Annotated in this window: 53 protein-coding genes; 24 read left to right on the forward strand and 29 right to left on the reverse strand. The window is 64.1% G+C overall.

All coding sequences use genetic code 11. The annotated features are described in order from the left end of the window. Positions 1–284: 284 nt before the first annotated feature. Complete coding sequence (locus L6D77_RS10360; RefSeq protein ID WP_232884101.1) at positions 285–452, reverse strand: DUF6026 family protein; 168 nt, start codon at positions 450–452, stop codon at positions 285–287. Positions 453–653: 201 nt separating this feature from the next. Between L6D77_RS10360 and gnd the strand changes: the two genes are divergently transcribed. The 5 genes from gnd (at position 654) to L6D77_RS10385 (ending at position 6,602) form a co-directional block, all read left to right on the forward strand. Beyond that, positions 654–1,637, forward strand: coding sequence for a phosphogluconate dehydrogenase (NAD(+)-dependent, decarboxylating) (gene gnd / locus L6D77_RS10365; RefSeq protein ID WP_232884102.1), 984 nt, complete (start codon positions 654–656; stop codon positions 1,635–1,637). Then, entirely contained in the window at positions 1,634–3,142 is a 1,509-nt protein-coding gene (gene zwf, locus L6D77_RS10370) for a glucose-6-phosphate dehydrogenase (protein WP_232884103.1), read from the forward strand. Before gnd ends, zwf begins: the two co-directional genes overlap by 4 nt. 99 nt (positions 3,143–3,241) lie before the next feature. After that, the gene (locus L6D77_RS10375) at positions 3,242–5,056 is read left to right on the forward strand and encodes a glycoside hydrolase family 15 protein (RefSeq protein WP_232884104.1); all 1,815 of its coding nucleotides are present in this window, start codon (positions 3,242–3,244) and stop codon (positions 5,054–5,056) included. An 896-nt stretch (positions 5,057–5,952) separates the two neighbouring features. Beyond that, the gene (locus tag L6D77_RS10380) at positions 5,953–6,150 is read left to right on the forward strand and encodes a DUF1737 domain-containing protein (RefSeq protein WP_232884105.1); all 198 of its coding nucleotides are present in this window, start codon (positions 5,953–5,955) and stop codon (positions 6,148–6,150) included. Next, positions 6,147–6,602, forward strand: coding sequence for a GNAT family N-acetyltransferase (locus L6D77_RS10385; RefSeq protein WP_232884106.1), 456 nt, complete (start codon positions 6,147–6,149; stop codon positions 6,600–6,602). Before L6D77_RS10380 ends, L6D77_RS10385 begins: the two co-directional genes overlap by 4 nt. A gap of 219 nt (positions 6,603–6,821) precedes the next feature. On the opposite strand, the gene L6D77_RS10390 is transcribed toward L6D77_RS10385, so the two are convergent. Next, positions 6,822–7,667, reverse strand: coding sequence for an EamA family transporter (locus tag L6D77_RS10390; protein ID WP_232884107.1), 846 nt, complete (start codon positions 7,665–7,667; stop codon positions 6,822–6,824). Between the two features lie 107 nt (positions 7,668–7,774). Here L6D77_RS10390 and L6D77_RS10395 point away from each other — a divergent pair, with 107 nt between their 5' ends. Continuing rightward, positions 7,775–8,251, forward strand: a complete 477-nt coding sequence (locus L6D77_RS10395) for an Lrp/AsnC family transcriptional regulator (protein WP_232884108.1) — start codon at positions 7,775–7,777, stop codon at positions 8,249–8,251. A 376-nt stretch (positions 8,252–8,627) separates the two neighbouring features. Continuing rightward, entirely contained in the window at positions 8,628–8,909 is a 282-nt protein-coding gene (locus tag L6D77_RS10400; RefSeq protein WP_232884109.1) for a hypothetical protein, read from the forward strand. A 14-nt stretch (positions 8,910–8,923) separates the two neighbouring features. Here L6D77_RS10400 and L6D77_RS10405 read toward each other — a convergent pair whose 3' ends face one another. From L6D77_RS10405 to L6D77_RS10455, 11 genes are all read right to left on the reverse strand, one after another. Beyond that, positions 8,924–9,469, reverse strand: a complete 546-nt coding sequence (locus tag L6D77_RS10405) for a hypothetical protein (RefSeq protein ID WP_232884110.1) — start codon at positions 9,467–9,469, stop codon at positions 8,924–8,926. Positions 9,470–9,570: 101 nt separating this feature from the next. Beyond that, complete coding sequence (locus tag L6D77_RS10410; RefSeq protein ID WP_232884111.1) at positions 9,571–9,876, reverse strand: NIPSNAP family protein; 306 nt, start codon at positions 9,874–9,876, stop codon at positions 9,571–9,573. 69 nt (positions 9,877–9,945) lie between these two features. Continuing rightward, positions 9,946–10,503 (reverse strand): lipocalin family protein, encoded by a 558-nt coding sequence (locus L6D77_RS10415; RefSeq protein WP_232884112.1) that lies wholly within the window; start codon positions 10,501–10,503, stop codon positions 9,946–9,948. A 70-nt stretch (positions 10,504–10,573) separates the two neighbouring features. Continuing rightward, on the reverse strand, positions 10,574–11,152 hold the full coding sequence (locus L6D77_RS10420) for a hypothetical protein (protein ID WP_232884113.1): 579 nt from the start codon (positions 11,150–11,152) through the stop codon (positions 10,574–10,576). A 124-nt stretch (positions 11,153–11,276) separates the two neighbouring features. Further along, positions 11,277–12,299, reverse strand: coding sequence for an XdhC family protein (locus tag L6D77_RS10425; protein ID WP_232884114.1), 1,023 nt, complete (start codon positions 12,297–12,299; stop codon positions 11,277–11,279). 149 nt (positions 12,300–12,448) lie between these two features. Continuing rightward, complete coding sequence (locus L6D77_RS10430; RefSeq protein WP_232884115.1) at positions 12,449–13,789, reverse strand: c-type cytochrome; 1,341 nt, start codon at positions 13,787–13,789, stop codon at positions 12,449–12,451. Positions 13,790–13,805: 16 nt separating this feature from the next. Continuing rightward, complete coding sequence (locus L6D77_RS10435) at positions 13,806–16,052, reverse strand: xanthine dehydrogenase family protein molybdopterin-binding subunit (RefSeq protein ID WP_232884116.1); 2,247 nt, start codon at positions 16,050–16,052, stop codon at positions 13,806–13,808. After that, a complete protein-coding gene (locus L6D77_RS10440; RefSeq protein ID WP_110993707.1) occupies positions 16,052–16,507 on the reverse strand; it encodes a (2Fe-2S)-binding protein in 456 nt (151 codons plus the stop codon). The genes L6D77_RS10435 and L6D77_RS10440 overlap by 1 nt, the downstream gene beginning before the upstream one ends. Before the next feature lie 255 nt (positions 16,508–16,762). Next, positions 16,763–18,727, reverse strand: a complete 1,965-nt coding sequence (locus L6D77_RS10445) for a hybrid sensor histidine kinase/response regulator (RefSeq protein WP_232884117.1) — start codon at positions 18,725–18,727, stop codon at positions 16,763–16,765. Between the two features lie 128 nt (positions 18,728–18,855). Then, the gene (gene proP / locus L6D77_RS10450; RefSeq protein ID WP_232884118.1) at positions 18,856–20,358 is read right to left on the reverse strand and encodes a glycine betaine/L-proline transporter ProP; all 1,503 of its coding nucleotides are present in this window, start codon (positions 20,356–20,358) and stop codon (positions 18,856–18,858) included. A 164-nt stretch (positions 20,359–20,522) separates the two neighbouring features. After that, positions 20,523–20,984 carry a GNAT family N-acetyltransferase gene (locus L6D77_RS10455; protein WP_232884119.1) on the reverse strand — a complete coding sequence of 154 codons (462 nt, stop codon included), beginning with the start codon at positions 20,982–20,984 and terminating at the stop codon, positions 20,523–20,525. Between the two features lie 130 nt (positions 20,985–21,114). Between L6D77_RS10455 and L6D77_RS10460 the strand changes: the two genes are divergently transcribed. Then, positions 21,115–21,570, forward strand: coding sequence for an NUDIX hydrolase (locus L6D77_RS10460; protein ID WP_232884120.1), 456 nt, complete (start codon positions 21,115–21,117; stop codon positions 21,568–21,570). 5 nt (positions 21,571–21,575) lie between these two features. On the opposite strand, the gene L6D77_RS10465 is transcribed toward L6D77_RS10460, so the two are convergent. The 3 genes from L6D77_RS10465 to glsB form a co-directional block, all read right to left on the reverse strand. Next, entirely contained in the window at positions 21,576–22,766 is a 1,191-nt protein-coding gene (locus L6D77_RS10465; protein ID WP_232884121.1) for a hypothetical protein, read from the reverse strand. Positions 22,767–23,071: 305 nt separating this feature from the next. After that, complete coding sequence (locus L6D77_RS10470; protein WP_232884122.1) at positions 23,072–23,929, reverse strand: DUF4365 domain-containing protein; 858 nt, start codon at positions 23,927–23,929, stop codon at positions 23,072–23,074. Positions 23,930–24,098: 169 nt separating this feature from the next. Then, positions 24,099–25,019, reverse strand: a complete 921-nt coding sequence (gene glsB, locus L6D77_RS10475) for a glutaminase B (RefSeq protein WP_232884123.1) — start codon at positions 25,017–25,019, stop codon at positions 24,099–24,101. A 225-nt stretch (positions 25,020–25,244) separates the two neighbouring features. Between glsB and L6D77_RS10480 the strand changes: the two genes are divergently transcribed. The 3 genes from L6D77_RS10480 (at position 25,245) to L6D77_RS10490 (ending at position 29,225) form a co-directional block, all read left to right on the forward strand. Beyond that, the gene (locus tag L6D77_RS10480) at positions 25,245–26,474 is read left to right on the forward strand and encodes a DUF1835 domain-containing protein (protein ID WP_232884124.1); all 1,230 of its coding nucleotides are present in this window, start codon (positions 25,245–25,247) and stop codon (positions 26,472–26,474) included. Between the two features lie 209 nt (positions 26,475–26,683). After that, the gene (locus L6D77_RS10485; RefSeq protein ID WP_232884125.1) at positions 26,684–28,183 is read left to right on the forward strand and encodes a sensor domain-containing diguanylate cyclase; all 1,500 of its coding nucleotides are present in this window, start codon (positions 26,684–26,686) and stop codon (positions 28,181–28,183) included. 85 nt (positions 28,184–28,268) lie between these two features. Beyond that, positions 28,269–29,225 carry a bifunctional helix-turn-helix transcriptional regulator/GNAT family N-acetyltransferase gene (locus L6D77_RS10490; protein ID WP_232884126.1) on the forward strand — a complete coding sequence of 319 codons (957 nt, stop codon included), beginning with the start codon at positions 28,269–28,271 and terminating at the stop codon, positions 29,223–29,225. 13 nt (positions 29,226–29,238) lie between these two features. On the opposite strand, the gene L6D77_RS10495 is transcribed toward L6D77_RS10490, so the two are convergent. Next, positions 29,239–30,327: a polyamine ABC transporter substrate-binding protein gene (locus L6D77_RS10495; protein ID WP_232884127.1), complete on the reverse strand. Its 1,089-nt coding sequence runs from the start codon at positions 30,325–30,327 to the stop codon at positions 29,239–29,241. Positions 30,328–30,370: 43 nt separating this feature from the next. Further along, positions 30,371–31,669, reverse strand: a complete 1,299-nt coding sequence (locus tag L6D77_RS10500; protein ID WP_232884201.1) for an NAD(P)/FAD-dependent oxidoreductase — start codon at positions 31,667–31,669, stop codon at positions 30,371–30,373. A gap of 133 nt (positions 31,670–31,802) precedes the next feature. Here L6D77_RS10500 and L6D77_RS10505 point away from each other — a divergent pair, with 133 nt between their 5' ends. Both L6D77_RS10505 and L6D77_RS10510 read left to right on the forward strand, forming a co-directional pair. Then, positions 31,803–32,714: a LysR substrate-binding domain-containing protein gene (locus tag L6D77_RS10505; protein WP_232884128.1), complete on the forward strand. Its 912-nt coding sequence runs from the start codon at positions 31,803–31,805 to the stop codon at positions 32,712–32,714. A gap of 69 nt (positions 32,715–32,783) precedes the next feature. Next, positions 32,784–33,425 (forward strand): LysE family translocator, encoded by a 642-nt coding sequence (locus L6D77_RS10510; protein WP_232884129.1) that lies wholly within the window; start codon positions 32,784–32,786, stop codon positions 33,423–33,425. A 552-nt stretch (positions 33,426–33,977) separates the two neighbouring features. On the opposite strand, the gene L6D77_RS10515 is transcribed toward L6D77_RS10510, so the two are convergent. From L6D77_RS10515 to L6D77_RS10530, 4 genes are all read right to left on the reverse strand, one after another. Then, positions 33,978–34,676, reverse strand: coding sequence for an anti-sigma factor (locus L6D77_RS10515; protein ID WP_232884130.1), 699 nt, complete (start codon positions 34,674–34,676; stop codon positions 33,978–33,980). Beyond that, the gene (locus tag L6D77_RS10520; protein WP_232884131.1) at positions 34,673–35,221 is read right to left on the reverse strand and encodes a sigma-70 family RNA polymerase sigma factor; all 549 of its coding nucleotides are present in this window, start codon (positions 35,219–35,221) and stop codon (positions 34,673–34,675) included. Before L6D77_RS10520 ends, L6D77_RS10515 begins: the two co-directional genes overlap by 4 nt. 102 nt (positions 35,222–35,323) lie before the next feature. Further along, complete coding sequence (locus L6D77_RS10525; protein ID WP_232884132.1) at positions 35,324–35,851, reverse strand: DUF3455 domain-containing protein; 528 nt, start codon at positions 35,849–35,851, stop codon at positions 35,324–35,326. A 193-nt stretch (positions 35,852–36,044) separates the two neighbouring features. Continuing rightward, a complete protein-coding gene (locus L6D77_RS10530; RefSeq protein WP_232884133.1) occupies positions 36,045–37,178 on the reverse strand; it encodes an aminotransferase class V-fold PLP-dependent enzyme in 1,134 nt (377 codons plus the stop codon). 407 nt (positions 37,179–37,585) lie between these two features. Between L6D77_RS10530 and L6D77_RS10535 the strand changes: the two genes are divergently transcribed. Continuing rightward, positions 37,586–38,515: a malate dehydrogenase gene (locus tag L6D77_RS10535; RefSeq protein ID WP_232884134.1), complete on the forward strand. Its 930-nt coding sequence runs from the start codon at positions 37,586–37,588 to the stop codon at positions 38,513–38,515. Positions 38,516–38,588: 73 nt separating this feature from the next. Here L6D77_RS10535 and L6D77_RS10540 read toward each other — a convergent pair whose 3' ends face one another. Further along, positions 38,589–39,299 (reverse strand): tellurite resistance TerB family protein, encoded by a 711-nt coding sequence (locus L6D77_RS10540; protein ID WP_232884135.1) that lies wholly within the window; start codon positions 39,297–39,299, stop codon positions 38,589–38,591. 234 nt (positions 39,300–39,533) lie between these two features. Between L6D77_RS10540 and L6D77_RS10545 the strand changes: the two genes are divergently transcribed. Beyond that, entirely contained in the window at positions 39,534–40,076 is a 543-nt protein-coding gene (locus L6D77_RS10545) for a P-loop NTPase family protein (protein WP_232884202.1), read from the forward strand. 36 nt (positions 40,077–40,112) lie between these two features. On the opposite strand, the gene L6D77_RS10550 is transcribed toward L6D77_RS10545, so the two are convergent. Further along, positions 40,113–40,292, reverse strand: coding sequence for a hypothetical protein (locus L6D77_RS10550; RefSeq protein ID WP_232884136.1), 180 nt, complete (start codon positions 40,290–40,292; stop codon positions 40,113–40,115). 165 nt (positions 40,293–40,457) lie between these two features. Here L6D77_RS10550 and L6D77_RS10555 point away from each other — a divergent pair, with 165 nt between their 5' ends. From L6D77_RS10555 to L6D77_RS10570, 4 genes are all read left to right on the forward strand, one after another. Next, positions 40,458–40,616, forward strand: coding sequence for a DUF2986 domain-containing protein (locus L6D77_RS10555; protein WP_232884203.1), 159 nt, complete (start codon positions 40,458–40,460; stop codon positions 40,614–40,616). Positions 40,617–40,780: 164 nt separating this feature from the next. Then, positions 40,781–41,302, forward strand: a complete 522-nt coding sequence (locus tag L6D77_RS10560; RefSeq protein ID WP_232884137.1) for a sigma-70 family RNA polymerase sigma factor — start codon at positions 40,781–40,783, stop codon at positions 41,300–41,302. After that, positions 41,299–42,264: a FecR domain-containing protein gene (locus tag L6D77_RS10565; protein WP_232884138.1), complete on the forward strand. Its 966-nt coding sequence runs from the start codon at positions 41,299–41,301 to the stop codon at positions 42,262–42,264. Before L6D77_RS10560 ends, L6D77_RS10565 begins: the two co-directional genes overlap by 4 nt. Positions 42,265–42,361: 97 nt before the next feature. Then, the gene (locus tag L6D77_RS10570; protein WP_232884139.1) at positions 42,362–44,842 is read left to right on the forward strand and encodes a TonB-dependent siderophore receptor; all 2,481 of its coding nucleotides are present in this window, start codon (positions 42,362–42,364) and stop codon (positions 44,840–44,842) included. Positions 44,843–44,904: 62 nt separating this feature from the next. On the opposite strand, the gene L6D77_RS10575 is transcribed toward L6D77_RS10570, so the two are convergent. Continuing rightward, positions 44,905–45,801 (reverse strand): LysR family transcriptional regulator, encoded by an 897-nt coding sequence (locus L6D77_RS10575; RefSeq protein ID WP_232884140.1) that lies wholly within the window; start codon positions 45,799–45,801, stop codon positions 44,905–44,907. Between the two features lie 49 nt (positions 45,802–45,850). Between L6D77_RS10575 and L6D77_RS10580 the strand changes: the two genes are divergently transcribed. Continuing rightward, a complete protein-coding gene (locus tag L6D77_RS10580; protein ID WP_232884141.1) occupies positions 45,851–46,969 on the forward strand; it encodes an AbrB family transcriptional regulator in 1,119 nt (372 codons plus the stop codon). Between the two features lie 6 nt (positions 46,970–46,975). Here L6D77_RS10580 and L6D77_RS10585 read toward each other — a convergent pair whose 3' ends face one another. Beyond that, complete coding sequence (locus tag L6D77_RS10585) at positions 46,976–47,473, reverse strand: GNAT family N-acetyltransferase (protein ID WP_232884142.1); 498 nt, start codon at positions 47,471–47,473, stop codon at positions 46,976–46,978. A gap of 984 nt (positions 47,474–48,457) precedes the next feature. Here L6D77_RS10585 and L6D77_RS10590 point away from each other — a divergent pair. From L6D77_RS10590 to L6D77_RS10605, 4 genes are all read left to right on the forward strand, one after another. Then, positions 48,458–48,958 carry a sigma-70 family RNA polymerase sigma factor gene (locus L6D77_RS10590; RefSeq protein WP_232884143.1) on the forward strand — a complete coding sequence of 167 codons (501 nt, stop codon included), beginning with the start codon at positions 48,458–48,460 and terminating at the stop codon, positions 48,956–48,958. 11 nt (positions 48,959–48,969) lie between these two features. Beyond that, entirely contained in the window at positions 48,970–49,905 is a 936-nt protein-coding gene (locus L6D77_RS10595; protein ID WP_232884144.1) for a FecR domain-containing protein, read from the forward strand. A 110-nt stretch (positions 49,906–50,015) separates the two neighbouring features. After that, positions 50,016–52,496, forward strand: coding sequence for a TonB-dependent siderophore receptor (locus L6D77_RS10600; RefSeq protein WP_232884145.1), 2,481 nt, complete (start codon positions 50,016–50,018; stop codon positions 52,494–52,496). 94 nt (positions 52,497–52,590) lie between these two features. Further along, the gene (locus tag L6D77_RS10605; protein ID WP_232884146.1) at positions 52,591–53,031 is read left to right on the forward strand and encodes a GNAT family N-acetyltransferase; all 441 of its coding nucleotides are present in this window, start codon (positions 52,591–52,593) and stop codon (positions 53,029–53,031) included. A gap of 50 nt (positions 53,032–53,081) precedes the next feature. Here L6D77_RS10605 and L6D77_RS10610 read toward each other — a convergent pair whose 3' ends face one another. The 3 genes from L6D77_RS10610 to L6D77_RS10620 all read right to left on the reverse strand — a co-directional run bounded on the left by L6D77_RS10610 (position 53,082) and on the right by L6D77_RS10620 (position 55,590). After that, the gene (locus L6D77_RS10610) at positions 53,082–54,353 is read right to left on the reverse strand and encodes a diguanylate cyclase domain-containing protein (RefSeq protein WP_232884147.1); all 1,272 of its coding nucleotides are present in this window, start codon (positions 54,351–54,353) and stop codon (positions 53,082–53,084) included. 163 nt (positions 54,354–54,516) lie between these two features. Then, positions 54,517–55,008 carry a GNAT family N-acetyltransferase gene (locus L6D77_RS10615; protein ID WP_232884148.1) on the reverse strand — a complete coding sequence of 164 codons (492 nt, stop codon included), beginning with the start codon at positions 55,006–55,008 and terminating at the stop codon, positions 54,517–54,519. A gap of 114 nt (positions 55,009–55,122) precedes the next feature. Beyond that, positions 55,123–55,590, reverse strand: a complete 468-nt coding sequence (locus L6D77_RS10620; RefSeq protein WP_232884149.1) for a hypothetical protein — start codon at positions 55,588–55,590, stop codon at positions 55,123–55,125. Positions 55,591–55,609: the final 19 nt, after the last annotated feature.

The raw sequence follows: 55,609 nt of genomic DNA on the forward strand, positions 1-55,609 counted from the left end.
CCCTTTGCGTTGGCCTACTTAGCTCCTGACCTGCCCGCATTTCGGAAAGTTCGACTTTTTTACGTCACTTTTTCCGAGCAAAACGCGGGCCGAATCTGGAGTGTAGGGGACGAAACGACATTCTTGTGACTTGCTGGTCATTTTTATGGTGACCGTTCGTCCCCGCAAACGTTGGCGGGTGTTACAAAATTTGTACAGGTAGGGACGTGCCGGGTCGGCAGGTGGGGCAGGGGTGAAAACAGGCAGGGCGGGAGCCGGGCGGCTCCCTGCGCAGGGGCGGTGACTCAGAGGCTGGCGGGCTTGCCTTGCAGGCGGGCCTGCTCCAGCAGTTGGTTCAACTGCGCCACTTGCTGGCGCAACTGGTCACGTTCGTCCTTCAATTGGCGCAGTTCATCACGGCGCATGGACACGTAGAGGGTCTGGGTGGGAGTGGCAGGCATCAGGGTACCCATGAGCACACCTCGCAGGGCTGGCTGGTGACAAATCAAAGCGTAGTCGCTTCACGCGGCGCGCATTCTGAATTCTTTCCCTGGCCATGGGAACTTTTTTGTTTATCGTGGTCTCGCCGTTCGTCGGTGAACCCTCGGCGGGTACGCTGGACTAATCTGAAATCCTTAACGGCTGTAATCCATTTCTAACGGGAGCGTCACCACATGCAACTGGGAATCGTCGGGCTGGGCCGCATGGGCGGCAATATCGCAAGGCGGCTGATGCGCGCCGGCCACCGCACCGTGGTGCATGACCGCAACCGTGAAGCAATCACCGGGCTGGAAGGCGAGGGTGCGCAAGGGGCCCACGACCTGGGTGCGCTGGTGCAGAAGCTCAAGGCGCCGCGCGCGGTGTGGGTGATGCTGCCGGCGGGCGAGCCCACCGAACAGACCATCGCCCAGCTGGCCGAGCTGTTGGAGCCGGGCGATGCGATCATCGACGGCGGCAACACGTTCTATAAAGACGACATGCGCCGCGCGGCCGAACTGGCCAAGCATGGCCTGCATTACCTGGACGTGGGTACCTCCGGCGGCGTGTGGGGCCTGGACCGTGGCTACTGCATGATGATCGGTGGCGAGAAGGCAGTATTCGAACGCCTGGAACCGCTGTTCAAGGCCCTGGCCCCCGGCGTCGGCGACATCCCCCGCACCCACGGCCGCAGCGGTGAGCACGAGCGCGCCGAGCACGGCTACATCCACGCCGGCCCACCCGGTGCCGGGCACTACGTGAAAATGGTGCACAACGGCATCGAATACGGCCTGATGCAGGCCTACGCCGAAGGTTTCGACCTGCTGCGCAGCAAGGGCGGCGACGAACTGCCCGAAGACCAGCGCTTCGACCTCAACCTGACCGAGATCGCCGAGGTGTGGCGCCGTGGCAGCGTGGTCACCTCCTGGCTGCTGGACCTGACCGCCGACGCCCTGGTCGCCGACCCACAGTTGTCCGCCTTCAGCGGTTCGGTGTCTGACAGCGGCGAAGGGCGCTGGACCATCGATGCCGCCGTGGAGCAGGCGGTGCCGGTGCCGGTGCTGTCCAGCGCGCTGTTCGCCCGCTTTCGCTCGCGCCAGCAGCAGGGCACCTACGGTGACAAGGTGCTCTCGGCCATGCGCCTGGGCTTCGGTGGCCACGTCGAGAAGAAAGGCGAATGACCAAACCAAGCATCCCTGCCGCTCCACCCTGCACCCTGTTCCTGTTCGGCGCCAACGGCGACCTGGTCAAGCGCCTGCTGATGCCGGCGCTGTACAACCTCAGCCGTGATGGCCTGCTGGACCGCAACCTGCGCATTGTCGGGGTCGATCACAACGCCGCCACCGCCGAAGCCTTCGCCGAGCGCCTGCATGCTTTCATGCTGGAGCGTGACCAGGGCCGCGAAGGCAGCGAGCGCTGCCTGGACGACAAGCTCTGGGCGCGCCTGGCCAAGCGCCTGGACTACCAGACCGGCGACTTCCTCGACCCGGCGACTTACCAGGCGCTGGCCAAACGCATCGACAAGACCAGCCACGGCAACGCCATCTTCTACCTGGCCACCTCGCCGCGCTTCTTCCCGGAAGTGGCCCAGCGCCTGGGCGATGCCGGCCTGCTCGACGAGTCCGCCGGGGGCTTTCGGCGGGTGGTGGTGGAGAAGCCCTTCGGCACTGACCTGGCCAGCGCCGAAGCGCTGAACGCCCGCCTGCTCAAGGTGATGAACGAGCGGCAGATCTACCGCATCGACCATTACCTGGGCAAGGAGACGGTGCAGAACATCCTGGTCAGCCGTTTTTCCAACGGCCTGTTCGAGTCGTTCTGGAACAACCATTACATCGACCACGTGCAGATCACCGCCGCCGAAACCGTCGGCGTCGAGACCCGCGGCGCCTTCTATGACAGCACCGGCGCCTTGCGCGACATGGTGCCCAACCACCTGTTCCAGTTGCTGGCGATGGTCGCCATGGAGCCGCCGGCCGCCTTTGGCGCCGATGCGGTGCGTGGCGAGAAGGCCAAGGTGATCGGCGCCATCCGCCCGTGGACGGCGAGGATGGCGCTGAAGAACTCGGTGCGCGGCCAGTACACCCCCGGCAAACAGGGGCGCAAGCCGCTGGCCGGTTACCGCGACGAGCCTAATGTTGCCAAAGACAGCCAGACCGAGACCTACGTCGCCCTCAAGGTGATGATCGACAACTGGCGCTGGGCCGGCGTGCCGTTCTACCTGCGCACCGGCAAGCGCATGAGCGTGCGCGACACCGAGATCGCCATCTGCTTCAAGCCCGCGCCCTATGCGCAGTTCCGCGAAAGCGAGCTGGAACGGCCCAAGCCCAACTACCTGAAAATCCAGATCCAGCCCAACGAGGGCATGTGGTTCGACCTGCAGGCCAAGCGGCCAGGGCCGGAGCTGGTGATGGAAAACGTCGAGCTGGGGTTCGCCTACAAAGACTTCTTCAAGATGACCCCGGCGACCGGTTACGAGACGTTGATCTACGACTGCCTGACTGGTGACCAGACCCTGTTCCAGCGCGCCGACAACATCGAGAACGGCTGGCGCGCGGTGCAGCCGTTTCTCGATGCCTGGGCAAGCGAGGCGGGCGAGGTGCATGGGTATGCAGCCGGGGAGGATGGCCCGGAGGCTGGTAATGAGCTGCTGACGCGGGACAAGCGCGAGTGGCACAACTTGGGTTGATTGCACGCTCCTACAGAGATCGCGTCAGCCTATATTTCGGCGGAACGACCACCGCCTCCCAGGCATCCAACCTCAGACCCACCCGACCAAGGAGCCCGGATGCCTGCCCCCATCGAAGACTACGCCCTCATCGGCAACTGCCGCAGCGCCGCCCTGGTCAGCCGCGACGGCGCCATCGACTGGCTGTGCCTGCCACGCTTCGACGCCCCGGCCGTGTTCGCGGCATTGCTGGGCAACGAAGAAAACGGCCGCTGGCGCATCGCCCCCAGTGACCCGGTCGAACACTGCACGCGCCGCTACCTCGATGACACCCTGGTGCTGGAAACCCATTGGACCACCGCCAGCGGCCGCGCCCGTGTGCTTGACTGCATGCCCCTGGGGGGCAGCAACGCCATCGTGCGCATCGTCGAGGGCCTGGCCGGCGAAACCGCGTTCGAGATGGACCTGGTGCTGCGTTTCGACTACGGCCGCAGCGTGCCCTGGGTGGAAAAGCTCGACCCGCTGACCCTCAGCGCGGTGGCCGGCCCCGACCGGCTGATACTGCGCAGCAGCGTCGAAACCCATGGCCAGGACCACCACAGCGTCGCCCGTTTTCGCGTGCGCACCGGCGAGCGCCAGGTGTTCAGCCTTTGCCACCAGCCCTCGCACCTGCCCGTTCAGCCCGGTTGCGATGTCGATGATGACCTGGAACAGACCATCGCCCAATGGCAGGCCTTTGCCGCCCGCTGCCCCGACGTTGGCCCTTACACCCATTTGGTGCGCCGCTCGCTGCTGACACTCAAGGCCATGACCTACGCGCCCACCGGCGGCATGGTCGCCGCCGTCACCACCTCGCTGCCCGAACGGGTGGGGGGTGAACGTAATTGGGACTACCGCTACTGCTGGCTGCGTGACGCCACCATGACCTTGCTGGCCCTGATGAACCTCGGCTACTTCGACGAAGCCCAGGCCTGGCGCGAATGGTTGCTGCGTTCGGTGGCCGGCAATCCCGAGCAGATGCAGATCATGTACGGCCTGGCGGGGGAGCGCGACCTGCCCGAGTTCACCTTGCCCTGGCTGGCCGGCTACGAGCACTCCCAGCCGGTGCGCGTCGGCAATGCCGCTTCCGAGCAGCGCCAGCTGGATATCTATGGCGAACTCGCCGACGCCATGACCCAGGCCATCAAGGGCGGCCTGCCGCGTCATCCGCGCAGCTCCGCCATTGCCCGGCTGATCCTGCCCTATGTGGAAAGCATCTGGCGCGAGCCCGACGAAGGGCTGTGGGAAGTGCGCGGCGGCCGCCAGCACTTCGTGCATTCCAAGGTCATGGCATGGGTCGCCTTCGACCGCGCCGCCAGCCTGGCGCAGACCACCGAGGAAGACCGCGAGCGAGGCCGGCACTACCGGCGCGTTGCCGATGAGATCCGCGCTGAGGTCTGCGCTCGTGGCCTGGATCCTTCCGGGCAGCACTTCGTTCAGGCCTATGGCTCAAGCGAGCTGGACGCCAGCCTGCTGCAGGTTGCCCTGACCGGTTTTCTGCCGCCGGATGATCCGCGCTTTCTGCGCACCCTTGAGCAGGTCGAACAGCGCCTGCTGCGCAACGGTCTGCTGCTGCGCTATGACAGCGACAGCTGCAGCGATGGCCTGACGCCGGGGGAGGGCACGTTCCTGGTGTGTTCGTTCTGGTTGGCGGATGTGTATGTGCTGCTGGGGCGCCAGGAAGATGCACAAGCGCTGTATGAGCGGCTGACCGGGTTGTGCAATGACGTCGGATTGCTGGCCGAGCAGTACGACCCGGCGGGTAAGCGGATGCTGGGGAATTTTCCGCAGGCGTTCAGCCATATCGGGATTATCAATACAGCGTTGAATTTGCACCGGGCGCGGTGTCCGGTGCGGGATAGGGCGGGGGGGGTGATGGCTGTGACATCGATCTGATGGCGTTATTTTGCTGTTGGATATTTTGCGGTTGGCCTGTTGCTCAGTTGCTAAGTTGAGAAGTTGTTGTTGGTTGTTTTTAATTTTGTATGTTCATTCATTTGCGATGTCGACGCGTAGTCACCTTTCCGCCCTTACGGCGGCTTGCTTTTTTTCTTGGAAAAAAGTAAGCAAAAACCGCTCGCTCCATTCATACGGCCCTCCGCTGCGCTGCGGGTCCCTTCGCTCCGGCGTCCTGAAGTCGCGAAGTTAGGGGCGGCGCCTGGGCTGGCGTTAGCTGTCGCTAGTTGGATTAAGTGGGAACTCTGGATTGCAATCGCTGGCAAGCCAGCTCCCACAGGGTAATGCGAAAACTTCAGGCTTGCGCCGTACCTGTGGGAGCCGGCTTGCCGGCGATAGGGCCCGAACAAGCAACACATAAACAACAGACAAACTTAGATAACAGCATTTCTGCTCTTGATCTGTTTTTGCTTTTGCTTCTAAGCGCGCAATAGTCCAGGCAACACAAATTGCGACTTCAGGAGGCCGCGCGGGCCCGGAAGGCACCGGAGTCGAGGGGACCCCGGAGCGCAGCGCAGGGGCCGTATGATGGGAGCAGGCGGTTTTGCCTACTTTTTCCGCGGGCGGCGAGCCAAGAAAAAAGTAGGCCGCCGTAAGGGCGGAAAGGTGACTATAAGTCGCCATCGTCGCTGAGTGCGCATACATATATCAAAACCAAGCCGAAGCCATTACCGGCCCGAACACAAAAAACTGACACTCCCCAATCATGAGAACGCTGCAAACCTGACGCCCTGCACCTGGTGGCCCTGACTCAATCCCAAGACGGGCGCCAGAGCGCCATGACATGATGGCCGACCCCGCGCCCATACATGCCCGCATCGAAAAAGGACTGCTCAATGACCTCGCTACCTCCCGACAACCTGCCGGTCTACCGCCTGATCACCGGCAAGGACGACGCCAGCTTCTGCCAGCGCATTTCACAGCTGCTCGCCTTGGGCTACCGACTGCACGGTTCACCCAGCGTCACCTTCGATGCCAGCCTGGGGCACGTGATCGCTGCACAAGCGGTGCTGTGGCCGACGGTGGCGCAATGAGCTCAATCACCCTGCGCAGGGCCGCCATCGAGGATGCCGACGTCATCGCGGCGTTGGTCAGTAAAGCCTACAGCCCTTACATCGCCAGGATTGGTCGCAAACCGGCGCCGATGCTCGATGATTATCAGCAAGTCGTGCGTGAGGACGATGTGTTCGTTGCCACCCTGGCCTCGCGCATCGTCGGGCTACTGGTCATGCGGCAGGAGGGGGGCGAGTTGCTGTTGGTGAACGTCGCTGTATTGCCTGCATGCAAAGGGCAGGGCATCGGGCGGATGCTGATGGACTTCTGCGAGGCACATGCCCGCGCTGCAGGCTGTGAGGCCATCCGGCTCTACACCCACGAGCGGATGACCGAGAACATCGCAATCTATGCCCGGCTGGGTTATCACGAAACGCATCGGGCTGCGCAGGATGGGTTTGCGCGGGTGTTCATGTGTAAGTCATTGCTGTAACCAAGGCCTGCGCTTTAACTGTAGGAGCGGCCTTGTGCCGCGAAAGGGCCGCAGCGCGGCCCCTGGATTTCAGCATTGACGCAACAATCGCCGGGGCTGCTGTGCAGCCCTTTCGCGGCACAAGGCCGCTCCTACAGGGGGCGAGCGAGCAAGTTGGAGCCGGCTGGTTGGCGAGGAGGTCAGAACAGCAAAGTCACTGCCATTGGCAAAGCGCCCTTGCTACCTTGCCCGGCCTACCAACGCGGCTCCCGCACAAGCGGCCGCAATCGCCGCGATCCCCGCACATTGCAGCAGGCTCAATGTCTCGCCCAGCACCAGCCAGCCGGCAATCGCCCCGGCGGCCGGCGAGGCGCTGAGCAGCACACCGAACACGCTCGGCGGCAAATGGCGCATGGCGAACATGTCCAGCAGGAAGGGCAGGGTGCTGGACAGCAATGCCACCGCCAGCCCCACGGCCAGTACCGTGGGTTGCAATAACTGGCTGCCGGCCTGCAACGTGCCCAGCGGTACGCCCAGCATCGCCGCCACCAGCATGCCGCTGGCCACTGCCTGGCGCCCGTGCACCGCCACCCGCGTGCCCAGGGTCACATACAGGCCCCAGGCCAGCGCGGCGGCCAGGGCATAGGCCACGCCGCGCAGGTCCAGCCCGTCTGCACCGGCCCCCCAGGGCAGCAGCACCAGGCCGAACGCCGACAGGGCGATCCACAACAAGTCGATGCGCCGCCGCGAGCTCAACAAGGCGACGCCCAGTGGGCCGATCACTTCAATCGATACCGCGATGCCCACCGGGATGTACAGGAACGCCCGGTAGATCAACAGGTTCATCAAGCCCATCATCAGCCCGTAGCCGACCAGGTCGCGCAGGTTGGCCTGGCGCCAGATGCGCCACGGGCGCAACACTGCCAGTAGAATCACCGCCGAGAGGCCCAGGCGCAGCGCAGCCACGCCTTCCGGCCCCACCAGGGGGAAGATGGCCTTGCCCACGGCGGCGCCCGATTGCACCGACACCAGGCCCAGCAGGGCAGCAAAGATGGGGGTGAATGCCCCCGGGTTGGCTTGGCGCACAGCGACCTCCACGCAGATTCGTGGCAGGATTTTACTGTGCAGGCCGTGAAGCATTGGCTGTATAACGCGCCGCAGGATGAGTGAATTGCTTTATTCGGACCCAGAACATGAATGATTTGCCCAAGCGCCCGCTCGACAGCTTCGACCAGGCGATCCTGCGCATGCTGCAACAGGACAACAAGACGTCGCAGCGGGTGATCGCCGAGGCCATCGGCCTGTCGACCCCCGCCGTGCAGCGCCGCATCACCCAGCTCGAAGCCAGCGGGGTGATTCTGGCCAATACCGCCGTCATCGCCCCGGAGGCGCTGGGCCAGGAGCTCACCGCCATCGTCGAGTCGCGCCTGTGCGACGACCGTTCGCTGGTGATGGACCGCGCCAAGCGTTACTTCGCCGGCGTGCCCGAGGTACAGCAGTGTTACTTCGTCAGTGGCGGGGTGTCGTTCATCATTGTCATGCTCGCGCGCAACGTCGCGCATTTCGAAAAGCTGGTCAGGCAGCATTTTGCCGACAACCAAGATATCCAGACCTACCGCACGCTGATCGTGCTGGACAAGGTGAAAGTGGGGTTGGAGGTGGCAGTGTAGGCTGGCTTCCAGGGTGTGCCTGTTGGCGTCTGCCCTGTGGGAGCAACAGCTTTCTGTAGGAGCGGACGTGCAAGTCCATCGAGCGGGAGCCGGCCTGCAGGCGATGAGTACAGTGCAAGCAACACAAGCCAGTTGCACCGAAGGATGATCTGCGGTGTCGAGAAGTGTGACGCATTACGTCACAAACCTTGCTTTGCGATCGTTAGCTCATACGCAGATCGCGCGGCTGCAGCAGGCAGCCTGAAGCGCCTCGACCGCAAGCTATCCGAACGGGTGGCAAGGTGAGGAAAACGGCCTATCCTGCCTACTGATCCCGAGGCCAGGGAAAAGGGCCGTGCAGGCCCTTTTGCCGTTTCGATGACAGAAGGAGCCTGCCATGCCCCGTCACGCCGCCAATCCCCAATCCCATGACGCCGGCCTGCTGCGCTGGCTCGGTGAAGCATTCACTGCCACCGAGCGCCAGCACATCCTGGTAGAGGCGCTGGCTACCCGTAACAACAGGCTGGTGGACCCCTACAGAAGCGATGATTACCGGGTGACGTTCGAAGACGAGCACGTGCTGATCGAGCGCCATGACGACAAGGACCAGCCTGCTGTACGTGTGCCGCTGGACGTGTTCATCGCGGCACTGCAGGCATGGCAGCAGCCCGACGCCTGACCGGGCTGCCCCCTTTACACATCGCTGTCACTGAGCACGCAGTGCGCGACCCCTTTGACCCCACTGGCATGGGCGCTGACATGGCGCACCTTGAACCCGGGGCTCTGCACCGTCGCCTTGGGCGTCCAGCCATCGCCGTTGTCGACCTGGTAGCTGATCGAGCCATCGGCATGCCAGGCCAGGCGCAGGCCGTACTGGTCATTGCGATTGGGCACGGTGAGGAAGTGATCGCTGATGACGGCAGTGTCGTTGACGAAAGTGCGCAGGTGGAACGTACGTTGATCGCTGCCGTTGACCTGCGGTGAGCTGGACAGGAACAGGGTGTAGTCCTCGCGCTCGTCCTGGGCGGCAGCGAGGATCACCGAGGGCACCCATTTGTCGCCGGTGTGGTTTTCCTCGATGCTCACCTGGCAGGTCAGTTGGCCGCGGTCGCCCACGTATTCACGCAGGAAGTTGTGGTACCGACCATATGGCACATCGAACGCCAGGCGTTGGCCTGGCGTGCAGCCGAGCAACAGGCCCAGGCCAGCCATACCCACTGTTCTTGCGAGATTCTTCACGTTGCGTTCCTTGCTTTGGGAGGGTCATTTGGCGGGGCGCAAGGCTAGCGTCGCGGCCTGCCCGGCGCAACCACGACAGACGCGACGCCAGTTGCCGAAGCTCAGCCGTGCACGGGCCGCAGGAAGCTGCGTTCGTAGCTGAGGATGAAGCGCTGCTCGGTGGCCAGGGCGAAGGCGGCGATGCACTCGGGATCGCTTTCCGACGCCGTGCGGTACTGCTCGTAGGCGGCGAGGCTTGGGAAGCTGAACAAGGCGTAGGCGACGTTGTTGGCGCCTTCGCTGGGCAGGAAGTAGCCGTGGTGCGTGCCGCCCATGCGGTTGACCAGGCCGATCCACAACTTGCCGTAGGCCTCGAAAGCAGGGATCTGATACGGGTCGATGATGTACTTGAGGTGGCAGGTGATCATTGCACGCAATCCTTTGGGTGAGCCGGGGAGGCTCACCTTACAGGGGGCGGCGGCGGGCGTCGATGGGCGTTACGGCGTGTCAGCCTGGCGCCAGATCAGCTGATCGGTGGGGTAGCCCTGCTCGCGCGCCCGTTGCAGCAACTGCTCGCGGGTCTGGCTGCTGACCGTCGGGCTGCGCGACAGCAGCCACAGGTATTCGCGGTTGGGGTGGCCGACCAGTGCCACGCGGTAGTCCGGGTCGTGGTACAGCACCCAGTACTCGCCCTTGGTCAGGTCGGGCGCGAGGCGGCTGAACCAGTTGTCGAAACGCACCCAGAGCTTGTCGGTGCGCCCGGGCACCTGCGCCTGGGCGATACCGTGGGCGCTGTTCCACTGGCCGTCCTGTTCCTTGCAACGGTTGTCGACGTCGATCTGGCCATCCTCGCGCAGCCCATAGCGCGCCTCGGACTGCACGCAGTTGCGCTGGAAGAACATCGGCAGCCGCGCCAGTTCGTACCAGGTGCCCTGGTAGCGTTGCAGGTCGACTTGCTGGGTCGTGGGGGGCGGCAGGTGCTGCTCCTTTGAGCTGGAGCAGCCGGCCACTGCGAGGGTCAGGCAGGACAGCAGCAAAGCCGTGCGCATCGTCATGGGTAGCTCCTGGCAAGGTGAGGGGTCACCTGATGTTCGATGCGCAGGCCGGGCAAAAGGTTTTACCGGATCACCGCGAAGTTTCGATGCGCAGCACTTCGGTGTAGATGGCGTCCACCGTCTGGTCGACCTTGAGGTTCTTCATGCGTGCCTGCAGATCGGGGTTCTCGACCTTGACCACCTGCAGCTTGCCTTCGGGCGGCAGCAGGGTGACTTCGTGGGTCTTGAGGTCGATCTTCTTGATCTGCGAGGTGACCTTCACCTGGCGGAAGGCTTCGCCGCCCGGGTTGGGGTTGTCCTTGGTGGCGCGAATGGTGCCGGCCTCTTCCGAAGCTTTCGGTGCGCCGCCGACGTTGGTGTTGAGCACGTAGGCGACGGCACGGGTCACGTAGATGTCGACCTTGTCGCCAACCTTGAGGTTGGGCAGGGCCTTGGCCTTTTCCGTGAGCTGGAAGGTCACGTCCTTGTCGTGGGGGCCCTTGACCGTGACCTGGCGGTTGGCCTGGTCGATGGCGGTCACCTGGGTACTGACATGGCTTTCCAGCGCTTCACTGGCGATGGGCAATTCGGCGGCGTGGGCGGTGAAACTGGCGACGGACACCAGCGAGGCGAGCGCAACGGCGCGGGCGAGGGTGCGGGTTGGATTCATTGGCCTGTCTTCCTTGTGGTCGTTACCGGTGAGTGGCATGCGAGGTTCAAGCATAGTCACAGGTTGGCTGGCGTGTGAGCGACCTTGTGTCGCGGGTGCAGGTAATGCGCCTGAGGTGACCGCCTCAGGCCGCAGGTGCCGGCGTTTCGCGATCACCTTTGGCCATGACGACAGTGACCGCGCTGGGCAACGCCACCGCATTCTTCGCCGCCAGTACCTCGGCCATCACGCTGACCGCGATCTCCGCCGGGGTCTTGCTGCCGATGTAAATGCCGATCGGCCCGTGCAGGCGTTCAAGCGATTGCTCGGTCTCGCCAAAATGCTCGATCAGCCGTTCGCGACGCAGCTGGCTGTTGCGCCGCGAACCGATGGCGCCGACGTAGAACGCCGGGCTGTGCAGGGCTTCGAGCAGGGCCAGGTCGTCGAGCCTGGGGTCGTGGCTGACGGCGATGATGCAGGTGCGCAAGTCGGCCCGGAAGGCGCGCACCACGTCGTCCGGCATGCCTGCGAGGTGCTCGACGCCGGCCACCGCCCAGCTGGCCAGGTACTCCGGGCGCGGGTCGCACACCGCCACCCGGAAGCCGTTGAACAGGGCCATGGTCGCCAGGTATTCGGCCAGCGCGCCGGCGCCGATCAGCAGCATGCGGTAGCCGGGGCCGAGGATGTTGCGCATGTGCTGGCCGTCGAAACTGAACTGTGCCGGGGTGGCGGTGGCCTGGAGGGTAACGCTGCCATCGTCCAGGGCAAGGTCGCGGCGTACCAGTTGGCCGCTGTCGAGTTGTTCGAGCAACCGCTGCAACAGCTGTGGCTCGGGGTTGAACTCGAGGATCAGCTCCAACGTGCCGCCGCAGGGCAGGCCAAAGCGGTGCGCCTCGTCGGCGCTGATGCCATAGCGGACCATCTCGGGGGCGCCGTCGGGCAGCCCGGGGCCGCCGTGGGCGCTGGTGTAGCGCTGGATCAGGTCGTCTTCGATGCAGCCGCCGGAGACGCTGCCAACCACCCGGCCATCGCCGCGCAGGGCCATCATCGAGCCCACCGGGCGCGGCGACGAGCCCCAGGTGCGGGCCACGGTGGCGAGCAGCACGCGGTGATTGGCCTTGAGCCAGTCGTGGGCGGTGCGCAGGACCAGCAGGTCGATGCTTTCCATGGATGTGTTGTGACCTCGTTATCTGGTGCACCACGATTGCGGCCTGGTGCGTGCCCTGTGGGAGCGGGTTCACCCGCGAATGCTGCGTTAGCCCCACCGACGCCTTCGCGGGTAAACCCGCTCCCACAGAGGCCATTTCAGCCGTGCCATCAGCGCATGTGCAAGATGATCGGGCTGCTGCTGGCCGGGTCGGTGTGCCCGCGCAGCTTGCCCACCGCCTGCGCATCCACCGCAGCGCCATGGTTGCCCCAGGTGCCGCGGGCAAAACTCAACACCTCGGCAATCTCGCGGTCCGACAGCTGCTCGCGAAACGCCGGCATGCGGTAGGCATCCGGCACCCCGGCGGCGACGATGCGCTGCGAGCCGTTGAGGGTGATGTTGATCGCCGAGGCGTTTTCGCTGGCCAGCATCGAGGTGGCGCCCGCCAGCGGCGGCATCCACTCGGCCTGGCCCTGGCCATCCAGGCCATGGCAGCTGGCGCAGCGGGTCACGTAGGTATGCGCACCGGGCGCCTCCAGGTTGCTGGCGGCGGACACGGCCTGGTACTGCCAGGGCGCGCCGTCGCGCTGCGGGTCGCCCGGCAGCGATTTCAGGTAGCGGGCAATGGCGGCCAGGTCATCGTCGGCCATGAACTGCGTGGAGTTGTTGAACGCCTCGGTCATCGAGCCGTATACCACCGCGTGCTGGTTGCGCCCGGTCTTGAGGAACTGCACGATCTGCGCCTCGCTCCAGCGGGCCAGCCCGGTGTTAGGGTCCTGGCGCAGGCTGGGCGCGTACCAGCCGTCGAGCAGGGCACCGGCGAGAAAGGGCACGCCAGCCTCGTCCAGCGCCTTCTCGTTGAACGCCACGCCCCGCGGAGTGTGGCAACTGCCGCAGTGGCCGGGGCCCTGGACGATGTAGGCGCCACGGTTCCACAGCGCATCCTGCCCGGGTTTCTGTGCATAGGGCGTGTTCGGCGCGAACAGGCCATTCCACAGGGCGATCGGCCAACGCAGGTTCAACGGCCAGGGGATGCTGCTGGGGATGTTGGCCTGGTTCGCCGGCTGCACGCCCTGCATGAAGAACGCATACAGCGCGCGCAGGTCGTCATCGCTGAGCTTGGCGTAGGACGGGTAGGGCATGGCCGGGTACAGCCGGCGCCCGCCCGGGGCGACGCCGTGGCGCACGGCGCGGTCGAAGTCGGCCAGGCCGTAGCCGCCGATGCCGTGCTCGCGGTCGGGGGTGATGTTGGTGGCATGGATCGCCCCCAAGGGCGTGGCCATCTCAAGCCCACCGGCGAACGGCGCCTGGCCGGGCAGGCTGTGGCAGGCCACGCAGTCGCTGAGCCGGGCAATGTATTCGCCACGGCTGACCAGCGCCGCGCCCACCGGGGTGTCGGCTGTGAAGGGCGAGGCAGGCTCGCGGGTGACGTACCAGGCCAGCAGGCCTGCCGCGACCAGGCACGGCAGGGCCAGCCAGCCCGCGGTTGTTGCGAAGCGACGGTTGTTCATGGGCGGTCCTGTCGGGTCAGCTGAAGCTGTAGTGGCTAAGGGGCAGGCTGCGGATGCGCTGGCCGGTCAACCGTGCCACCGCGTTGGCCACCGCAGGCGCCACCGCCGGCAATGGCGGTTCGCCAATGCCGCCCATCTTCGCGCCGCTCTCGACGATGCGCACATGCACCCGGGCCATGCGCGACGGCGGCAGGATCGGGTACAGGTCGTAGTTGCGCGCCTTCGGCATGCCGTTAAGCCACACCGCTTCCTCCACCAGCGCCTGCGACAGCCCCAGCGCCACCGCGCCGTTGACCTGGGCCTCGATGATCGCCGGGTTGACGATGCTGCCCGGGTCGATGGCCTGCCAGATGTCGTGCACCTTCACCTGGCCGCCGTCGATCGACACCTCGGCGATCACCGCCGCCTCCGAGCCGAACGGCGAGGCCATGGCCACGCCCCGGGCGCGCTTGCTGCCGTCTTCGGCGGTGAACGGCCCGCGTTTCCAGCCGCCGGACAGCTCGCCCACCGCTTGCAGCAGATGGGTCAGGCGCTGGTTGTCGCGCAGCAGGTGCAGGCGCAGCTCGAACGGGTCGTGGCCGCCCTTGTCGGCCAGTTCATCGAGGAAGGCTTCATAGAAGAAGTCGTTCAGCGAATTGCCCACCGAGCGCCAGTAGCCGAGCATGGCCGGGCCTTTCACATAGACCTGCGCAATGCGCTTGTTGGCGATGGCGTAGGCCTTGCCCGACAACCCTTCGAGGGCGGTGGGGTCGAGTTTTTCGCCCTGCTGGCCGGCCAGGGCTTCGGTCGGGCCTTCGGTGGCGCTGACGGCCTCGATGGCCACCGGGAAGCCTTCGGCGTCCAGCCCGGCGCAGAACTTGACCGCAGCCACCGGGCGCAGCACATCGCGCAGGAATTCTTCCTCACGGGTCCAGATCAGTTTCACCGGGCGCCCGACCGCCTTGGCCAGGGCGATGGCCTGGGGGTAGGGGTTGGCTGAGTCGTAGAGGAAATGCCGGCCGAAGAACCCGCCCAGCAACGGTGAATGCAGGGTGACCTGCGCAGGGTCCAGGCCGGTGCGTTTGGCGATGTCGTCACGGAACATGTCCGGCGCCTGGTTGGGCAGCCACACCTCCAGCGTGCCGTCGGGGTTGAACCGCGCAGTGGCGGAGGGTGGCTCGAGCTGGGCGTGGTTGAGGTACTGGTTGTGGTAGCTGGCCTCGAGCGTGCTCTTGGCACTGGCCAGGGCGGCGGCCACATCGCCTTCATGCTCGTCGTCGCGGGGTGTGCCGGGCTGGCTGGCCAGGTGTTCGAGCCAGGCGGCGCTGGAAAAGTCCGCCGGCATCGGCCGCACCTTGCTGTCGGCGCCGGGCTCCTTCCAGTCCACCTGCAAGGCTTCGACCGCACGTTTGGCGTGCCACCAGCGTTCGGCGACCACCGCCACCGCACCGGGCAGCTGATGCACCGAGTGCACGCCCTTCATGGTTTTGACCTGGTCTTCGTTGCGCAGGCTGCCCACCGTCATGCCCAGGCGCGGCGCATGCTGCACGGCGGCGTGGAGCATGCCGTCGAGCTTGACGTCGATGCTGTAGACGGCCTTGCCGGTGGACTTGTCGTAGGCATCCAGGCGCGCTACCGGCTTGCCGATCCAGCGGAACTGGCTGGGGTCGCGCAGGGTGATGCCGGCTGGGTCCGGCACCGGCAGGTCCATGGCGCGGCTGGCCAGTTCACCGTAGGCCAGCGAACGGCCCGAGGCCGCATGGATCACCTTGCCCGGTTCGGTGCTCAGTTCGCTCACCGGCACCCCCCACTGCTCGGCGGCGGCCTGCATCAGCATGGCCCGGGCCAGCGCACCGAGGCGGCGCATGGTCGGGTAGCTCATGCGCACCGACATGCTGCCACCGGTAATGCGCATGCCGTTTTCCATCACCACGTAGGCCTCGCCGGGCGGGGCGCTGTCGACCACGAAGCTGGCCGGGTCAGCGTCCAGCTCTTCGCCGACAATCTGCGCCATGGCCGTGAAGGTGCCCTGGCCGCCTTCCATGAACGGGCTGAGCAGGCGGACGGTGCCGTCCGGGCGTATTTCCAGGAACGCCGGCACCTGGGTGCCGCGCTGGGCAGTTGCCGCCGCGGCCTGTACCCGTGGCGTCCCCAGCGGCAGGCCGAAGCCCAGCACCAGGGCGCCCACGGCGGTGCCCGCGAGGAAGCGCCGGCGCGACAGGTTGACGGTTTCGCCCACGGGCAGCTTGAGCAGGTCCTCGGGGGTGTCGATGCGCGTGCTCATCAGGCGTTCTCCCCTTGGGCCAGTGCATGCACGGCGGCATGGATGGCGTTGTAGGTGCCGCAGCGGCACAGGTTGACCATCGCCGCGTCGATCTGTGCATCGCTGGGTTTGGCGGTGTGCTTGAGCAGCGCGGTGGCGGCCATCACCTGGCCGGACTGGCAATAACCGCACTGCGCCACCTGGTGCTCGACCCAGGCCGCCACCACCCGCTTGCCGATGGCGTCGGCTTCGATCGCCTCGATGGTGGTCACCTCGCGGCCCACCACCCCGGCCACCGGCGTCACGCAGGCGCGCACCACGTTGCCGTCCACCAGCACCGAACAGGCGCCGCACTGGGCCAGGCCGCAGCCGTACTTGGTGCCGGTCAGGCCAAGATCGTCACGGATCACCCACAGCAACGGGGTGTCGGCTTCGGCGTCAACCTGGTAGGTCTTCTGGTTGATTCGTAGTTCCATGATGGTGGGCTCCATGGCTCATCGTGCTGATCATCGGTTGATGGCGTATCGTTATGGGCAGGGCGGCGCAGCGAGGCGCTGCCTCTGTGGGCAACAGTTGTCGAACCTCAGCGAACTCTAGTCCTGGCGCGTCGGGTTGCCCATCCATGGGCCTGCAGGTTCAGAGGATCAGGCAAGCATTCCAGCGGATTGCGCTAGTGCGGCAAGCCCCACAGGGTTCGCACGCAACCTGTAGGAGCGGCCCATGTGGCCCGTTCAGGCCGGCTTGATCGCGGCCTCGAACGCACGCAGCAACTGATCGACCGAGTACGGTTTGTTCAGCACCTCCACGCCGGGCTGCGCATCCTCTGCCAGCAGCTGGCTGTAGCCGCTGGTCAGCACCAGCGGGATGTCGGGCCAGCGCCGCTTGATGGTGCGGGCAAGCTCGATACCGCTGACCCCAGGCATGACCACATCCGACAGCACCAGGTCGATGCGCGGCTGGCCAGCCTCCAGCAGCGCCAGGGCGCTGACGCTGTCGTGGGCCAGGCAGGTGGCGTAGCCCATGTCAGCCAGCAGGGTGGCGGTGAATTCACGCACCTGCAGGTTGTCCTCGACCACCAGGATGCGGCCCTTGGGTTGCGCTACGTTAGCGCCGGGCAGCACTGCCAGGTCGGGTGCAGGGGCAGCCACCGCCGGCAGTGACACATTGAAGGTCGTGGCCTTGCCCGGCGTGCTCTGCACGCTGATCGCGCCACCGGACTGGTGCACGAAGCCGTACACCTGGGACAGCCCAAGGCCGGTGCCCTTGCCGACTTCCTTGGTGGTGTAGAACGGGTCGAAGATCCGCTCCAGGTCGGCGGCGGCGATGCCGTGGCCGTGGTCGGTCACGGCGATGTTGACCTGGCCATCGGTGATGTCGAGGGTGATGTTGATGGTGCCTTGCCCCTGCATGGCATCGCGGGCATTGACCACCAGGTTGACCAGGGCGGTTTCGAACTGGTTCAGGTCCGCCTCGATGTAGCAGGGCTGCGCGGGGCCCTGCACCAGCACCTGCATGTGCGCACCGACGATGCTGCGCAGCATTTCGGCGATCTGTTCGACCTGATGCAGCACCGGGAACACTTCCGGGTGCAGTGCCTGGCGGCGGGCGAAGGCCAGCAGTTGGCTGGTGAGCTTGGCGGCGCGGTCGGTGGTGTCGAGGATGGCGTCCAGGTAACGCTGCTGGCGTTCGGCGGGCAGCGGCTTGCGGCGCATCAGCTCGGCGGCGTTGCGGATCACCGTGAGCAGGTTGTTGAAGTCGTGGGCCACACCGCCAGTGAGCTGGCCGATGGCTTCGAGCTTCTGCATCTGGCGCATCTGCGCTTCGGCCGCCTGCAGCTCGCGTGAGCCCGTCTGCACCTGCACTTCCAGCGCTTCGTTGAAGCTGCGCAGTTGTTGCTCGGCGCCATGGCGGTCGTGCACGTCCACCGCGGTGCCGTACCAGCGCAGCAGGGTGCCGCTCTCGGGGTCGCGGTAGGGCTGGGCGCGCACCATGAACCAGCGGTAGCTGCCATCGTGGTGGCGCAGGCGGTGTTCGCTCTCGAACACCTGGCCGCTGGCGCGGGCCTGGGCAAAGCCCTGCTCGACGGCGGCGATGTCGTCGGGGTGCACGCAGGTTTCGGCGTACCAGTGGAAGGCCCCTTGTTGGCCGGTTTCGCCGAAATAGTCGTGCCAGCGCTGGTTGAAAAACTCGAAGCGCCCATTCTGGTCGGTCACCCAGACCAATTGCGGCACGGTGTCGGCGATGGTCTTGAACGCCGCTTCGCTCTCGCGCAGGCGGGCCATCATCTCGTGCTGCTGGGTCACGTCCACCGCAGCGCCGAACCATTCGACGATCGCGCCGTTGTCGTCGAAGATCGGCATGGCCCGCGACAAGGTCCAGCCAAAGCGACCGTCCGACAGCTGCACGCGGTGTTCCAGTTCGAAGATGGCCCGGTCGGCCACCGCGTCGGCGATGGCGGCAAGCACCTTGGGCCGGTCTTGCGGGGCGATATAGCTTTCGAGCCACTGCGGGTTGGGTTGCCGGGAGTCTTGCAAAAAACCCTCGCCGCTGAGTTCGTACATTACCTGCCAGTCAGGGCTCATGCGGTAGATCGCGGTGCTGCTCGCGGTCACCAGCGCCCGCAGGCGCAACTCACTGTCCAGCAGCGCGCCGCCTAAAGTGGGGAGTGCCGGGGGTTCTGGTCGGCTGTTGGGCATGTGTAATCGTCCTGAAGTCGAGGGTGCCTGGCGAGCTCCTCAGGTGCGCTCGCCCGTTGATCGAATGTTCAGATTAGCTGCTGCGCCGCCGCTTTGCCGGGGGTGGCTTACCAGTGGCATGGCGCCCTTCAGTCGATGCGTGGATGCTGCTGGGCCAGGGTGTTGCGCTTGGCTTCAAGCTCGGCGATCTGTGCGTCGATGTCTTCGATTTTCTGCTCGATATTGTCGTGATGCTCCTGCAACAGTTCGCGCGCCTCGGCCAGGTCCGACGCCGCCGGCGCTGCGCCGCGCAGCGGGCGGTTGGCGGTTTCCTTCATGGTCAGGCCGGTGAAAAGGCCGATCAGGGCGATGACCATCAGGTAATAGGCCGGCATGTACAGGTTGTCGGTGCTCTCCACCAGCCAGGCGGCGATGGTCGGGGTAAGGCCTGCGATCAGCACCGAGATATTGAAGGCGCTGGCCAGGGCGCTGTAGCGGATATGGGTGGGGAACATCGCCGGCAGGGTCGAGGCCATCACGCCGATGAAGAAATTCAGCAGCACGGCCAGGATCAACAGGCCCGCGAAGATCACCGCCAGCTTGCCGCTGGTGATCAGCATGAACGCCGGGATGGCGAACAGGAACAGGCCGACGCTGCCGACGATGATGAACGGCTTGCGCCCCCACTTGTCGCTGAGCAAGCCGATGATCGGCTGCACGAACAGCATGCCGACCATGATCGCGATGATGATCAGTACCCCGTGGTCCTCGCTGTAATGCAGGTTGTGTGAAAGGTAGCTGGGCATGTAGGTGAGCAGCATGTAGTAGGTGACGTTGGTGGCAATCACCACGCCTATGCAGGTCAGCAAGCTGCGCCAGTGCTGGGTGGCAACCTCCTTGAACGACACTTTCGGGCCGCTGGCCAGGCCCTCGCGGTCGCCTTGTTCGAGGCTGTCGACGTGTTGCTGGAAGGCCGGCGTTTCTTCCAGCGCATGGCGCAGGTACAGGCCGATCAGGCCCAGCGGCAGGGCCAGGAAGAACGGCAGGCGCCAGCCCCAGTCGAGGAACTGCTGTTCACCGAGCACCGTGGAGATCAGCACCACCACCCCGGCGCCCAGCACAAAGCCGGCAATTGAACCGAAGTCCAGCCAGCTGCCGAGGAAGCCGCGCTTGCGGTCCGGGGCGTATTCGGCGACGAAGATCGATGCGCCGGTGTATTCACCGCCCACCGAGAACCCCTGGGCCATCTTCGCCAGTAACAGCAGGATCGGCGCCCAGATGCCGATGCTGGCGTAGGAGGGGATCAGGCCGATGGCGAAAGTGCTCAGCGACATGATCACGATGGTCGCGGCCAGCACCTTCTGGCGCCCATAGCGGTCGCCCAGGGCGCCGAAGAACAGCCCGCCCAGCGGGCGGATCAGGAACGGCACCGAGAAGGTCGCCAGCGCCGCGATCATTTGCACGCTGGGGCTGGCATTGGGGAAGAACACCTTGCCCAGGGCGTAGGCGACGAAGCCATAGACGCCGAAATCGAACCATTCCATGGCATTGCCCAGGGCGGCGGCGGTGATCGCCTTGCGCATCTTGGCATCGTCGACGATGGTGATGTCGTTCAGGCCGATCGGTTGGACGGGGTTGCTGCTCGGGTTCATGGGCCGGGGTCCTTGTGGCAGAGCGGTTGACGGTATGGCCATGGCTGGCCAGGGGGTCTAAGGCATCTGATACGCCGGCGCGCTAAATAATTCCGCGCGGGGTAATACGGGCCAGATGTGCTGGCCAACCGTTGCTTGAACCCGCGCGGCCTTGCCGGCGTGCGTCACCCCAACTCGCGTGCCATCAAGCTATGTTCCTCGCCCCAGGCTTCGAAGCGCTCCAGCGGTTTCCAGCCGCGCTTGGCGTAGTACGCCTGCTGGTCGTGGGTATGCAGGTACAAGGTCGGTACGCCGGTCATACGTGCCTGCTCGCAGATGCCGTCGATCAGCCTTTCGGCCAGGCCCTGGCCACGCGCCTCCGGGGTGACGAACACGCAGGCCAGCCAAGGACCGAGTTCGGGGCGTTCGGGCAGGTCGTCAGCGGCCAGCGCGGCGCTGCCCATCAATTGATCGCCGTCGAGGGCGATCAGGCAGCGCCATTGGCCATTGTGCTGGCCTTCGGCGAACAGCCGTTGCCAGTCGGGCAGGGGCAGGTCGGTGAATTCGTAGTGGAACTGTTGGTGCAGCCAGCGTGCCAGGGTGTCGCTGTGCTGCATGTGGTTTTCGAGCCAGTCCAGGCGGAGCATGGGCATTCCTTTTGAAGGGGGCCGTGTTGCAGGCCAGTGATACCGCCGCAGCGGCGCTCGCGTATGATGGCGCACTTTTTGGCCTGGGCGCTAACACCGGGCCTGTTCCCACACGCGAAAGGATATGCACATGCGCGAGCGCGAATCGGCACGGCTGCTGGTCATCAACCCGGAGCAACGGGTGCTGTTGTTCAGGTTCGTGCACACCCAGGGCGCATTGGCCGGCGATGACTATTGGGCAACGCCGGGCGGTGGCTTGGAGGCGGGCGAGTGCTTCGAGGCGGCGGCCATTCGCGAGCTGCGCGAAGAGACCGGCATCGTCATCGAGGCGGTGGATGAGTCCATCGCCGAGCGGCGCTTCCCGCTGGTACTGCCCAGCGGTGAAGAAGTGCTGTCGGTGGAGCGCTACTTCGTTGTGCAGATAGCGCAACAGGTGCTGTCCAACGCCGAGTGGACGGCAAATGAGTGCGAGGTGATCGCCGATCATCGCTGGTGGTCAGCCGAGGAGCTGCGGCTCACCAGTCAGATCGTGTGGCCGGAGCACCTGGTGGCGATGCTCGTGCAGGCAGGTGCCTTCCCGATATGACGCTGTCAACTGCGACCGTCCGGTGGCGCAATATTTACCCTAACTTTGCGAATTTCCTGGGCGATGAATTGGGCGCTCTGTTGCACGTACTGTCTTGAAAGATACCAAGGCGGTGATGCTGAATCGATGTCGGTGAAGTTGTAGTATCGGATGCTTTCGTCCGTGTCCGGGTAGGGCATCCCCTCATGCTCGTAATCTCTTGTCCCAAAGATGAAATGATGCTCCTGATCAAGCAGGCGCACCAAGCGTTTAACCATCTGCGCGAGGCGATTTAAGTACTTGTAAGCTTCAATGCGTGCAAGGAAAATGACAATGTCGTCGAGCGTTCTAAGCCCTTCGTGTCTCCTGACTCCGTCCAGGCTCTCGCAATCTGCCAGGGTAGAGTTGACCTTGCGTCCCATATCCCGTGCTTGGATGACACCTGTCAGGAAGTCCCACATGCCGTTGATCGTAGAAGATGCAATTTTGTCGCTTTCGCCGAGTGCTTCGATGGCGTCGACATCTAATGGCCATGTCAGGATGTAGATAGCTTCCAGCACCCTGGGGTTTTTACCGCCACCCCCTGGTGGCAGTGAACTGCCCATTGAGTTGGCGGCGCCTTTCAGCGTGCTGAGATTGATGCGATTGAGGTTGGGATAGTGAGGGTGGACGGGATGAAAGCCCCATTTCAAGGCCAAGAAGTAGTCAGTACCAAGAATCGCCTTGATCTCTGGCCAGTTCAACACGTACAGCTTGGGTAATCGGATGATTGGCAATGAGGGCGCTGGCAGCCCGGCTTGCGCATCAATGTCTAAGGAGCGGTTGTGATTTGCGACGTGATCGATCACCGCCCGGGTTGTTTCCTCCAGCGACGTGACAATGAAGTGAGCACACAGTGGACTTTGGTAGCCTGCCAGCGCCTTGAGCTCTTTCATCAGATCGTCGACGCCGAACTTTTCGACCCGCTTACACTGCATAGTGGTCGGCGAAAAGTGATCGAAGATATCCACGCCGTGTTGTCTATCGCCGTTCTTTCCGTAGCCCGACGACGCCCAGTAGTTGATGCCCTGTTGCCGGCCGGTGCTGAATTTTTCCTGCACAAGAGGGAACGCGTCCGCACAGAATGACTGGAACTCCTGCCATGTGCTGGGTGGCTTGAGGTGGCGTGTGGAGTCTGACGCGGCGTGGAGCAGTCCGCTGGGCATGTGTCCATTCATGATGTGAAACTCCTTGAGGGTCGTTGTTTAGCGAATGATGGCTTAATGGCCCTTGCTAGTGACACCCATATTTTGCGCTGGGATTCAGCCACCGAGGGGAGATGAAGGGAGGTGTGCAGGTCGTTGCCGAGTTGAATCGGCTCGGCAACGGGGTCAAATGTTCGGTTGGCCGGCACTACCTGAGATAGTTGAGTCGGGCATGTCGCTTGAAGGCGGCAAGCTGAAGGCCGCGCGCCCTCATACGGTCAGCTTCACGCGACACCCAGCCGTTACAGGGCCTTGGAGGGGCTAACACTGTCATCCACCTACCAGTTTGGATAATGTTCGTCGAACAGCTTGATCAATACGCTATGCGTCCCGCTGTGTACCCAGGCTTGGCGTCTCTCGGTGTGGAAGCCGACTTCGACACTATGAAGATCGGCGATGAATACTGCCATGTTGAGTGTCGCCGCGTTGAGTTCGTTTCTGGCCTCTTTGAGATTGGGAGCATGCTTTTCAATCTTCGGCAGCACGCTCAGAATATCTTCAATATCGTCCCATTTTTTGCAGGCACGATCGAAGTCGCGCAGGTGAAAATCAATGGAGAGCAAGTCGAAGTTTTCTGTCTCGGTAATCGAGAAAAGCCAAGGATTATTGACAGGGAAGATTTTGTTGACCCTTGTGGTGATCTCTATAAGCGCGTCGATCATAGTGTTCAAGGTGGCTATTTTCCCTCTATAGGGGAGCTGGCGAATAGCGCTCTTGCAGGGTTCGGTCAATACGTTTGACGTGTCGAATGTGATGGTAGTGGTCTTACTGTCGTTTTGTCTCGCAGCCGCTATATAGGTTTCGATGGCCGCATCATTGATGACTTTCCAGTAGAGAACGGGGGTGTCTGTGCCCAGGCAGATAGACACCAGCAGCACAGTGTCCTCGATAGTGGACCAGTACTCGAGATTTTTCAGGTCAACGGGTACGTTGGGCTTGTCATCTTCTGTCGTCTTGATCTGGACTCCCAGGAAGTCGCCGGTCGAATGCTGCTCGTCATCGAATATTTCTATTTGTGCATCAATGCCGACATCGATGTCGAGCAGCCTGCAGGGCCACTTGAAATGGCGGGCAATCCAATAGGCGAAAAAATGTTCTCCAGCCTTTCCGTGCGCAGAATTTTTATTGAATTTCATGCGAATTCCTTGATCGTGACGGCATGCGTACTCGCCTCAATAAGTACCATGACTACAATGTTTTTGGATAATCCTGAGGGTGTAATGACAACACAGCGACGGTTCCACTGTTGTGCCCAGCGGTGATTTGCACCGAGTTGCACTCTTTCAGGTCGGCAGCCCAAGCTGCTCAGGGAACCGCCGAAAACACCGACCCGGTAATCCGCTCGCTCAACAACTCCAGCGCCCGCAACCCCGCCAGCGAATTGCCCGCGGCATTGAGCGCCGGCGACCACACGCAGATGCTGTAGCGCCCCGGTACCACCGCGACGATGCCGCCGCCCACGCCGCTCTTGCCGGGCAAGCCCACCCGGTAGGCAAAGTTGCCGGCCTCGTCATACAGCCCGCTGGTGGCCATGATCGCGTTCACCTGCTGCGCCTGGCGCGCGCTCAGCACCTGCTCGCCGCTGTTGGGGCAGTAACCGTTGTTGGCCAGGAAGGCGAAGCCACGGGCCACGTCGGCGCAGCTCATCGACAGCGCGCAGTGGTGGAAATAGCTGCGCAGCACCGCGTCGACATCGTTGTGGAAGTTGCCGAAGGCCTGCATCAGGTAGGCCATGGCCGCGTTGCGCGCGCGGTGCTGGTACTCCGACTCGGCCACCACGCTGTCGCTGACGATCTTCGGGTTGGCGGCCAGGCGGCGGACGAAGTCGCGCATCGACAGGGTCGGGGTGGCGTAGCGTGACTGGTTGATGTCGCAGATCACCAGGGCGCCGGCGTTGATGAACGGGTTGCGCGGGCGGCCCTTTTCCACCTCCAGCTGCACCAGCGAGTTGAACGCCTGCCCCGACGGCTCGTAGCCGAGGCGCGACCAGATGCCTTCGCCGCTGTGGTTGATGGCCTGGACCAGGCTGAACACCTTGGAGATGCTCTGGATCGAGAACGGCGTTTGCGCGTCACCCGCGCAGTGCAACTGGCCGTCGAGGCTCTGCACGGCAATGCCCAACTGGCGTGGTTCGACCTGGGCGAGGGCGGGAATGTATTGCGCCACCTGGCCTTGCTCGAGCAGGGGGCGGACGTGGTCGAGGATCTCTTGCAGAAGTGCTTGCATCGGGGGACCTGGGGCGAAAGGGCAGCGCTTGCGGGAAGTCCTGATAGACGCAGGCCAGAGGCGTCGGAGCACATCGATTGCGTCAAGCGCAGCCAGGCGCTACAGTCTCGCCCCAGGCGTTCGCTGCGCCCGCGGTCCGCGCGAAGGGGTTGCCCAGGCACTGCACGCTTTCATTACATCCCAGCTCCCGGCTTGTCGGCGGACCGAGCCCCACAAGGAGTTGGCATGCCCGCCATTCATGCATCCCGCCATCACGGCCTGATCGACCTGCCCGCCTTGCGCAAGCGCGCCAAGCGCCTGCTGAAAACCCTGGACGACGAAACCCGCGCCCAACTGCGCGCCCTCGGCCTGCCCAGGCCTGATTACCGGCTGGCCGACACCCAGTGGCTGGTGGCCCGCGAAGCCGGTTTCCCCAGTTGGCCAAAGCTCAAGGCCCATGCCGATGCCGTCGAGTTCGCCGCACGCCACCCCGGCTTTGCCACCGATGGCGAGGCGCAGGTGCAGCATTGGCGCTGCGGCAACGATATCGAGCACAGCCTGCGCATTGCCGGGCTTACCGGTGCCTTTCACATGTTCGACGACCCCATGGTCATGGGGCCGGTGCCGGCGTTGCCGGAGGCTGCGTACTGGCAGGTACGTACCGAGTATGTACTGCAGGCATTCAAGCTCCCGGTGCACGACATCGAGCAGCGCCAGGCCAGGCAGCGCGCAGCATTGGCGCAGCTGAACAGCGACAGCGAACTGGTGCTCTGGTGCGAGGCGGACGCCTACGACCAGTTGTTCCTGATCCGCGTACTGGCCAGCCTGCCGTGTCTACCGCGCCGGCTGGAACTGATCGAGACCTGCCAGGTGCCCGGTGTGCAGCGTTTCATCGGCATCGGCCAACTGGCCCCTGATGTACTGGCCTGGCTGTGGCCGCAACGCCGCGCCCTTGGCGACGATGCCCTGGCCCTGGCGCGCCAGGCCTGGGCCGCCTACACCGCAGCGGACCCGCGTGCCTGGGCGCAGCTTGCCAGCCGCCCGCATGCGGCCCTGCCGTTGTTGCAGGGTGCGCTGGCGCGCCAGCTGCAGGAACTGCCCGGCGCCGAGGATGGCCTGAGCCTGACCGAGCGCCTGACCCTGCGCATCCTCGCGCGCCTGGGCGAGCAGCCGGCGGCGCGGGTGTTCGCCGAGCTGATGGCGCACGAGGAGCCGCTGCCGTACCTGGGTGACATGATGTTCGCCGTGCTGCTGCGCCCGTTGATCGACAGCCCACGGCCGTTGTTGCTAGAAGGCGAGGGCGACAGCTGGCAACAACGTTCGTTACGGCTTACCGCCTTGGGCGAGCAGGTACTGGGCAGGCAGGCCAACTGGCTCGACCAACAGCCGGCCGAGCGCTGGGTGGGTGGGGTGCGGATCGCTGCCGGCCAGGCGCCCTGGGTGGTGAGTGAGGCGGGGCAGGTGTGGCAGCGATGAACACCTGAGTGCGTAGCGCCGCGTGTCGTCGCCTGCCAAGCGCCGACACTGCGGCAAAATGCGTCGCGACCAGCAAACGTTTTCCCCTTGCAGTGTCTGTGGTTACTGCACCATTACTCGACTCCTTGTATCCTTGCCCACGGCCAGGAATGCGCCTTCTGCCCAATGGCAGCCAGCTTGAGAATCCGGAATCTCCATCAGGTACTGACGTGAAGCGTGACATCCACCTCGTTGTGCTCTTGCTACTGGTTATTGGTTGTTCGCTGGCATCGCTGACCCTGTGGAAAGTCATGGCTTCCCGGGAGCGTGCGCTGGAAGAGGTGAACGTCCACGGCCTGAACCTGACCCAGGCCCTCTCGACCTATTCCGAAGGCATCGTGCGCCAGAGCTCGCTGCTGCTGCTTGGCCTGGTGGAGCGCCTGGAGACAGAAGGCAGCGGCCCGGCGCAGATCGAGCGGTTGAGAACCCTGGTGAGCCGTCAGCAGCCGCTGATGCCACAGCTCAGCGGTGTCACCATCTACGACAATCAAGGCCGCTGGTTGATGTCGTCCTACCAGCCGATCCCGTCAGGTGCCAACAGCAGTGACCGGGCTTACTTCATCCATCACCGCAACGACGCTTCCCGCGAGCCGTTCATCGGCCTGCCGATTCGCAGCCGCTCCAACCAGGAGTGGGTGATCACCATCAGCCGCCGTTTCAATGACGCCGATGGCACGTTCGCCGGGGTGGTGGCCGTGACGCTGGGGGTCGAGAACTTCCTGCGGCTCTTCGGCCAGATCGATGTCGGGCAGGAGGGCGCGATTGGCCTGTCCTATACCGACGGCTCGATGCTGGTGCGCTATCCCTTCCGTGAGCAGGACATGGGGCGCAACTTCTCCAAGTCGCCGATCTATACCAAGTACCTGGTGGACCAGTCCGTGGGGACCGCGTCGTTCACTTCAAGCCTCGACGGTGTCGAGCGGGTATATGCCTTTCGCAAGAATGAGCGGCTGGGGCTGGTGACCACGGTCGCGGTGGGCAAGCACGAAGTGCTGGCGGCATGGAAGCTCGAGGCGCTGGTGTCGCTGCTGGTGGTGGCCGGCCTGCTGGGCCTGACGGGCGCCATCGGCTGGATGCTGATCCGCGATATCCGCCGCAGGACCGCCGTGGAGGGGGAGCTACGGGTCACCCAGCAACAGTTGCTGGACTCCAATCAGCAGCTCGAACGCCTGGCGATGAACGATGCCCTGACCGGCCTTGCCAACCGCCGCTGTTTCGATGAAACCCTGGCACTGGAAGTGCAGCGCGCCCAGCGCCAGGGCACGAGCCTTGCGTTGCTGATGATCGATATCGATTACTTCAAGCTGTACAACGACACCTACGGGCACGTTGCCGGCGACGCCTGCCTGCGCGAAGTCAGCCACGTGCTGCAGGCTTGCGTGCGGCGCGCCGGCGACCTGGTGGCGCGCTATGGCGGTGAGGAAATCGCCGTCATCCTGGCCAACACCGAGCGCGATGGAGCGGAGGCGGTGGCGCGGCATGTGCTGGAGCGGTTGAGCCAGCGAAACATGGTGCACCGCACCAGCCCCTTTGGGCAGGTTACCGTGAGCATCGGCATTGCCTCGGTGCCGGGGGCGCAACTGCAAGGCGGCCAGGCTTTGCTCGATGCGGCTGACCAGGCGCTGTATGGCGCCAAGGGCGCTGGGCGCAACCAGCAGGTCTGTGCCTGACGCAGGGGGTTGACGAGCAGGCAAGCTGGACAGCACTTCCGGTACATGGTTGTATGTTGCAACTAATTGCGGGCGAGGCTGACAGATGAACATCGACCCTTCACTGGTGGAGCAGATCCGTAGCGCTTCACGCACCATGGTTCGCGAGCTGGGCTTCATGGGCAACACCCTGGCGGGCACTGCTCATTCGCCCTCGGCGGTGCATGCCTTGCTGGAGCTGGGCAACTGTGGCGCGTTGACGGCTGCGCAGTTGGTGCAGCTGTTGGGCCTGGAGAAGTCCAGCGTCAGCCGCATGGTCGCCAGGTTGATCGATGCCGAGGAGGTCGAAGAAGCCGCTGGCGAAGCGGATGGCCGCACCAAACGCCTCACCTTGACCGCCAAGGGCCAGCGCACGGTCGAGGCGATCCATGCCTTTGGCCAGGCCCAGGTCAGCACCGCGCTTGCCGCACTCGATACCGCGCAACAGCAGGGCGTGGCGCAAGGGCTGCAAGCCTATGCCCAGGCGCTGCAGGCCCATCGCCTGGGCACCGAGATAAAACCAGCTGGCGCGATCCAGATCAGTTGCGGTTACCGCCCCGGCCTGATCGGCCGCATGGCAGAAATGCATGCGGTGTTCTATGCCCGACACTCAGGCTTCGGGCCGTACTTCGAACGCCAGGTCGCCACTGGCGTGGCCGAGTTCATCGGGCGCCTGGACGATCCGCGCAATGGTATCTGGGTGGCCAGCCAAGGCGAGCGCATCGTCGGTTCGGTGGCCATCGATGGGCAGGGCCATGGCGACAACGCCGCCCACCTGCGCTGGTTCATCCTGGACGACGGCTGCCGAGGTGCTGGCGTGGGCCGCCGCTTGCTCCACGAGGCCGTGACGTTCTGCGACCAGCAGCGGTTCTCGGCCATCGAGCTCTGGACATTCAAGGGGCTGGACGCGGCGCGGCGCCTGTATGAGTCGTTGGGCTTCGAGCTCACCCACGAGGCGCCCGGCGATCAGTGGGGGGCGACGGTCATCGAGCAGCAGTTCGTGCGGCGGGTAGGGCCGCAGTAGCCTGCCATTGCGCTCACTTGCCGCTGACCATCCGTGTCCACAACCGCGTGCTCAAGCGCATGCCCGCCGGTGACAGGGTCTGGATCGGGAACAGCGTATCGAGCACCGCCTGCGGTGGGTACACCGCCGGGTTGTCGCGCAGTGCCGGGTCCACGTAGGGCAACGAGGCCGCGTTGCCATTGGGGTACTTCACCGCGTTGCTGATATGCGCCATCACCTGCGGGTCGAGCAGGTAGTTCAGGTAGGCGTAGGCGGCATCCAGGTGCGGCGCCGCCTTGGGGATCACCACCATGTCGACGGCGACCGTCGAGCCTTCACGCGGGATGCTGTAGCCCAGGTGCACACCGTTGTTGGCCTGTTGCGCGCTGCTCATGGCCTGCAGCACATCACCGCTGAAGCCGATGGCCACGCAGATATTGCCGTTGGCCAGGTCGCTGACGTATTTGGACTGGTGGAAATAACTGATCGACGGGCGGATCGCCAGCAGCGCCGCCTCGGCTTTCTTGAAGTCTTCAGGGCGTTGGCTGTGCGGGTCCAGGCCCAGCACCTTGAGGGTGATCGGCAGGATCTGCGTGGGGTTGTCGAGGAAGGCCACGCCGCAGGCGCTGAGCTTCTTGATGTTTTCCGGGTTGAACAGCAGCTGCCAGGAGTCGGTGACGTCGGTGCTGCCGAAGATCGCCTTGATCTTGTCGACGTTGTAGCCGATGCCGGTGGTTACCCACATGTACGGGATTGCATGGCGATTGCCGGGGTCGCTGGCTTCGAGCAGCTTCATCAGCTTGGGGTCGAGGTTGTTCCAGTTGGGCAGCTTGCTGCGATCCAGCTCCTGGATGGCGCCGGCCTTGATCAGCCGAGGCAGGAAGTGGTTTGACGGGCTGACCAGGTCATAGCCACTGCCGCCGGTCATCAGTTTGGCTTCGGTGGTTTCGTTGCTGTCGATCAGGTCGTAGGTGGTCTGGATGCCGGTGCGCTGGGTGAACACCGCCAGGGTGTCGTCGGCGATGTAGCTGCTCCAGTTGGCGATATTGACCGACTCGGCTGCCTGGGCGGCGAGGCTCAGCAGTGCGGTGGATGCGATGGCCATGCAGGTGGGTCTGATCATCTTGCCCTCTCTTGTTGTGATTGTGCGCAAGCGCTTGGGTTTATCAACGTTCCAGGCGTGCCCGGCGCACTTCCCAGGCCATGCGCAAGGAAGCACCGATGTCGAACAGGGGCCGTGGCGGCAGGTAGCCGGGGCGGGCCTGGGCCAATACGTCGGTGAGCAGCGGCGAGGTGTCGCCCGTGGCCATCTCGACCAGCAGCCGGCCCCACAGGGTGCCGCGGGCGACCCCCGAGCCGTTGCAGCCGGCGACCGCGTACAGCCCCTCGTCGACCCTGGCGAAACAGGGTTCGCCGGAGCGGGTGCCGCTCAGGTGGCCGGTCCAGGTGTATTCGAGGTCTTGGGCGTTCAGCCCCGGGAAGCGCTTTTGCAGCCCGACCAGGTGTTCGTGCTGGCGGGCCTGCAGCTGTGCCGGGCTGAGGTCGCGGCAGCGGTATTCGACGGTGTTGCGGATCAGCAGGCGCCGGCCCGGCAGCAGGCGCAGGGTGGCGCCGCCCGGCAGGCTCGACAGCACGCCCCAGGACCGTTCGCCGAACCGCTGTTGCCAGTGTTCCTCGGTCAGGGGCCGGGTGATGCTGGCGCTCAACTCCAGGGGGAAGGTGCCGCTGTGGTGCACCCCCACGCGGGGCAGGAAGGCGCCGACACACGCCAGCACGCGGGTGGCGCTGACCTGGCCGGCCTCGGTGCGGGCCTGCCAGCCGTGCTCGCCGCGGCGCAGGCTGAGCACCGCGCTGTTTTCGTACACCTGCACGGCCTTGGGCAACTGGTCTGCCAGCCCCCGCACATACGTGGCCGGTTGCAGCAGGGCGTTGCCGCCGGCGCAGTGGATGGCGCGGTTGTAGAAGCTGCTGCCCAGGCGCTGCTGCAGTGCCTCGCCTTCCAGGTAGCAGGCGCTGGCCCCGACCGCTTCGAGGGTCCTGAGCATGGCATCGACCTGTTGCAGGTGCGCCGGTTGGCTTACCGCGAAGTGGTAGCCGGTGTCGTCGTATTCGCAGGCGAGGCCCAGTTCTTTGATGCGCAGGCGTACTTCCTGGCCTGCCGCCACACCGATGCGCGAGGCCACGGCGAAATCGGCGAAGCCTGGGTTACCCAGCAGCTCGTTGTACCCAGGCTTCTCATGGCTGACGGCGAAGCCCGAGTTGCGCGCCGAAGCGCCCTGGGCCACCCGTTGCCGATCGAGCAGCACGACACGTTGCCCGGGGAATCGGGCGGCCAGGGTATGCGCCGCCGCCAGGCCGGTGATGCCGCCACCGATGATCAGCCAGTCGGCGGTGTGGTTGCCGTTCAGGCGTGGACGCGCGGCGGATTCACCGGCCAGTGCGATCCATCCACAGCGGTTGTCGATTGCCATCAGCTCCTCCACAATCAATGCGCACGGTTTATCGGTGTAGTACCTGGGTGCGCCTGTTGGGCCTAATCTACGAGGGCTACGGGTGTGTTTCTAACGCTAATATTTCATTCAGCCATTCTCAAAACGCATGGATAGAATTTTTCGCGTCCCCTCGCTGCAAGCGCTTCAGGCGCTGATCCAGGTGGCGGACTGCAGCAGCTTTACCGAGGCCGCCCGGCAGTTGCACCTGACCCAGAGCGCGATCAGCCGGCAGATCCAGCAGCTGGAGGAGCACTACGGCGTGGCGCTGTTCGAGCGCACCAGCCGCAAGGTGGCGCTTACCGACCAGGGGCGCGATGTGTATGCGGTGGCGAGCGAGTCGATGGCCGCGCTGCGAGCCCTGGCACAGCGCCTGTCACCGCCGCCGATGGACCGGCCGTTTCGCATTCGTATTTTCGTCTCGCTGGCGGTGCGCTGGCTGCTGCCGCGCCTGAGCAGTTTCTATGCACTCAACCCGGCGCTGAGCTTGTCCATCGAGACCGTCAGCGGCGAGGTGGTGGACACCAGCGGTGATTGCGATGCCTATGTGCTGTACCTGCGCGAGGGGCTCGACGAGCGCCCGTTGACGCTGTTGTTCGACGAGTACCTGCTGCCGGTCTGCGCGCCTGTGCTCGGTGACGGCCAGCCACCGCCCGGTTCGCTGGAGGCATTGGCGGGGCACGCACTGATTCACGGCTCGACCGCGCGCCACGAGTGGAACCTGTGGCTGCAGGCGCATCAGGGCCAGCCCGAACGGGCCTATCAGCACCTGATGTTCAACCTCGATGACCTGGCCCTGGATGCTGCAGCCCGTGGCCTTGGCGTGGCCATGAGCGACCGGATGCTCGCGCACGATGCCCTGGCCCGGGGCGACCTGATCGTGCCGTTCGGCGAGCCGCTACGCACCGGCGGTGTCTATGCCCTGTGGCTGCGCGACAGCGGGGTGGCGCACCCGGCCTGCAAGGCGGTGCTGCAGTGGTTTGAGACGCAACTGGAGCACACACGGCTTGGCACGCTCTAGCACGGGCCCCGAGCGTTTGCGCGAAAGCTTCTGTAAGCTGCTGCTTCCACCCCCGCAGAGTCCTTGAAAATGGAAGCCCACTCGATTCTTGCCTTCACCCTGGTCGCCGCGATCGCCATTGCCAGCCCTGGCCCCGCGACGCTGATGGCGATCAATAACAGCCTGGCCCATGGGCAACGCAGCGCGGTGTGGTCGTCGGTGGGCAACGCCAGCGGCCTGTTCTGCCTGTCGGCGGCGGCGATGCTGGGCCTGGGGGCCTTGCTGGCCAGCTCCGAGTGGCTGTTCAACGCGGTGAAGATCCTCGGTGCCGGCTACCTGTTCTACCTGGGAGCCAAACAGCTGTTGAAGAAAAGCGCGATGTTGGTGGAAGGCATCGAGGAGGGGGCAAAGAAGGCCAGCCCCACGCCCTGGAAGCTGTACAAGTCGGCCTTCCTCACGGCGGTGACCAATCCCAAGGCGACGATGTTCTTCACTGCCTTGTTCCCGCAGTTCATCGACCAGGGCGCCGCGTTGCTGCCGCAGTTCCTGATCCTCACCACGATCTTCATGGCGTTGTCGCTGACGTCGCTGAGCCTGTACGCCGCGCTCGCCGCCCGGGCCAAAGGCGTGCTGACCCGGCCGGCGCTGTCGCGCTGGGTGAGCCGGGTGGTGGGGACGACCTTCATTGGTTTTGGCGCGGCGATTTTGGCCATGCGCCGGCAGGGAGTGTGAGGCGGGCGTCTGCCCTGGTGCATGTCCTGAGTCCAGTGAGGGGCCGGCAACGCCCACTGTGATACCGCGTCATGCCACCAAGGCGGACAGCGGTGAAAGCACAGGAGTGACTGGCCCGAAACAGGTGTGGGAGCCGGCTTGCCGGCGATGCGCCGCGCGGGCGGCGCTCGATCTGATAGGCGCTGCAAAAACATCGGCGAATATCGGGTCGCCCTCATCCCATCTTCCGACCTGCACCTTGTGGCCTCCACCCAATCCTGATTTACCATGGCCCACGGTGTGGCGGCCAAGTGCCTGCCTTGGGATCGCATCTAGGCCACCAAGTGCCAGGCCAAAGCCTTGCAGCGCCCTCAAGATCGAGCGCCGCCCGCGCGGCGCATCGCTGGCAAGTCGCAGCGGCGAACCGCAGCTCCCACAGTCTGTTTCGGCTGCGGCAATCCTGTGACAGAGGCGGCGCCTGCCTTGGTGCATGTCTCAAGTCCGGTAAGGGGTCAGCAATGTCCACCTCGCTACCGCGTCATGCCAACAAGGCGGACAGCGCATTCCCCCCGTTTAAATGACTTTCACCGCCCGCCCAATGAACTTCACCGGCCCGGTCGGCAGCCCGGTAGGCGAGCCGCCGGCTTTCTCCAGTGTCAGCTCGAACAGCTGGTTGGCTTCCAGCGGTGGCAGGCTCTGCAGCGGCACGCGGTAAGATTCGCCCGGCTTGACCAGGCCCAGTGAAACCGGTGCGCGCCACTGCTCGCCCTTGGTCCAGAACTGCAGCGCCATGCCTTCAGGAACCGCATCCTGGCCAAGCGGGATCAGCTCGATCATGCGGCTGTCGCTGGCCTGCACCACCCAGCCAGGCGCCTGGCTGCTCGGCGCCACCAGTACCACCAGGTAAGTGGTTGTGGGCGGGGGCGCCGTCAGCAAGGTAAATGCCAGTAACAAGCATGCAGCAAGCCCTGCGACGCTCAGCCCTTGCCACAGGCCGAGACGCTGCCACCAACGCAGTTGCGCGTTTATGGGCGGCGCGGCCAGCTCATCAAGGCTGCGCTGGATACGGCCCCACAGGCGGGCACTCGGTGGCTGCGCAGGCGCGAGCGCGGTCAGCTCCAGCAAGCGTGCTTCCCAGGCGTCCACGGCGGCGCGCAGGGAAGGGTCGGTGTTCAGGCGCTCGGCCATCGCGGCGTGAAGCTCCGGCGACAAGGTCCCAAGCACATACTCCCCGGCAAGGCTGTCCAGCTCTTCGGCAGAATCCGGCTTCATTCCAGGCACTCCCGCAACGCCTTGAGGCTGCGCTTGATCCAGGCCTTGACGGTGCCCAGTGGCGCACCCAGCAGGCCGGCGATCTCGGCGTGGCTGCAGCCGTCCACATAGGCATGCAGGATGCAGCGCTGCGGTGCGGGTTGCAGTTGTTCGAGGCAACGGTAGATCTTCGCCGAGCCTGACCACTGGTCAATGTCATCGAGCCCCCCGTGCAGTGTGGCTGCCGCCTCGATGCCGGCCTCATCCAGCAGGCTTTCACGGCGGGTATCGCGGATCGCGTTCAACGCCAGGTGGCGGGTGATGCTGTAGATCCAGCCACGGGCCGAGCCGCGCGCGGGGTCGAAGCTGGCGGAGCGGGTCCAGATACGAATGATTGCATCGTGGACGATGTCTTCGGCGGTTGCGTCGTCGCGCGCGATGCGCCGGGCAACCCCGAGCAAACGTGCGCCTTCGTGATCGTAGAGCGCCTGCAAGGCCTGACGGTCGCCCTGGGCACAGGCCAGCAGGCAGCGGTGGAAGTCGAAGGGGGCGACGGGGGAGTTCAACGTGTGCGGCTTCCTTGGGGCAGGCAAGGTACCCCGGCCATCCGGCCGGGGCTTGCCAACGAGCGTAGATGATCGATGGCAGGGTGTCTGCTCAAGCGTCCGTCACTTGGCCGTCCAGAACACATAATCGGCCTGATACTGAACCACCTGCTTGGCCCCTTTGTTCTGCGCGGTGCAGTCGCTGGCCGGCGCCACGCCACCGCGGGTGGCCAGGCGCTGGATATAGCTGACCCCCTGCATGGCGCCTTTGCCTTCGGCCGGGTTGGCCTTGACCAGCTGGTAGGGCAGGGCGCCTTTGTCTGCAGGCGCCACCGCCAGCTGGGTGCCGGTGACTTTCGAGCCATCCTTGGCCTGCCAGGTGGCGGGTGGGCCGAAGTAGTCGCCCACTTGTTTGCCCGCGCGGTCATTGAGCACTGCCTTGGGGCCGACGAAGGTCCATTCGGTCTGGCCGGGGCTGTTGGCCTTGTCGCGGCATTCGTAGGTGATCTCGCCCACCCCGACGGTTTCGAGCATGACGCTGTGGCCGTCCGGGACCTTGACGGCATCCGGCAACGCAGACTGGGCGTGGGCGGGCTGCAGCGCCAGGGCGAGGCTGCAGGCAAGCAGGCAGGCGGAGGATTTGATGTTCATCGGCAATGCTCCTGACAGGACATTAGGCTGGGCAGCCAGTGGCCGCCCAATGACTACTACCCGCCAGGTGCCGTTGTGGATGCACTGCTTGAAAACAAATGTGTGCTGATAGGTGTTCTGGCAGCCAGGTGCCGAGCGCGGGCTGCAATGGATGCAAAGCAGAATCGTCGCGCAGGCACTTTTCGTACAAGGCCTAGTTCACCATCACTTCGCCCAGCACCTGCTCCAGGGTGCTGACCGTGCGCTCGATATTGTGCAGTTTTTCGAGCCCGAACAGGCCGATACGGAAGGTCTGGAAGTCGGCCGGTTCGTCACATTGCAACGGCACGCCGGCGGCTATCTGCAGGCCGTGCTCGGCAAATTTCTTACCGTTCTTGATGTTGGCATCATCGGTGTAGCTCACCACCACGCCAGGGGCCTGAAACCCGGCTGCGGCCACGCTTTTGATGCCCTTGCCGGTCAACATGGCGCGCACCCGATCACCCAGATCCCACTGTTCGTCGCGCAGTTTGTCGAAGCCGTAAGCCTGCATCTCGTTCATCACGTCATTGAAGCGCGCCAGAGAATCGCTGGGCATGGTCGCATGGTAGGCATGCCCGCCCTGTTCGTAGGCCTGCATGATCTGCAGCCACTTTTTCAGGTCGCAGGCAAAGCTGCTGCTTTGCGTGTGCTCAATGCGCTCGAGGGCCAAGGCACTGAGCATCACCAAGGCGCAGCACGGGGAGGCGCTCCAGCCTTTCTGCGGCGCGCTGATCAGCAGGTCGACTGCGCACTTGTGCATATCAACCCAAAGCGTGCCCGAGGCAATGCAGTCCAGCACGAACAGGCCGCCTACCGCATGCACGGCGTCGCCGACGGCGCGCAGGTAATCGTCGGGCAGGATAATCCCGGATGAGGTTTCAACGTGGGGGGCGAAGACTATCTGCGGCTTGTGCGCCTCAATGGCCGCCAGCACTTCCTGCAGAGGCGGGGGTGCGTAGGCTGCCTGGCGACCCGTGTCGACCGGTCGGGCTTTGAGTACCGTGGTGGCCGCCGGAATATTGCCCGCCTCGAGGATCTGGCTCCAGCGGTAACTGAACCAGCCATTGCGGATCACCAGGCATTGCTGGCCGGTGGCAAACTGTCGCGCTACCGATTCCATGCCGAATGTACCGCTGCCCGGCACTACCGCAACCGCCTGGGCGTTGTAGACCTGTTTCAGGGTCTTGGAGATGTTCTTCATCACGCCTTGAAAGGCCTGCGACATGTGATTGAGCGAGCGGTCGGTGTAGACCACCGAATACTCGACCAGCCCCTCGGGATCAATACTGGGATACAGCTTCGACATGCGGTGACTCCTTTGGCAGAGATGTCATGGGTATGGACCCTGTATCAAGTCCTGGCAAATGACAAAAATGATTGGGACTGCTGCCCTGGGACTGGTCGTTCAAGTTAGCAGATTCAAATCGTCATGCAGCAGGGGATGTTGATCGTCAGTTGGCCCTGGCAAGTGTTTGCCATGGGTCGAAGGCATAGCCGGTGCCATACACCGCGGCGCCTGCTTCGCGGCTAAACCCACTCCCACACCAGTCTTCTTTCACTGGCGGCTACGCGTCGTCAGCTGCCCTTCGAGGCCCAGGTGGGCCAATAGAGCGCCTTTCATCCCCCCTTCGAGTGGCCCTTTGGCGCCTGGGGTCAATACTTCCCTGTACAGGCGGGCGCGTTGCGGGTTTCACGCGCCGCGGGAGGTGGTAGATGAACAAGCTTTCGATTGTAGGTGCCGGCATGGTGGGCGAGGCGGCGGCTCAGGTCATCGCCCGGGAAGAGTTGTGCCGCGAGTTGATGTTGATCGATGTGCAGGGCGAGCTGGCGCAGGGCAAGGCGCTGGACGTCTGGCAGGCGGCCATCGAGTCAGGGTCCGATACCCGGGTCCTTGGTGGGTGCAATGCCGAAATGCTCCAGGGCTCCGAGCTGGTGGTGATTACCGCAGGCGTGCCGCGCAAGCCAGGGCAATCGCGTCAGGATGTGTTGAGCATCAACCTGCCGATTCTCGACAGCATCCTGCGGGATATCAGGCAGCATGCTCCGGCGGCGACGCTGCTGGTGGTGTCGAACCCGGTGGACGTGCTGACCTATCGGGCCTGGTCCAAGAGTGGCCTGGGGCGCGACAAAGTGTTCGGCCAGGCCGGGGTGCTGGATACCGCGCGCATGAAGTGTTTCATCGCCGAGGAAACCGGGTTTTCCGCTCGCGACATTACAGCGTTGGTGCTGGGCGGGCATGGCGACAGCATGGTGCCGCTGATGCGCTACTGTGCGGTCGGTTCGGTGCCGTTGTCCCAGTTCCTGTCCGCTGAGCAGATCGAGCGGATCGTGCAGCGCACGCGCCAGGGGGGCGGTGAGATTCTGGGCCTGAAGAAACTCGGCAGCGCCTGCGATGCCCCCGGCGTGGCCATTGCGCAGATGGTCGATGCCATCGCCAACGGGCGAAACCGGATTTTGCCGACGGTGGCGATCCTCGACGGCGAGTACGGGCGAAAGGATATCGCGATGGGGGTGCCCTGTGTGCTGGCAGGAGCAGGGATTGAGCGCGTGATCGAGCTGCCCCTGGATGCACAGGAGCAGGCGATGTTCGATCATTCTGCCGACCAGGTGGTGCGTGACATCGCAGAAATGAAGGCGTTGTAAGTGGGTGACCGCTGCGGTGGGTGCTTGCCTGCGCGGCTTCAGACTAATGAAGCGCGCAGGCATCACCGCCGGGTCAGGCGCCTCCCTTGGCCTGCTGTTCCAGGTGCAGCTGCAAGGTCGGATCGAGTTGCAGTGCACTGGCCAGCTCGTCAAGGTAGGCACGCTCGGCGTCCTGCTGGTCATCCACCAGCATCACGCTGGCCAGGTACATTTCCGCGGCCATGGCCGGGTCCCGGGCTGACTGCGCCACGTCGGCAGCATCGAGTGGCTTGCTGACTTCCTCGTCCAGCCATTGCTGCAGTTGCGGGTCGCTGGTCTGGCGTTTGATTTCGGCGTAGATCAACTGTTCTTCGTGTTCGTCGATGCGGCCGTCCGCCTTGGCGGCCGCAATCAGCGCGCGCAGGATGGCATGGCTGTGATCCTCGGCCTCGGGGCCGGCCAATTGATCGACCGTACGCAGCGCCTGTTGCGGGGCTGCCGCCTGGCTGCGCTGCCAGCTTTGATAGGCCTGGAACGCCATCATGCCCAACGATGCCAGGGCCGCGTAATTTGGGCCACCCGCGGAGCGCGCCTGGCCAGCGCTGCCGCCACCGCCCAACAGGCCACCGAGCAAACCACCAAGGCCGCCACCGCCAGCCGACGTACTGCCGCCGCCAAGCAGGCCGCCAAGCAAGCCACCCAAGCTGCCCAGGCTGTCTTGCGATGAAGTGCCGCCGCTCCCTTGTTGCGCTTGCGAGCGTTGTCCGGCCCGGAGTAACTGTTCGAGCAGATCACTGGTGTTCATGGCACCGCCCTCGGTTGATAGTCGTTGCCCAGCCAGGCAACGATAGCCCCCGCAAGGCGATCTGCCATGACCGCCTGACCGAAGGGAAGCCTCGGGGCACTGCTCAGCAGCCACAGCTTGATCTGTACGCATGGCTTGAGCCGCGAATAGGCGTCGTGAACGTCAATGTCAAAAGCCTTTTGGCGTGCTGTATCCTGACGCCCCCGAAAACAGCATGAATTCATGGAGGAAACAGTGCGGACCTACATTACAGGTGCCTCGTGTGCCGGGGTGACCACCTTGGGTCAGAACCTGGCGCTGCAACTCGGTGCACGGCACGCCGATGTCGATGATTTTTTCTGGATGCCGACCAACCCGCCTTTCACCACCCAACGCGAGGTCAATGAGCGCGTGCCGTTGATCCAGCAAGCACTGGGTGACGACGATTGGGTGTTGACCGGATCGTGCATGGTGTGGGGCGAGGCGCTGCTTGCTCAAGTCGATCTGATTGTGTTCGTAGACACCGCAACGCCCGTTCGCCTCGAACGGCTGGCCGCACGTGAAAAAGAGCGCTTTGGCGATCGGATCGCGCCAGGCGGTGACATGCACGAGATCCATGTGGCCTTCAAGGCGTGGGCCTCGCAGTATGACAACCCGGACTTCTCAGGGCGCAATCGGGCGTGGCATGAGCGCTGGCTCTCGGCGCAAACGGCTGCGCTGTTGCGCCTTGACGGCACAAGCAGTCCCCAAGAGATGGTCGCGCGGGTCGTCCTTGAGTTGTCGCACGCCTCACGTTGAATCAGGCCCGCCGAGCGTTCAGTTCATAAGCCTGAATCAGGCATTCGTGTCGCGCTGACGCGACCGCTGGTATCGGCTAAACCCAATCTGTATCGCTGCTGCCACCAGGCACAGCAAGCCGATTTTCAGCGTCGGGTCCATACCGTAGTGTTCGCACACTTTGCCCACGCCGATCACACTCACGAAGATGGCGATCGGTAACAACAGCTTTTGCATCCCATACTCCCGGTATCAAATCTTCAAGCTTCTGTGTGGTGGGGAAGGGTATCGCGTTGTCACCGATCTAGCAGCATTGCCGTGCAGCGCTTGCCGTCGCCGACGTTGCCCCGCGCCGGGTATGATGGCGCCTGCGTCATCAGCCTGACAGACCCGGACAACCCAATGAACCGCCAAAAGAAGATCAAGCAGCTCCTCAAAGCCCACGCGAAAAAGGCCAGCGCCAAGCTGGCGCCGCGCAAGCCCAAATACATCTGCAAGGCCGACCGGGCGAAGCTGGCTGCCGAGGCAGGTGCCGAGGCCGCTACCACCGCTGAAAGCTGAGCAGCAGGCCTGCTGGCTAACTGTATCGACGCAGGCCTGAACCCTCCCCGTAACACGCCTCTGCGCGATCGACCCCGAAGGTGCAGGCGCCCATGGCTATTGGCAACAGCTGCTCGCGCACATGACAATAAGAGTCATTACCACTCGCGAACTGTTCTATTGCCATGTCCGCCAACGATCTGTCCCTGCATAGCGCCGTCAACGACCTGTACTGCGACCATCACGGTTGGCTCAAAGGCTGGCTGCGCAAGCGCCTGGGTAACTCCTGCGATGCGGCGGACCTGGCCCAGGACACCTTTGTGCGGGTGCTCAAGGCCCGCAGCGCGCTGGAGGTTCGCGAACCGCGCGCCTACCTGTCGATGATCGCCAAAGGCTTGCTGATCGACCTGTTCCGTCGCCGCTCATTGGAGCAGGCCTACCTGGACACGTTGGCCAGCCTGCCTGAAGCGCAACAGCCGTCGCTCGAAGAGCAGGCGATCTGGCTGCAGGCCCTGGTGGAAATCGACCGCATGCTGCAAGGTCTGGGGCCGAAGGTGCGGCAGGTGTTCATCCTCTCGCAGTTCGACGGCCTGACTTACCCGCAGATCGCCGAGCGCCTGGGCATCGGCCTGCGCACGGTCAACAACCATATGGCCAAGGCCATGGAGCATTGCTGCCTGATGCAGATCGAGTTGCAGCTGGCATGAGCCTTTCGGCTGCCGAGCGCAAGGCGATCAGTGCCGCCGCGCAGTGGTACGCGCGACTGCAGTCGGGTGTCGCGACCGACGCCGAGCGCGGCGCCTTCAACGCCTGGCTGGTTGCTGACCCTGTGCACCAGCAGGCGTGGCAGCGCATGGCGGCGGTAGGCGAGCAGCTGGCCAGCGTGCCCGGCGCGCTGGCTGCACCGGCCTTGCGCGGCGTCGATCCGTCCCGGCGCCAGCTGTTGCGCAGCTTGGCGCTGCTGGTGCCGGCGGCCTCGCTGGGCTGGCTGAGCTGGCGCAGCGACACTTCGCAGCAACTGCTGGCCGATTACCGTACCGCAGTCGGTGAGCGCCGCGAATTCCGCCTGGCCGACGGCGGCACGCTGCTGCTCAACACCGACACCTCGGTCAATCTGCGCTACGACGGCCAGCAACGTGTGCTTGAGCTGTTGTCGGGCGAGATTCTGGTAAGCACCGCTGCCGACCCGGCCCGCCGGCCGTTCAAGTTGCTCACCCGACATGGCGAAGTCCTGGCGCTGGGCACGCGCTTCATCGTTCGCAGCGAAGGGGCCGGTGGCGAGGTCGCGGTACTGGAGAAAGCGGTAGAAGTGCGCTCGGCCAGCGGCGCCTCGACGGTGCGTGTCGAGGCTGGGCAATCGGTGAATTTCAATGGCCGTGCAGTGGATGCGGTACGGCGCAACGATGCCAGCGTGGGCGCCTGGCAACACGGCAGCATCATTGCCCTGGACCGCCCGTTGATCGACCTGCTGGCAGAGTTGGCCCGCTATCGCACAGGCGTGTTGCGCTGTGACCCGCGTATCGCCCAATTGAAGGTGTCCGGGGCGTTCCCCATCGATGACACCGACCTGGCGCTGGCCGCGCTGGAAAGCGGCTTCGCGCTGCGGGTGGCGCGTTACAGCCGCTATTGGGTGAACGTTTCGCCGCCTGCCGATGCATCGCGTCAGTGACGTAAAAATTCTTTCTACGGCTTTGCACTTTTTATCCGCATCGTTCGGCTCATCCCTCAATGCGCTTAATTGATCGTTGTTTTGGGGGAGGATAGGCATGTCTGCGGTATTCAAGGCGGGGCGTCTGGCGACGGCGGTAAAGGTGGGGTTGTTGGCGGTAAGCGTTTCCAGCGTCTGGTCCACGGCAACGTTAGCGGCACAGGGGGCGGTTTCGCGCCAGAGCGCGGTCAAGGCCTTCGACATTGCTGGCGGCAGCCTGACCGAAGTGCTCAGCCAGTTCGCCAGCGCCGCCGGTGCGGCGATTTCCTTCGATGCGCGGCAAACCGATGGCCTGCAGTCGCCCGGGCTCAAGGGCTCCTTCGGCGTCAGTGAAGGCTTTGCGCGCATCCTCGGCGGCAGTGGCCTGCAGGCCGAACCCCAGGCCAATGGTACCTATGTGCTGCGCGCCGCCCCTTCCAGCGGCGCGGCGCTGGAACTGGGCGCCACCACCGTCAACGGCCAGCTGCTCGGTGCCACCACCGAGAACAGCGGTTCGTACACCACCGGCGCGGTGACCATCGGCAAGGGAGAACACTCGCTCAAGGAGACCCCGCAGTCGGTCACCGTGATGACCCGCAAGATGCTCGATGACCAGAACCTCAACACCATCGACCAGGTCATGGAAAAGACCCCGGGCATCACCGTCTACGACTCGACCATGGGCGGCAAATACTTCTATTCGCGCGGCTTTCGCATGTCGGGCCAGTACCAGTACGACGGTGTGCCGCTGGACATGGGCAACCTCTACGTGCAGGCCGACAGCTTCAGCAGCGACATGGCCTACTACGACCGCGTCGAGGTGCTGCGTGGCGCCGCCGGCATGATGAAGGGCTCAGGCGGCACTGCCGGCGGGGTGAACTTTGTGCGCAAGCGCGGCCAGGCCGAGGCGCATACCGATATCACCCTCTCCGGTGGCAGCTGGGACAACTACCGCGGCCAGGTGGACACCGGCGGCCCACTCAATGCCAGCGGCACCTTGCGTGGCCGCGCCGTGGTCGCCGAACAGAGCCGGCATTACTCGGTGGACGATGCCAGCCGCAAGGACCAGGTGTACTACGGCGCCCTCGACGCCGACCTGAGCCCCGACACCACGGTCGGGCTGGGCGTCGCCTATGAAGACGTCGACGCCAACCCCTGCTGGGGCGGCATGCCGCGCTACCGCGACCGCAGCGACCTCAAGCTCAGCCGCTCGACCTGCCTGGACCCCTCGTGGAACACCTGGCGCAGCCAGCGCACCACGGTGTTCAGCGACCTTACCCACCCGTTCAATGACGACTGGCGCCTCAAGGTCGCCAGCGTCTACACAAAGAACACCCAGGACATCAAGTACGCCTTCGCCTCGGGTGCCGTGACGCCCGGCGTCAACACCACCGGCGTGCTCGGCAGCCTGTACGACTACGACCAGGTCGATTACGGCCTGGACGCCTACGTGGATGGCAAGTTCGACGCCTTCGGCCAGCGCCACGAACTGGTGCTGGGCATGAACGCCAGCCGTTCCAACAAGGATGACTTCTACTCGGTGGCGTTCTTGCCGCAGCGCCAGAATGTGTTCAACCCGAACAAGTTCATACCCGAGCCGGACGACAGCTACTTCATCAGGAATTCGTCCCGTGGCGGGCCGGTCAAGTCGGTCATCAAGCAGAAGGGGATGTACTCGACCCTGCGCCTGAAACTGGCCGACCCGCTGACCCTGGTCATGGGTGGCCGGGTGAGCTGGTACAGCGCCCAGACCGACTCCGACTTCATCAACACGGGCACCTCAGAGCATTCGCGCAGCAAGGAGACCGGGCAGGTCACGCCCTTTGCCGGCGTGCTACTGGACCTCAATGACAACCTCACCGCCTACGCCAGCTATTCGGACATCTTCACCCCGCAAGGCAACTACCGCTCCGAAGACGGTTCGGCACTCAAGCCTTTGGTGGGGCAAAGCTATGAGCTGGGGATCAAGGGCGCCTGGTTCGATGGTCGGCTCAACAGCGCCTTCAACCTGTTCCGCACCATCCAGAAAGACCAGGCGCAGACCGACTACAACTTGTCCTGCCCGTCCTCCGATGGCTATTGCTACGTCAACGCCGGCAGGGTTCGCGCGCAAGGCTTCGAGGCCGAGATCAGCGGCGAAGTCACCGAACGCCTGCAACTGCTCGCCGGCTACACCTACACCCAGACCAAGACCCTCGACGATATCGACAGCAGCCTGAACGGCGCGGCGTTCAACAGCTATGTGCCGCGGCATGTGCTGCGCATGTGGGGTGAGTACGCCCTGAACGGGGCGCTGGAGAAATTCAGCGTGGGTGCCGGGGTCAGCGCGCAAAGCGATAACTACCGGGTGTCGCCGGCCAGTGGCGAAAAAATCATCCAGGCCGGTTATGCCATCTGGAACGGCCGCATCGGCTACCGCATCGACGACACCTGGTCGGTGGCGCTCAACGGCAACAACCTGTTCGACAAGCGTTACTACAGCACCATCGGTACCGAAACCTTCGGCAACTATTACGGTGAGCCGCGCAACTTCATGGTGTCGGTGAAGGCGAGTTTCTAAGCCCTGCCGATAGCGTTTGACCTGATGCCCGGAGCCGAACTCCGGGCATTTTTGCGTGCTAACTACAACGCCAGTTGCAACGAGCTGCCCTTTAGCAGCGCCACCATCATCTGCGCCGCCGGCGGCATGTAGCCCTCGGCACGGGTCAGCAAGGCCACCGTGCGACTCATGGTGGTTTCGGCCAGCCGCACCTCGCGCAGTTGCGCCATGCCCTGGCCGTGCTCCAAGGTTTCCCGGGCCAGGAAGCTCAGCAGCCGCGTGCGGGCGATCAGCCGTGGCAGCAGCGAGATCGAGTTGGTTTCGATCTGCGCCACCGGCGCTGGCAACTGGCGCGAAAGAAAAGCGTTGTCGATCCAGCGCCTGGCCGTGACCGTCGGCCCTGCCAGCACCCAGCGGTACTGGCACAGGTCCTTGAGTGTGTAAGGCTGGCTGAAGATCGGGTGGTCGGCGCTGGCCACCACCACGGCTTCGTCCTGGATCAGCGGGTGGGCGATGAACTGCGGGTCTTCGACGATCAGCGGGCAGATGATGGCGTCCAGCCGGCCGGCGCGCAGCGACTCGCGCAGCACGTCGTCCTGGCCGATGGTCAGGCTCAGGGTGAGGTCGGGGGCGCGCTCCAGCAGGCTGGCCACCAGTTGCGGCAGCAGGTGCTCGGCCATGCTCGCCGCACAGCCCAGGCGAATGTTGCCGGTCAGGCCGCTGGCGAAATCGCGCACTTCGCGCTCGGTTTCGCTGATGCTCAGGCGCAACTCCTTGCCCCGTGCCAATAGCAGCGCGCCGACATCGGTCAGCTTGATGCGCCGGCCGTCGCGCTGGAACAGCCGTGTGCCCAGTGATTCCTCCAGGCGCTGGATGCTCTTGCTCAGGGCGGGCTGGCTGCGGTTGAGCTTTTCAGCCGCACGCCCGAGGTGGCCGAGCTCGGCGATGGTCTCGAAGTAGGTCAGGTCGCGTAGGTCCATGATTCATGAATTTCAGTTATCGATTCATCGAAAGTAGAAAATAGACCTGATGAATCATGGCGTCGATAATTTCCTCACGGTTCGCACTCGCGGCCGCTCTGTACGGGGGATTTCGACCTTGCCTACCACCATTTCTTTGCAATGGCTCTTGCTGGTCCTGCTCGCCGCAGGGGCAGGGCAGGGGCTGCATCACTTGGCTGTGCCCGCCGGGCTGTTCCTCGGGCCGATGCTGGTGGCGATCGGCTTCGGCATGAGCGGCGCGAGCATCCGCTTGCACAAGCAGGTGTTCCGCTTCGGCCAGGGCTGTGTCGGGTTGCTGGTGGCCCACTCGATGACCTGGTCGGTACTGGCAGCCTTGGCGCAGTCATGGCAACTGATGCTGTTCGCCACCGTGCTCACCGTGCTGATCAGTGCCCTGGTAGGGCTGGGCACCGTGCGCTTTGGCGGCATCCCAGGCAGCACCGCGGCCTGGGGCACTGCGCCGGGGGCGGCGTCGGCGATGGTGGCGATGTCCGAAGAACACGGCGCCGACCCACGGGTAGTGGCGACCATGCAGTACGTGCGGGTGGTGTGCGTGGTGATGATCGGCTCGATGGTCAGCCACTGGCTTGGCGCGGGCATCGGCGCGGAGCTGGCGCCGGTCACCTCATCCGACGTTCAGGACACGCAGTGGGCGGACGTGGCGCTGGGGCTGGGTGTGATCATGGTCGGGATCACCCTGGGTGCGCGGGTGCCGGCAGGGGCACTGATGCTGCCGCTGGTCATCGGTGGTGGCCTGCAGCTTGCCGGAATGCTCGACATCCATATGCCCGAGGCCTTGCTCGCCTTCGCCTACGGTGCGATCGGCTGCTACATCGGCTTGCGCTTCGACCGGCAGACCCTGCGCTACGTGTGCAGGCAGTTGCCGACCATGATCCTCGGCGCCGTGGTGCTGATTGTGCTGTGCGCCGCCTGCGCCTGGTTGCTGGCGCGGGCCACCGGCAGTGATTTTCTGTCGATGTACCTGGCCACCAGCCCGGGCGGGCTGGACGCCATGGCCATCATTGCGGTGGAAACCCATTCCGATGTCGGGCTGGTGCTGGCCATGCAGACGCTGCGTTTGCTCGGGGTCATCCTGACCGGGGCATTCATTGCGCGGCAGATCATCCGCCTGACACAAGCCCGCTGATGCGCCTCAGCCCGGCAGCACCATCACCATCTCGTGCCAGGCCATGCCACCGTGGTCGGAGGCCGAAGGCTTGACGTAGCGATAGCCCATGCGCGCATACAGCTCGACATGGCGCTCCTTGCACATCAGGTGGAGGGTGCGCTTGCCCATTGCCTGCATACGCTCGACGAAGGTGCGCATCATCAGGCTGGCGTAGCCTTTGCCCTGGTGGGCCGGGTCGATCACCACCGACATGATCACGGCGTTGGGCGCAGCGCTGTCATGGCCCACCAGCTCCTTGAACGCCTCGTCGGACATCACCACCTGGTGGGCGCAGCCACAGTTGATGAAGCCGATCACTTCACCCGCCAGCTCCATGATCAGGAAGCCTTGCGGGTACTGGGCGATGCGGGTGGCGATCTTCTCGCGGGTCGCAGCTTCGTCACCTTCGTAGGCGCTGATTTCGATCTCGAAGCAGCGGTCGACGTCGGCGGGGTTGGCGGTGCGGAAGGCGGGGAGGGTCATGGCGGTCTCGGGTAAAGAGTAAGAGGCCGCCATGATAGAAAAAGCAGCAGGCGGGTGCTGCATTGTTTTTCTGGGCGTGGGCTACAGGTATGGGTGATGTGATCACTCGGCCGATGCTTGCAGCACTTCGGCGATGCGCTTGCGCACATTACCCTGCAGCTGTTGGTCATACGGCGCAGCGGTTTTCCAGTCGGGCAAACGCAGGGTAGCGGGTGGGGGCATGGGCCAAAAGAGGGCACCAAGCAAGGCGCCACGATTGGACCTTTCTTGCACGCGTCAAGCATGTAGACTCGAGCCATTCACTGATGAGAAAGCACAGGCCATGCCGCAAAAGGACGTTGATTGCCAACCCGTCCTGTCAGGACCCTCGCTCAGGCTTGAACCCCTCACCGAGCATCACTTCGAAGCGATGCTTGTGGCGGCAAGCGACCCTGAGATCTGGGGAGGCCACCCGTCCAGCGACCGCTACAAGCGCGAGGTGTTCGAACCCTATCGCGACATTGCGGGCTACCGGAAAGGCGTTTGCGGTCTTTGACGTCCAGCAGGAAAGGGTGATCGATGGGTCGAGTTACTACACCCCGCCAGACCAGCCCGACAGCATCGCCATTGGCTTTACTTTTTTGGTGGGGGCGCACTGGGGGGCAGCAATCGTGAGCTCAAGCGCTTGATGCTCGAGCATGCGTTGAAACGGTATGACACCGTGTTTTTCCATATCGCACCGACAAACATTCGCTCGCAAAAGGCCACGATGAAATTGGGTGCCAGGTACCTGCACGACGCGCAGTTGAACCTTTCAAACGCGCCCAGGCTGTGGACGTGCTATGCACTTGCCCGCGCCAGCTGGGAGCAGGTTGAATTCTCCCAAGGCCTGTAGCGAACCTGACGGACCTGCACAACCCCAAGCCAGCAGACCCGGACCTTGCATTCATTCCGCCACATCGAGACAATGCGAGCAATTACCATTTACATCCTGGGTCCCGCTCTATGTCGACGTTCGACCGTTTGGCGCTTCACCAGCTGTACAGCGAAAACAACGGCTGGTTGAAAAGCTGGTTGCGCACCCGCCTGGGCAATGCCGCCGATGCGTCCGACCTGGCCCACGACACCTTCCTGCGGGTCATGACCGCCCGTAACCAGTTGCCCATCCGGGAGCCGCGCAGCTACCTCAGCGCCATCGCCCGGGCACTGCTGATCGACAAGGTTCGGCGCCGGACCATCGAGCAGGCCTACCTGCAGGCGTTGGCCCTGCGACCCGAGCCGGTCGAAGTGTCGCCGGAGATCCGCCTGTCAATCATCGAGATGCTGGTAGCGGTCGATGCACTGCTTGATGAGCTCGGCCCCAGAACCCGCGATATCTTCCTTGCGGTGCAACTGGAAGGGCTGACCTACGCGGCGGTCGCTGAACGCTTCGAGGTATCGGTCACGACAGTGAAGAACCACCTGATCCGGGCGATGACCCGTTGCCTGCTCGTGGTCGAGAGCTGAGGCGCCGGGCTGTGGATCTGAAGACTCTCGAAGCTGCCGCGACCTGGTATGTGCAGCTCAATGATGCCCATGAGGACGTAGCGCAAACCCAGGCCTGGCAGGCGTGGCTGGCCGCCGACCCGGCGCATGCCGAAGCCTGGGCGCGGGTGGAGAAACTCCAGCGGCAATGGGCGAGTGTGCCGCGCCAGGCCGCGCTGTCGAGCCTGGGCGCGGCCCAGGCTCAGCGCCGCGAAGTGCTCAAGGTACTGGGCATGCTGCTGGCCGTCGGGGGCGGTACCTGGCTGGCCAGCGAGCAGGTGCCTTACCAGGCCCTGCTCGCCCAGCGGCGCACCGGTACCGGCGAGCGGCGCTCGCTGCGCCTGGACGATGGCTCGCAGCTGGAGCTGAACGTCGACACCGCGTTGGATGTGCGTTTCGACGCGCAGGTTCGGGCTGTCCACCTTTACCGGGGTGAGATCCTGGTCAGCACCGCCAGCGACCCTGCCCGGCGCCCGTTCATCGTGCACACCGACAACGGCAGTGTACGGGCGTTGGGCACAAGGTTCAGCGTGCGCCAGCTACCGAAGCAGACGCGGGTTGGTGTGTTGCAGTCGGCCGTCGAGATACGTCCGCTGCACCACCTCGACCAGGTGCTGCGCCTGGACGCCGGGCAGCAGGTGGGCTTTGACCGCGACAGCATCGCCAGCGCCCAGGCCCTGCCCGCAGATTCGACGGCCTGGGTCCAGGGGATGTTGAGCGTGAACGATTGGCGCCTGGGCGACTTCATCGATGAACTGGGGCGCTATCGGGCCGGGGTGTTGCGCTGCGCTCCGGCCATACACGGCCTGAGTATTTCCGGGTCGTTCCGCATCGACGACACCGATGTCGCCTTGGCCAACCTGCCCAAATCCCTGCCAGTGAGGGTGCGCTACCTGAGTCGCTACTGGGTGAGCGTGGAGCCTGCCTGAGCCCTGAGCAAAAAAAGTTTTCCTTAATCTTGCTGATTTCGATTCTCGTCCGTCCATGACACAAGCCGCGACGACAGCGACTTTCCGCCATGACACGCAAGGATCACCCAATGCCCGTTTGCCAACCCACCCGCCTGCGTCAGGCCATCCGCCTGTGCGCCCTCAGCCTTTCACTCGTCAGCGTGCCGGGGGCGCTACTTGCGTCTGCCCACGCCATGGCCAGCAGCCAGAATACCTACCACATCGCCGCAGGCCCCCTGGGCAGCGCCATCACCCAGTTCGGCGTACAGGCGGGCGTGACCATCTCGTTCGACACCGAGCAGCTGCGCCACCTCAGCACTGCCGGGCTCGACGGCAGCTACAGCGTCGAGGAAGGTTTGCTGCGTCTGCTCGCCAGCAGCGGGCTGCAAGCCCAGCGCCAGGGCAACGGCGGTTATGTGCTGATCCCGGCCAACAACGGCACGGCAATGGAGTTGGGCCCATTGACGATCGACGCCAACCGTCTCGATGCCACCAGTGAGGGTACGCAGTCCTACGCGGCGCGCGCAGTGACCATTGGCAAAGGCGTGCACACACTCAAGCAGACGCCGCAATCGGTCACTGTCATGACCCGCAAGATGCTCGACGACCAGAACCTCAATACCCTGGAGCAGGTGCTGGACAAGACGCCAGGCATCACCGTCTATGACTCGCCCATGGGCGGCAAGTACTTCTACTCTCGTGGCTTCAACCTCGATGGCCAGTACCAGTACGACGGCGTGCCACTGGATGTGGGCGGCAACTATGTGCAGGCCAACAGCTTTTCCAGCGACATGGCTTTCTACGACCGCGTCGAGATCCTCAAGGGTGCAGCCGGCATGATGAAGGGCTCCGGCTCCTCCGCCGGCGGCGTCAACTTCGTGCGCAAGCGCGGCCAGGACAAGGCCCATACCACGCTGACCCTGTCCGCCGGTACCTGGGACAACTACCGTGGCCAGGTGGATGTGGGCGGCCCGCTCAACGAGTCAGGCACGGTGCGCGGCCGAGCCGTGGCGACCCTGCAGGATCGCCAGTACTTCTACGACGACGCCAAGCGCCAGGACCAGGTGCTGTACGGCGCCCTGGACTGGGACATGACGCCCGACACCACCCTGGGCGTGGGCCTGGCCTACGAGGACGTCGATGCCTCGCCGTGCTACCACGGGCTGCCGCGCTATGCCGATGGCAGCGACCTCAAGCTGTCCCGCTCGACCTGCCTGGGTGCCAGTTGGAATGACCTGCAAAGCGAGCGCATCACTGGCTTCGCCGACCTCAAGCATCGCTTCAACGATGACTGGTCACTGAACTTCGCGTCGGTCTACACCCACAACAATCAGAACATCGAGTACGGCTACGCCGAGGGCTCGATACCCGTCGGCGCCACCACTGGGGCGATGGGGCGCTACTCGGGCCGCTTCGATTACGACCAGACCGACTACGGCTTCGATACCTACATCGATGGCAAATTCGAGGCGTTCGGCCTCGAACACGAACTGATTGTCGGCGCCAACGCCAGCCGCCAGGACAACCACGACTACTTCGCACTGCTGGCCTTGAGCGGCAAGCAAAACCCGTTCGCCCCATCGGACGACTTCCCACGCCCAACGAAGGGCGACTACGCCACGGGCACCCTTCGCGGCGGCCCGTTCCCGACCGATTCCACCACCCGCCAGTGGGGCACCTATGCCAACCTGCGGCTGAAGCTGGCCGAACCCCTTACCCTGGTGCTGGGCAGCCGAGTCAGCTGGTACCGCAACGACCGCGATTCCTACACACAGCGCTGGAATACCTGGGAGCACATCCGCAGCAAGGAAAACGGTGAAGTCACGCCCTTCGGCGCCTTGCTCTACGACCTGAACGAGCAATGGACGGCCTACGCCAGCTATGCGCAGATCTTCCAGCCACAAGGCAACTTGAGCACCGCCAATGGGCAGTCGCTGCAGCCCAAGACCGGCGGTAGCTATGAGCTGGGCATCAAGGGCGAGCTGTTCGACGGTAACCTCAATACGGCGTTCAACCTCTTCCGCACCCTCGAAGACCACCGTGCCGAAACCGACTACGTGGGTGTCTGCGGCGGTTCGAGCGACGGTTACTGCTACACCGACAGCGGCAAGGTCCGCGCCCAGGGCTTCGAGGCCGAAATCAGCGGCTCGCCGATCGATCGCCTGCAAGTGCTGGCGGGTTATACCTACACCCAGACCAAGTACCTGGAGACTATCAACGCGACCGACCCGACCGAGCTGACGTTCACCTCCAGCTTCATTCCGCGGCACATGCTCAAAGTCTGGGGCGACTACCAGCTCGCGGGCGCGCTCGAGCGCTGGACCTTGGGTGCCGGGGTTTCCAGCCAGAGCGACAACTTCCGCCGCCAGGGTAACCTGAAGATCGAGCAGGCGGGCTACACCCTGTGGAGTGGTCGCGTGCAGTATCGCCTGGACGAGCACTGGAGCCTGGCGTTGAACGGCAACAACCTGCTGGACAAGCGCTACTACTCGACGGTGGGGGCCACTGGCTGGGGCAACTACTACGGTGAGCCGCGCAACTTCATGCTGACGCTCAAAGGCAGTTTCTGACGGGAGCAGGGATGGCGCAGACCCTTCGAGGTCCGCGCCTGGGCTTCGCCCAGACAATTACACTAGGATGTCCAGCCCACCTCGCGGTGTAACCATGACTGCCCAGTTAAATGTAAGGCTCGCCTCCAGCGGCGATATTGATAGGTTGGTTGATCTGGATGCAATCGCCAACCGGGATCCAGGGCGCCGAGCGTTCATTGTGCAAGCAGTAATGGCCGGCCAGTGCTGGGTGGCAGTGGACGCTCGCGATGCGTCAATGTTGCTGGGGTATGGTGTGCTTGATTTTTCGTTCTTTGGTCAGGCGTTCATCCCGCTCATCATGGTAAGGGACTCACAGCGCCGTCACGGCGTCGGTTCCTCAATCCTCCGTGCCTTGGCGTCTCAGTGCGGGGCCGCAAAGTTGTTCACCTCGACCAATGCCTCCAATGAACCGATGCAGAAACTGCTCGGAACGTTCGGTTTCATCAAGAGCGGTTATGTCGAGAACCTGGATGAGGGCGATCCCGAGATTATCTTTGTGAAACGCTCCTGTTGAAGGTTTTGATATTCGAGCCGCTTCGTGTGGCCAGTGCGTCGCTGTCTGGTTCAGCCATTGCGCACATGCAGCGCCTGCGCCTGGCCCAGGCGGTATTGATTGTTGCCGCTGCGCTTGGCTTCGTACATCGCCAGGTCGGCAGCATGGATCAGCTGGTCGCGGGTCTGCCCGTGATCGGGGAACAGGGCGATGCCCAGGCTGACGCCGACCCGCTGCAACGTGTCGCCCAGGCGGATGGGGGCGTCCAGCGGCAACAGCAGCCGCTGCGCGATCACCCGGGCCTCATCCTCGGGGGTGCGCTCGGCCGACAGGCCTTCCAGCACGGTGACGAACTCATCGCCACCCAGGCGCGCCACGCTGTCCGAGTTGCGCAGTGCCTCGTGCAGGCGGGCCGCGGTGGTCTGTAGCACCTGATCGCCCGCCGCGTGGCCAAGGCTGTCGTTGATCGCCTTGAAATCGTTGAGGTCAATGAACACCAGGGCAACACGGCTGTGGTTGCGCCGCGCCAAGGCCAGGGCGCTCTCCAGGCGTTCCTCGAACACCAGGCGGTTGGGCAGGCCGGTCAGCGGGTCATGGTGGGCGAGTCGGTGCAGCTGGTTGGCCCAGGCTTTCTCCTCGGTGATATCACGCACCACGCCCATCATCTTGATGGGCGTGCCACGTTCGTCCTTGACCACATTGCCGGTCTCGCGCAGCCAGTGCAGCGTGCCGTCTGGCCACACCACCCGGTATTCTTCGTCGTGGTTCTCGCCGGTTTCGATACAGCGCAATTCGCCGGCGCGCACATGGGCGCGATCGTCCGGATGGACCGCGTTGCAGAACAGTTCGTAGCTGGGTGTCACGGCCGCGACCGAATAGCCGAACATGCCGTAGATGGCATCGGACCAGTACAGGCGGTTGGTGTCGATGTCCCAGTCCCAGGTACCGATACGGGCGAAATACTGGCTGCGCTGGAAGCGTTCGGCCTCGACCAGCAGCGGACGGATCATCAGCCAGTGCCTGGCATTGGCCGCGCCTTGCTGGCTGATGTGCAGCGCGCGTGGCTGGCCATCGTCGCCTGTGACCTGCACCGCGCCGGCAGGCGTGGCCAACTGCGGCAGGCGTTCGCGCAGGTGCAGGCCCAGCAGGGGCGTGTTGGCACAGCCGAGCAGTTCGGCTGCGGCCGAGTTGTGCCAGCAAACACGGCCATCACGGGCCAGTTGCACCATGCCCACGTCCAACGCCGCCAGCAGGCTGCGCTGCTGCTGGCGCTGGCGGTGCAGCACCCATAGCAGCGCCAGGCTGGGCAGGGTGGCGAGGAGGATGACGAGCAGGGTATTCATCGGGCAGCGACTGGTCCAAGAGGCTAAAAGATAGCTGCATTATGCCTATCGGATGATGGCAGTTCGCCAACAATCGTTGGCAACCCTGTTTTTCGCCGTTTGCCGCGGATAGCCCAGAATACGAGCCAGGCTGAGTTGGCGCTTCTGGTAACGGCGTTCACGATCACGTAATGGATTTGGCCATTTCCGCCGTTCCGGCCCAACCGCCTTGCGCATAGACCGGTTTGCCTGTCTCGGTGGCGTGCAAGACCGCGAAGGTGATGCCACGGCGGGCGAACTCGGCGTCGGCAGCCTGCATCAAGGCCGAAGCCAGCCCCCGGCGACGGTAGGCCGGCTGGACGAACACGTTCAACACGTAGCCACGCTTGTCCAGGGTTGGGTGCGAGGGATGGGGCGGCCAGTCAATGCTCATCAGGCCAATGGCAGCGACCGGTTGGTCGCCATCCAGGAGCTTGAATCCGTAGTACCGACCGTCACCAAGCCGTTCCTGCAGCCATGGGCGAAAGTGCTGAGTCATGAGCCGGAGTTGTTCAGGATCCCCACCCGCCTCAAGAAACATTTCCTGGCGGTGCGAGCAGATCATTTCTACATCAGAGGGCCCGACAGGCAGGCACGCCAGACCGGAGAGCGTTGCACATCCTTGTAAGTCGATCATCGTTTACCCAGCGCCAGTAGCATCGATTGATGAGGAGGCAGCCTATGGCATCTTCAGGTGTAGGTGCAATGACTCGCAATGCGACCCAAGAACAGGAACAGACGTGCCACTCCTTCATCCCCAAACGCCAAAAGACAGGGCACTGCAATACATCACAGTAGTGCACACGACCATCTGGACGATCATGAAGCCAAGGGTTGCCCCCAGAAATGCAATGCCTGCAACAAGCCATGGCAAGCTTGCGTTCACGCGAAACCTCAATAGCCAGGCAGACAGCCCCGTGCCCAGCAAGATGCCGGGCATGGAAAACAGGTGCCCAAGTGCAAGCAGCCCATCGGTGCGAGCCTGGTTGAAGATGATGCTCAGGTAGCACGAAAGGCTCGCTAGCACGGCTGCTGTCGTTCCCGTGAGGAACAACGCGGGGGCGCGCAGGATCAAGCCCGGCAGGAGCGTCACTACAGGTGTCACCAGCAGATACCAGGTGCCTGTATGAACAGGATCCGTGCCCATGCTTGCGTATAAAAGGAAGGGGGTGATCAGCAGAATGGAATAGGCGAGGTCATCTTGACGGCCAATTGTCATGCTCTAGCTTCGCTCTCAG

Source organism: Pseudomonas parasichuanensis, assembly GCF_021601385.1.
Classification (GTDB): Bacteria; Pseudomonadota; Gammaproteobacteria; order Pseudomonadales; family Pseudomonadaceae; genus Aquipseudomonas; species Aquipseudomonas parasichuanensis.

What these genes read in the sequence shown, in the direction of transcription:
- L6D77_RS10615 (WP_232884148.1), bottom strand. Translation starts at nt 55,008, where the DNA reads ATGATCGACTTACAAGGATGTGCAACGCTCTCCGGTCTGGCGTGCCTG.
- L6D77_RS10385 (WP_232884106.1), top strand. Translation starts at nt 6,147, where the DNA reads ATGAGCTCAATCACCCTGCGCAGGGCCGCCATCGAGGATGCCGACGTC.
- L6D77_RS10585 (WP_232884142.1), bottom strand. Translation starts at nt 47,473, where the DNA reads ATGACCCTCCCCGCCTTCCGCACCGCCAACCCCGCCGACGTCGACCGC.
- L6D77_RS10610 (WP_232884147.1), bottom strand. Translation starts at nt 54,353, where the DNA reads ATGAATACCCTGCTCGTCATCCTCCTCGCCACCCTGCCCAGCCTGGCG.
- L6D77_RS10510 (WP_232884129.1), top strand. Translation starts at nt 32,784, where the DNA reads ATGGAAGCCCACTCGATTCTTGCCTTCACCCTGGTCGCCGCGATCGCC.
- L6D77_RS10495 (WP_232884127.1), bottom strand. Translation starts at nt 30,327, where the DNA reads ATGATCAGACCCACCTGCATGGCCATCGCATCCACCGCACTGCTGAGC.
- L6D77_RS10425 (WP_232884114.1), bottom strand. Translation starts at nt 12,299, where the DNA reads ATGGAAAGCATCGACCTGCTGGTCCTGCGCACCGCCCACGACTGGCTC.
- L6D77_RS10400 (WP_232884109.1), top strand. Translation starts at nt 8,628, where the DNA reads ATGCCCCGTCACGCCGCCAATCCCCAATCCCATGACGCCGGCCTGCTG.
- L6D77_RS10600 (WP_232884145.1), top strand. Translation starts at nt 50,016, where the DNA reads ATGCCCGTTTGCCAACCCACCCGCCTGCGTCAGGCCATCCGCCTGTGC.
- L6D77_RS10605 (WP_232884146.1), top strand. Translation starts at nt 52,591, where the DNA reads ATGACTGCCCAGTTAAATGTAAGGCTCGCCTCCAGCGGCGATATTGAT.
- L6D77_RS10565 (WP_232884138.1), top strand. Translation starts at nt 41,299, where the DNA reads ATGAGCCTTTCGGCTGCCGAGCGCAAGGCGATCAGTGCCGCCGCGCAG.
- L6D77_RS10435 (WP_232884116.1), bottom strand. Translation starts at nt 16,052, where the DNA reads ATGAGCACGCGCATCGACACCCCCGAGGACCTGCTCAAGCTGCCCGTG.
- L6D77_RS10430 (WP_232884115.1), bottom strand. Translation starts at nt 13,789, where the DNA reads ATGAACAACCGTCGCTTCGCAACAACCGCGGGCTGGCTGGCCCTGCCG.
- L6D77_RS10570 (WP_232884139.1), top strand. Translation starts at nt 42,362, where the DNA reads ATGTCTGCGGTATTCAAGGCGGGGCGTCTGGCGACGGCGGTAAAGGTG.
- L6D77_RS10560 (WP_232884137.1), top strand. Translation starts at nt 40,781, where the DNA reads ATGTCCGCCAACGATCTGTCCCTGCATAGCGCCGTCAACGACCTGTAC.
- L6D77_RS10575 (WP_232884140.1), bottom strand. Translation starts at nt 45,801, where the DNA reads ATGGACCTACGCGACCTGACCTACTTCGAGACCATCGCCGAGCTCGGC.
- gnd (WP_232884102.1), top strand. Translation starts at nt 654, where the DNA reads ATGCAACTGGGAATCGTCGGGCTGGGCCGCATGGGCGGCAATATCGCA.
- L6D77_RS10410 (WP_232884111.1), bottom strand. Translation starts at nt 9,876, where the DNA reads ATGATCACCTGCCACCTCAAGTACATCATCGACCCGTATCAGATCCCT.
- L6D77_RS10505 (WP_232884128.1), top strand. Translation starts at nt 31,803, where the DNA reads ATGGATAGAATTTTTCGCGTCCCCTCGCTGCAAGCGCTTCAGGCGCTG.
- L6D77_RS10455 (WP_232884119.1), bottom strand. Translation starts at nt 20,984, where the DNA reads ATGCTCCGCCTGGACTGGCTCGAAAACCACATGCAGCACAGCGACACC.
- L6D77_RS10555 (WP_232884203.1), top strand. Translation starts at nt 40,458, where the DNA reads ATGAACCGCCAAAAGAAGATCAAGCAGCTCCTCAAAGCCCACGCGAAA.
- L6D77_RS10420 (WP_232884113.1), bottom strand. Translation starts at nt 11,152, where the DNA reads ATGAATCCAACCCGCACCCTCGCCCGCGCCGTTGCGCTCGCCTCGCTG.
- zwf (WP_232884103.1), top strand. Translation starts at nt 1,634, where the DNA reads ATGACCAAACCAAGCATCCCTGCCGCTCCACCCTGCACCCTGTTCCTG.
- L6D77_RS10375 (WP_232884104.1), top strand. Translation starts at nt 3,242, where the DNA reads ATGCCTGCCCCCATCGAAGACTACGCCCTCATCGGCAACTGCCGCAGC.
- L6D77_RS10525 (WP_232884132.1), bottom strand. Translation starts at nt 35,851, where the DNA reads ATGAACATCAAATCCTCCGCCTGCCTGCTTGCCTGCAGCCTCGCCCTG.
- proP (WP_232884118.1), bottom strand. Translation starts at nt 20,358, where the DNA reads ATGAACCCGAGCAGCAACCCCGTCCAACCGATCGGCCTGAACGACATC.
- L6D77_RS10465 (WP_232884121.1), bottom strand. Translation starts at nt 22,766, where the DNA reads ATGAATGGACACATGCCCAGCGGACTGCTCCACGCCGCGTCAGACTCC.
- L6D77_RS10620 (WP_232884149.1), bottom strand. Translation starts at nt 55,590, where the DNA reads ATGACAATTGGCCGTCAAGATGACCTCGCCTATTCCATTCTGCTGATC.
- L6D77_RS10540 (WP_232884135.1), bottom strand. Translation starts at nt 39,299, where the DNA reads ATGAACACCAGTGATCTGCTCGAACAGTTACTCCGGGCCGGACAACGC.
- L6D77_RS10590 (WP_232884143.1), top strand. Translation starts at nt 48,458, where the DNA reads ATGTCGACGTTCGACCGTTTGGCGCTTCACCAGCTGTACAGCGAAAAC.
- L6D77_RS10580 (WP_232884141.1), top strand. Translation starts at nt 45,851, where the DNA reads ATGAATCATGGCGTCGATAATTTCCTCACGGTTCGCACTCGCGGCCGC.
- L6D77_RS10415 (WP_232884112.1), bottom strand. Translation starts at nt 10,503, where the DNA reads ATGACGATGCGCACGGCTTTGCTGCTGTCCTGCCTGACCCTCGCAGTG.
- L6D77_RS10380 (WP_232884105.1), top strand. Translation starts at nt 5,953, where the DNA reads ATGACCTCGCTACCTCCCGACAACCTGCCGGTCTACCGCCTGATCACC.
- L6D77_RS10360 (WP_232884101.1), bottom strand. Translation starts at nt 452, where the DNA reads ATGGGTACCCTGATGCCTGCCACTCCCACCCAGACCCTCTACGTGTCC.
- L6D77_RS10515 (WP_232884130.1), bottom strand. Translation starts at nt 34,676, where the DNA reads ATGAAGCCGGATTCTGCCGAAGAGCTGGACAGCCTTGCCGGGGAGTAT.
- L6D77_RS10530 (WP_232884133.1), bottom strand. Translation starts at nt 37,178, where the DNA reads ATGTCGAAGCTGTATCCCAGTATTGATCCCGAGGGGCTGGTCGAGTAT.
- L6D77_RS10550 (WP_232884136.1), bottom strand. Translation starts at nt 40,292, where the DNA reads ATGCAAAAGCTGTTGTTACCGATCGCCATCTTCGTGAGTGTGATCGGC.
- L6D77_RS10395 (WP_232884108.1), top strand. Translation starts at nt 7,775, where the DNA reads ATGAATGATTTGCCCAAGCGCCCGCTCGACAGCTTCGACCAGGCGATC.
- L6D77_RS10480 (WP_232884124.1), top strand. Translation starts at nt 25,245, where the DNA reads ATGCCCGCCATTCATGCATCCCGCCATCACGGCCTGATCGACCTGCCC.
- L6D77_RS10535 (WP_232884134.1), top strand. Translation starts at nt 37,586, where the DNA reads ATGAACAAGCTTTCGATTGTAGGTGCCGGCATGGTGGGCGAGGCGGCG.
- L6D77_RS10490 (WP_232884126.1), top strand. Translation starts at nt 28,269, where the DNA reads ATGAACATCGACCCTTCACTGGTGGAGCAGATCCGTAGCGCTTCACGC.
- L6D77_RS10440 (WP_110993707.1), bottom strand. Translation starts at nt 16,507, where the DNA reads ATGGAACTACGAATCAACCAGAAGACCTACCAGGTTGACGCCGAAGCC.
- L6D77_RS10460 (WP_232884120.1), top strand. Translation starts at nt 21,115, where the DNA reads ATGCGCGAGCGCGAATCGGCACGGCTGCTGGTCATCAACCCGGAGCAA.
- L6D77_RS10470 (WP_232884122.1), bottom strand. Translation starts at nt 23,929, where the DNA reads ATGAAATTCAATAAAAATTCTGCGCACGGAAAGGCTGGAGAACATTTT.
- L6D77_RS10445 (WP_232884117.1), bottom strand. Translation starts at nt 18,727, where the DNA reads ATGCCCAACAGCCGACCAGAACCCCCGGCACTCCCCACTTTAGGCGGC.
- glsB (WP_232884123.1), bottom strand. Translation starts at nt 25,019, where the DNA reads ATGCAAGCACTTCTGCAAGAGATCCTCGACCACGTCCGCCCCCTGCTC.